The 57671-nt window shown below is 62.8% G+C and carries 47 protein-coding genes and 1 other RNA gene (2 of these 48 only partly in view); 34 read left to right on the top strand and 14 right to left on the bottom strand.

The window, feature by feature from the left end:
- Both fbaA and PWM43_RS01240 read right to left on the bottom strand, forming a co-directional pair.
- On the bottom strand, nucleotides 1–845 hold the 5' portion of the coding sequence (gene fbaA, locus PWM43_RS01245) for a class II fructose-bisphosphate aldolase (protein ID WP_289840749.1). The gene continues 265 nt to the left of window position 1, outside the view; the window shows 845 of its 1110 coding nt (coding positions 1–845); the start codon lies at nucleotides 843–845; the stop codon falls past the left edge of the window.
- A 164-nt stretch (nucleotides 846–1009) separates the two neighbouring features.
- On the bottom strand, nucleotides 1010–2056 hold the full coding sequence (locus PWM43_RS01240) for an alpha/beta hydrolase (protein ID WP_289840748.1): 1047 nt from the start codon (nucleotides 2054–2056) through the stop codon (nucleotides 1010–1012).
- A gap of 624 nt (nucleotides 2057–2680) precedes the next feature.
- Between PWM43_RS01240 and PWM43_RS01235 the strand changes: the two genes are divergently transcribed.
- The 23 genes from PWM43_RS01235 to PWM43_RS01125 all read left to right on the top strand — a co-directional run bounded on the left by PWM43_RS01235 (nucleotide 2681) and on the right by PWM43_RS01125 (nucleotide 31037).
- On the top strand, nucleotides 2681–4009 hold the full coding sequence (locus PWM43_RS01235) for an MFS transporter (protein ID WP_289840747.1): 1329 nt from the start codon (nucleotides 2681–2683) through the stop codon (nucleotides 4007–4009).
- Nucleotides 4010–4159: 150 nt separating this feature from the next.
- Nucleotides 4160–4558, top strand: an RNA gene (gene rnpB, locus PWM43_RS01230) — RNase P RNA component class A.
- A 333-nt stretch (nucleotides 4559–4891) separates the two neighbouring features.
- Nucleotides 4892–5356 carry a division/cell wall cluster transcriptional repressor MraZ gene (gene mraZ, locus PWM43_RS01225; RefSeq protein WP_289840746.1) on the top strand — a complete coding sequence of 155 codons (465 nt, stop codon included), beginning with the start codon at nucleotides 4892–4894 and terminating at the stop codon, nucleotides 5354–5356.
- A 29-nt stretch (nucleotides 5357–5385) separates the two neighbouring features.
- Nucleotides 5386–6384 (top strand): 16S rRNA (cytosine(1402)-N(4))-methyltransferase RsmH, encoded by a 999-nt coding sequence (gene rsmH / locus PWM43_RS01220; protein WP_289840745.1) that lies wholly within the window; start codon nucleotides 5386–5388, stop codon nucleotides 6382–6384.
- Nucleotides 6381–7289, top strand: a complete 909-nt coding sequence (gene ftsL, locus PWM43_RS01215) for a cell division protein FtsL (protein ID WP_289840744.1) — start codon at nucleotides 6381–6383, stop codon at nucleotides 7287–7289. The genes rsmH and ftsL overlap by 4 nt, the downstream gene beginning before the upstream one ends.
- Nucleotides 7290–7299: 10 nt before the next feature.
- The gene (locus tag PWM43_RS01210; protein ID WP_289840743.1) at nucleotides 7300–9375 is read left to right on the top strand and encodes a peptidoglycan D,D-transpeptidase FtsI family protein; all 2076 of its coding nucleotides are present in this window, start codon (nucleotides 7300–7302) and stop codon (nucleotides 9373–9375) included.
- Nucleotides 9376–9380: 5 nt separating this feature from the next.
- Nucleotides 9381–10841 carry a UDP-N-acetylmuramoyl-L-alanyl-D-glutamate--2,6-diaminopimelate ligase gene (locus PWM43_RS01205; protein ID WP_289840742.1) on the top strand — a complete coding sequence of 487 codons (1461 nt, stop codon included), beginning with the start codon at nucleotides 9381–9383 and terminating at the stop codon, nucleotides 10839–10841.
- Nucleotides 10838–12220 (top strand): UDP-N-acetylmuramoyl-tripeptide--D-alanyl-D-alanine ligase, encoded by a 1383-nt coding sequence (locus PWM43_RS01200; protein WP_289840741.1) that lies wholly within the window; start codon nucleotides 10838–10840, stop codon nucleotides 12218–12220. The genes PWM43_RS01205 and PWM43_RS01200 overlap by 4 nt, the downstream gene beginning before the upstream one ends.
- A complete protein-coding gene (mraY, locus tag PWM43_RS01195; protein ID WP_289840740.1) occupies nucleotides 12220–13311 on the top strand; it encodes a phospho-N-acetylmuramoyl-pentapeptide-transferase in 1092 nt (363 codons plus the stop codon). Before PWM43_RS01200 ends, mraY begins: the two co-directional genes overlap by 1 nt.
- Nucleotides 13312–14736: a UDP-N-acetylmuramoyl-L-alanine--D-glutamate ligase gene (gene murD / locus PWM43_RS01190; protein ID WP_289840739.1), complete on the top strand. Its 1425-nt coding sequence runs from the start codon at nucleotides 13312–13314 to the stop codon at nucleotides 14734–14736.
- 4 nt (nucleotides 14737–14740) lie between these two features.
- Complete coding sequence (locus PWM43_RS01185) at nucleotides 14741–15937, top strand: FtsW/RodA/SpoVE family cell cycle protein (protein WP_289840738.1); 1197 nt, start codon at nucleotides 14741–14743, stop codon at nucleotides 15935–15937.
- Nucleotides 15934–17094 carry an undecaprenyldiphospho-muramoylpentapeptide beta-N-acetylglucosaminyltransferase gene (gene murG, locus PWM43_RS01180; protein WP_394356004.1) on the top strand — a complete coding sequence of 387 codons (1161 nt, stop codon included), beginning with the start codon at nucleotides 15934–15936 and terminating at the stop codon, nucleotides 17092–17094. Before PWM43_RS01185 ends, murG begins: the two co-directional genes overlap by 4 nt.
- 12 nt (nucleotides 17095–17106) lie before the next feature.
- Nucleotides 17107–18543, top strand: coding sequence for a UDP-N-acetylmuramate--L-alanine ligase (murC, locus tag PWM43_RS01175; RefSeq protein ID WP_289840737.1), 1437 nt, complete (start codon nucleotides 17107–17109; stop codon nucleotides 18541–18543).
- Between the two features lie 5 nt (nucleotides 18544–18548).
- Nucleotides 18549–19454, top strand: coding sequence for a UDP-N-acetylmuramate dehydrogenase (gene murB / locus PWM43_RS01170; protein ID WP_289841145.1), 906 nt, complete (start codon nucleotides 18549–18551; stop codon nucleotides 19452–19454).
- Nucleotides 19451–20383, top strand: a complete 933-nt coding sequence (locus PWM43_RS01165; RefSeq protein ID WP_289840736.1) for a D-alanine--D-alanine ligase — start codon at nucleotides 19451–19453, stop codon at nucleotides 20381–20383. Before murB ends, PWM43_RS01165 begins: the two co-directional genes overlap by 4 nt.
- Nucleotides 20383–21402 carry a cell division protein FtsQ/DivIB gene (locus tag PWM43_RS01160; RefSeq protein WP_289840735.1) on the top strand — a complete coding sequence of 340 codons (1020 nt, stop codon included), beginning with the start codon at nucleotides 20383–20385 and terminating at the stop codon, nucleotides 21400–21402. Before PWM43_RS01165 ends, PWM43_RS01160 begins: the two co-directional genes overlap by 1 nt.
- A complete protein-coding gene (ftsA, locus tag PWM43_RS01155) occupies nucleotides 21399–22796 on the top strand; it encodes a cell division protein FtsA (RefSeq protein WP_289840734.1) in 1398 nt (465 codons plus the stop codon). The genes PWM43_RS01160 and ftsA overlap by 4 nt, the downstream gene beginning before the upstream one ends.
- Nucleotides 22797–22897: 101 nt before the next feature.
- Nucleotides 22898–24355: a cell division protein FtsZ gene (ftsZ, locus tag PWM43_RS01150; RefSeq protein ID WP_289840733.1), complete on the top strand. Its 1458-nt coding sequence runs from the start codon at nucleotides 22898–22900 to the stop codon at nucleotides 24353–24355.
- 149 nt (nucleotides 24356–24504) lie between these two features.
- The gene (gene lpxC / locus PWM43_RS01145; protein WP_289840732.1) at nucleotides 24505–25515 is read left to right on the top strand and encodes a UDP-3-O-acyl-N-acetylglucosamine deacetylase; all 1011 of its coding nucleotides are present in this window, start codon (nucleotides 24505–24507) and stop codon (nucleotides 25513–25515) included.
- Nucleotides 25516–25619: 104 nt separating this feature from the next.
- On the top strand, nucleotides 25620–26477 hold the full coding sequence (locus tag PWM43_RS01140; RefSeq protein ID WP_289841144.1) for an outer membrane protein assembly factor BamD: 858 nt from the start codon (nucleotides 25620–25622) through the stop codon (nucleotides 26475–26477).
- A 96-nt stretch (nucleotides 26478–26573) separates the two neighbouring features.
- A complete protein-coding gene (gene recN / locus PWM43_RS01135) occupies nucleotides 26574–28310 on the top strand; it encodes a DNA repair protein RecN (protein WP_289840731.1) in 1737 nt (578 codons plus the stop codon).
- Nucleotides 28307–30373: an NAD-dependent DNA ligase LigA gene (gene ligA, locus PWM43_RS01130; protein WP_289840730.1), complete on the top strand. Its 2067-nt coding sequence runs from the start codon at nucleotides 28307–28309 to the stop codon at nucleotides 30371–30373. Before recN ends, ligA begins: the two co-directional genes overlap by 4 nt.
- A gap of 67 nt (nucleotides 30374–30440) precedes the next feature.
- Nucleotides 30441–31037 carry an isochorismatase family protein gene (locus PWM43_RS01125; RefSeq protein WP_289840729.1) on the top strand — a complete coding sequence of 199 codons (597 nt, stop codon included), beginning with the start codon at nucleotides 30441–30443 and terminating at the stop codon, nucleotides 31035–31037.
- Here the strand turns inward: PWM43_RS01125 and PWM43_RS01120 are convergent.
- From PWM43_RS01120 to PWM43_RS01100, 5 genes are read right to left on the bottom strand one after another with little or no spacing between them, the layout of a single operon-like run.
- Nucleotides 31015–33552 carry a tetratricopeptide repeat protein gene (locus tag PWM43_RS01120; RefSeq protein ID WP_289840728.1) on the bottom strand — a complete coding sequence of 846 codons (2538 nt, stop codon included), beginning with the start codon at nucleotides 33550–33552 and terminating at the stop codon, nucleotides 31015–31017. The genes PWM43_RS01125 and PWM43_RS01120 overlap by 23 nt on opposite strands.
- Before the next feature lie 13 nt (nucleotides 33553–33565).
- Nucleotides 33566–34315, bottom strand: a complete 750-nt coding sequence (locus PWM43_RS01115) for a MotE family protein (RefSeq protein ID WP_289840727.1) — start codon at nucleotides 34313–34315, stop codon at nucleotides 33566–33568.
- A gap of 2 nt (nucleotides 34316–34317) precedes the next feature.
- Nucleotides 34318–34779 carry a DUF6468 domain-containing protein gene (locus tag PWM43_RS01110; RefSeq protein ID WP_289840726.1) on the bottom strand — a complete coding sequence of 154 codons (462 nt, stop codon included), beginning with the start codon at nucleotides 34777–34779 and terminating at the stop codon, nucleotides 34318–34320.
- Entirely contained in the window at nucleotides 34772–35845 is a 1074-nt protein-coding gene (locus PWM43_RS01105; protein WP_289840725.1) for a FliM/FliN family flagellar motor switch protein, read from the bottom strand. The genes PWM43_RS01110 and PWM43_RS01105 overlap by 8 nt, the downstream gene beginning before the upstream one ends.
- Nucleotides 35842–36300 carry a flagellar basal body-associated FliL family protein gene (locus PWM43_RS01100; protein ID WP_289840724.1) on the bottom strand — a complete coding sequence of 153 codons (459 nt, stop codon included), beginning with the start codon at nucleotides 36298–36300 and terminating at the stop codon, nucleotides 35842–35844. Before PWM43_RS01100 ends, PWM43_RS01105 begins: the two co-directional genes overlap by 4 nt.
- Nucleotides 36301–36614: 314 nt before the next feature.
- On the opposite strand from PWM43_RS01100, the gene PWM43_RS01095 reads away from it, so the two are divergent.
- Nucleotides 36615–38021: an amino acid permease gene (locus PWM43_RS01095; protein WP_394356017.1), complete on the top strand. Its 1407-nt coding sequence runs from the start codon at nucleotides 36615–36617 to the stop codon at nucleotides 38019–38021.
- Between the two features lie 13 nt (nucleotides 38022–38034).
- Here PWM43_RS01095 and PWM43_RS01090 read toward each other — a convergent pair whose 3' ends face one another.
- The 3 genes from PWM43_RS01090 to PWM43_RS01080 form a co-directional block, all read right to left on the bottom strand.
- Nucleotides 38035–40176 (bottom strand): prolyl oligopeptidase family serine peptidase, encoded by a 2142-nt coding sequence (locus PWM43_RS01090; RefSeq protein WP_289840722.1) that lies wholly within the window; start codon nucleotides 40174–40176, stop codon nucleotides 38035–38037.
- Nucleotides 40177–40265: 89 nt separating this feature from the next.
- Nucleotides 40266–41288: a phosphate ABC transporter substrate-binding protein PstS gene (gene pstS / locus PWM43_RS01085; RefSeq protein WP_289840721.1), complete on the bottom strand. Its 1023-nt coding sequence runs from the start codon at nucleotides 41286–41288 to the stop codon at nucleotides 40266–40268.
- 128 nt (nucleotides 41289–41416) lie between these two features.
- Nucleotides 41417–41836: an EVE domain-containing protein gene (locus tag PWM43_RS01080; protein WP_289840720.1), complete on the bottom strand. Its 420-nt coding sequence runs from the start codon at nucleotides 41834–41836 to the stop codon at nucleotides 41417–41419.
- A 232-nt stretch (nucleotides 41837–42068) separates the two neighbouring features.
- On the opposite strand from PWM43_RS01080, the gene ccmC reads away from it, so the two are divergent.
- From ccmC to PWM43_RS01035, 9 genes are all read left to right on the top strand, one after another.
- Nucleotides 42069–42839 carry a heme ABC transporter permease CcmC gene (gene ccmC / locus PWM43_RS01075; RefSeq protein ID WP_394356003.1) on the top strand — a complete coding sequence of 257 codons (771 nt, stop codon included), beginning with the start codon at nucleotides 42069–42071 and terminating at the stop codon, nucleotides 42837–42839.
- Nucleotides 42836–42985, top strand: coding sequence for a heme exporter protein CcmD (ccmD, locus tag PWM43_RS01070; protein WP_289840719.1), 150 nt, complete (start codon nucleotides 42836–42838; stop codon nucleotides 42983–42985). The genes ccmC and ccmD overlap by 4 nt, the downstream gene beginning before the upstream one ends.
- Before the next feature lie 32 nt (nucleotides 42986–43017).
- Entirely contained in the window at nucleotides 43018–43572 is a 555-nt protein-coding gene (gene ccmE / locus PWM43_RS01065) for a cytochrome c maturation protein CcmE (RefSeq protein WP_289841142.1), read from the top strand.
- Nucleotides 43573–43582: 10 nt separating this feature from the next.
- Complete coding sequence (locus PWM43_RS01060; RefSeq protein ID WP_289841141.1) at nucleotides 43583–45568, top strand: heme lyase CcmF/NrfE family subunit; 1986 nt, start codon at nucleotides 43583–43585, stop codon at nucleotides 45566–45568.
- Entirely contained in the window at nucleotides 45565–46125 is a 561-nt protein-coding gene (locus tag PWM43_RS01055; RefSeq protein ID WP_289840718.1) for a DsbE family thiol:disulfide interchange protein, read from the top strand. Before PWM43_RS01060 ends, PWM43_RS01055 begins: the two co-directional genes overlap by 4 nt.
- Complete coding sequence (locus PWM43_RS01050; RefSeq protein WP_289840717.1) at nucleotides 46125–46613, top strand: cytochrome c-type biogenesis protein; 489 nt, start codon at nucleotides 46125–46127, stop codon at nucleotides 46611–46613. Before PWM43_RS01055 ends, PWM43_RS01050 begins: the two co-directional genes overlap by 1 nt.
- A 4-nt stretch (nucleotides 46614–46617) precedes the next feature.
- The gene (ccmI, locus tag PWM43_RS01045; RefSeq protein WP_289840716.1) at nucleotides 46618–47355 is read left to right on the top strand and encodes a c-type cytochrome biogenesis protein CcmI; all 738 of its coding nucleotides are present in this window, start codon (nucleotides 46618–46620) and stop codon (nucleotides 47353–47355) included.
- Nucleotides 47356–47403: 48 nt separating this feature from the next.
- Nucleotides 47404–47787, top strand: a complete 384-nt coding sequence (locus PWM43_RS01040) for a DUF4870 family protein (RefSeq protein ID WP_289840715.1) — start codon at nucleotides 47404–47406, stop codon at nucleotides 47785–47787.
- 142 nt (nucleotides 47788–47929) lie between these two features.
- Nucleotides 47930–48232, top strand: coding sequence for a hypothetical protein (locus tag PWM43_RS01035; protein ID WP_289840714.1), 303 nt, complete (start codon nucleotides 47930–47932; stop codon nucleotides 48230–48232).
- A gap of 180 nt (nucleotides 48233–48412) precedes the next feature.
- Here the strand turns inward: PWM43_RS01035 and PWM43_RS01030 are convergent, their stop codons facing one another.
- The gene (locus PWM43_RS01030) at nucleotides 48413–51760 is read right to left on the bottom strand and encodes a TonB-dependent receptor domain-containing protein (protein WP_289840713.1); all 3348 of its coding nucleotides are present in this window, start codon (nucleotides 51758–51760) and stop codon (nucleotides 48413–48415) included.
- 215 nt (nucleotides 51761–51975) lie between these two features.
- Nucleotides 51976–52500: a hypothetical protein gene (locus tag PWM43_RS01025; RefSeq protein ID WP_289840712.1), complete on the bottom strand. Its 525-nt coding sequence runs from the start codon at nucleotides 52498–52500 to the stop codon at nucleotides 51976–51978.
- A gap of 128 nt (nucleotides 52501–52628) precedes the next feature.
- Here PWM43_RS01025 and PWM43_RS01020 point away from each other — a divergent pair, with 128 nt between their 5' ends.
- Nucleotides 52629–55340: a M16 family metallopeptidase gene (locus tag PWM43_RS01020; protein ID WP_289840711.1), complete on the top strand. Its 2712-nt coding sequence runs from the start codon at nucleotides 52629–52631 to the stop codon at nucleotides 55338–55340.
- A gap of 70 nt (nucleotides 55341–55410) precedes the next feature.
- Here the strand turns inward: PWM43_RS01020 and PWM43_RS01015 are convergent, their stop codons facing one another.
- On the bottom strand, nucleotides 55411–55575 hold the full coding sequence (locus PWM43_RS01015) for a hypothetical protein (protein WP_289840710.1): 165 nt from the start codon (nucleotides 55573–55575) through the stop codon (nucleotides 55411–55413).
- 77 nt (nucleotides 55576–55652) lie between these two features.
- Nucleotides 55653–57671, bottom strand: the 3' portion of a protein-coding gene (locus tag PWM43_RS01010) for a TonB-dependent receptor (protein WP_289840709.1). It continues 312 nt past the right edge of the window; the window shows 2019 of its 2331 coding nt (coding positions 313–2331); its start codon lies off the right edge, out of view; the stop codon is at nucleotides 55653–55655.

Below are 57671 nucleotides of genomic sequence, written 5' to 3'. Positions count from 1 at the left end.
TTCTCTTTTTCGGAACCCGAGCCACCGTGAAATACGAGGCTCAGCGGCTTGGCGTCACTGCCGAGCGCTTTGGCGACGTGCTCCTGGGAGTGAAGCAGGATCTCCGGGCGAAGCTGCACGTTGCCGGGCTTGTAGACCCCATGCACATTCCCGAAAGAGGCCGCGATCGTCACGTGACCAAGTGGGGAAAGCTCGTTCCATGCCCGCAGAACGTCCTCGGGCTGGGTATAAAGATGGGCATTGTCGGCATTGTCATCGAGATCGTGACCGACACCGTCTTCCTCGCCACCTGTAACACCGAGTTCGATCTCGAGGCTGATGCCGATCTTCGCCATGCGGGGCAGAAGGCGCGCGCATTCCGCGATATTATCGTCCAGCGACTCTGCGGACAGATCGATCATGTGAGACGAAAAGAGCGGTGGCCGCCCGGACGCCACTTCCGCCTCGCTCAGTTCCAGAAGTCCTTCCACCCAGGGAATCAGCTTGCGATCCGCATGATCCGTGTGAAGAATCACGCAGACGCCATAGGCTTTGGCCAGTGTATGAACATGCCGCGCCATGGACGCGGCCCCCAGAACGCGGGCCTCATGGGCATCGGCAAGACCTTCGCCGGCGAAGAAGCGTGCTCCTCCGTTGGAGCACTGGATGATAACGTCCGATTTGTTCTTGGCAGCCGCCTCAAGAACAGCATTGACGGTATTCGTGCCAATCACATTGACGGCGGGCAGCGCGTAGCCACCGGCCTTACAGGCTTCGAGAAGTGTGATGTAATCCCGTCCGGTCACGACGCCGGGCGGAAGCGAATGGGCGGCCTTGCGCACCGAAGACGGGTCTGGGACAGGCATGTTCACTTCCTACTGAATATCACGTCAGACACTTATATAACGCGCAATCGAATGCTCGAAAGGCAGCGACGGGGACACATGCTGTTTTTCAATCACAAGTTCATACTTCGCTCACCTCCGGACACACCGGCTGCCCTTGCTTAGCGGCTGATCGCCAAGCCGGTTCACTTTACAGATGAAAACGATGCCGCGTTCCGAGCAGCTTTCACAAAAGCGCGTCCCAGAAACTCTCCTCCTTCGCGAATCGCTCGCCGACCGTCGCGGGTCAGCACGTAGAAATTGAGAAACCCGTGAATGGCGCCCCGCATCTGCCGCAACCGGACGGGCACGCCCGCCAGATCAAGCTTCCGGGCATAGACTTCCCCGTCGCCCCTCAGCGGATCGAATTCGGCCGTTACGATCATCGCGGGAGGCAGCCCGTCGAGACGCTCGACACTGGCGGGCGCGAAGAGCGGATGAGTCAGATAAGCCTCGTCGGCGACATACTGACGCGCGTACCATTCCATGATCCGACGCGTCAGAAGATAACCCGACGCATAGAGTTGACGCGTTTCGGGCTCGTCGATGCCGCTCAGCGCCGGATAGAAAAGCAGCTGGGCGGCAAGCTCCGGTCCCCTTTCATCCCGTGCCAGCTGGGCGATCACAGCCGCGATATTGCCTCCCGCGCTGTCCCCTGCGACAGCCATCGGCAAACCGTACATCCGCGCGACATCGCCAAGCCAGCGCAGCGCGGCCCAGCTATCTTCGATCGCCGCCGGAAAGGGATTTTCGGGCGCCAGACGATAATCCAACGACAGGACCATCGCGCCAGCCTCGCGCGCCAGACGACAGCAGATCCCGTGATGGGAAACGAGATCGCAATGCACGAACCCGCCGCCATGCAGGAAAAGCACGACCCCGCCGATCCGCCCTCGCGGCCTGTACAGCCGGGCGGGACGCGTCTGTCCGACCTTGCCACCCGGCACCTCGATCTCCGACCATGCGCGGATCTGCATCGAAGACAGTTTTTCCGGAAAGCTCGGTCGACCCGTCATGCGCCGCAGGGCCGCCAGCATGCTGGCCTGATCGACAACCGGAGCGAGAATCTGTCCGACCTGCGCGCTACTCGCACGGGATGAACCGCTGCCACGGCGCCTGCGGGCGGACATGAGAGAAAGGGCTTGCAGCAGGATGCGGTAGAAAATCGTCGGACGCAGCGAGGCGGTCATCATGACTCCGGTTTCAGCATGATGGCACCCGAGAGGGTTCGGACTTCGTTCGGACCGCTTGGCACCATGTCATGACATCGCAAATCAAGTTCTTCACGACAGAAACGTCAACACCACACAGGCTCGCGTGACCTGCGGCCTGAACCAGACCGCAAGGTTGGGAGACTGAAAAAGTCGAATCGGCCTCATGGATCTTCTTATTTCCCCTATCGAAAGTCGGGCGATCTCGGAATATTTTTCCGATAGAAAATTTCATTATAAATAATAAAAATATGTATAATTTTATAGATTAAATATCTTCAAACATAGATTTTTCACATTAAAAACTCATAGATCATATATTTTATAGAATATGTATGGTATTTTATTTTATTTACTTTCTACATGGATTGTTTCTTGAAAAAATATTATTGATAAACATCGTAATTTTCTGCATAACCGCGCCGGAAACACGCTTTTATGCTGCCAGCGCATCGCGCTGTGGGCTTTCCATTTCGCAATCCATTTTCAATGGGTCCAAGCGCTCTCGTAGGGCCCCAGGTGCGACGCCATCCACGACGACCCGACACGGTCGTCAGATTTTCACGTTCCCGCGGATGGCACGCCACTTCTCCAGGGAGAGATCTTTTGTCCGAGACGTCCTCATTCGGCCCGCAAGGCCTCATAAGCCGACTAGGCATACCCCGACCGCTCTTTTTCGGCTTCGTCGGCCTCCTTCTTTTCATGGTCGGAGACGGTGTGGAAGCCGGGTATCTCGATACCTACATGCTTCATCACGGTCATACGCAGGGTGACGTGAATCTCATGTTCACGACCTATGGCCTGACCGTGATGATCTCCGCGTGGCTTGCCGGACCGCTTTCCGATCTTTACGGACCGCGACGCACGATGTGGGTCGGGCTGGTGATGTGGGCCGTGCTGGAAGTCTGTTTTCTGACTTTCGGCCTCGGACCGGACAGCTTTCCGATGACGCTGCTGTTCTACACCCTTCGCGGTTTCGCCTATCCTCTGTTCGCTTATGGCTTTCTCGTCTGGATCGCCGCGGCGACGCCCGCGCGTGCGCTGGGTTCGGCCGCCGGATGGTTCTGGTTCTCCTTTTCCGCAGGCCTGCCGACGCTCGGTTCCCAGTTCGCCCGATACACGATCCCGCAGATCGGCGAGTTGGCCACCTTCTGGTCCTCGCTCGGACTGGTCATTGCAGGCGGTCTGATCGCGCTTCTTCTGAACCGCGAGCCCACAGGTTCCCGTCGGCTCGCCCCGAAGGGCGTCAGCAAGACTTCGGCGTTTTTCGGTTCGATCAGCATCACCTGGCGGGAACCCAAGACCCTGGCGGCGGGCATCATCCGCACGATCAACACTTCTTCTGAATACGCCTTCCTGGCCATCATGCCGGCGTTCTTCGTCGATCACCTGCATTTTTCGCAGGGTCAGTGGCTCGACCTGCTGTCGATCATCTTCCTGGGCAACATTCTTTTCAATCTCGCGGCAGGCTTCCTAGCCGATCGCCTCGGGCACCGCTTCGTCGTCGCCATCGGCGGCTGCATGGGCTGCTGCGTCACGATCCCGCTCTTTTATTATACGCCGATCTGGTATCCGGGAAATTTCGGCCTCGCGGCGCTCGTGGGCTTCATCTACGGCGGTACCGTGTCGGCCTTCGTGCCGATGTCCGGCCTGATGCCGCTGATCTGCCCGAAAGAAAAGGCTGCGGCCCTCTCGATCCTCGGCCTTGGCGCCGGTGCGAGCACATGGGTGGGACCCGCCGTCGCCGGTCTTTGTGAATCGTGGATGGGCATGAGCCTCGAAGGCGTCATCTGGACGTTCTGCGGACTCTATGCCGCCGCTGGCGTGCTCACTCTATGCCTTCAGATCTCCCCGGAAGCCCGCCGTCATACCGAAATGCAGGAGAAACAGGCAGCGCCCCAGAAAGCGCGCGGGTTCACCCAGCAATCCGCCTGAAATTTCGCTCCAACGCAGCCCGATCCCGGCCGTCCACTCTTCAGGGCGGTCCATTTGCGTAGCGCGTCCCACGCGCGCTCACCTCTCTTCGGACTTCATGCTGCCAATCGCCCTTGACCGCTTGAGGGTCGTAGGCCAGTGTCCGCCGCACCAGACGGTCGGGCAGCCGCTGTCGCCGCGATGCGGATCGCGGCGATGGAGGAAAGTCCGGGCTCCACGGGAGAACGATGCCGGCTAACGGCCGGCGGGGGTGACCCTAGGGAAAGTGCCACAGAAAACAGACCGCCCGCCTGGCCTCGTGCTGCGGGTAAGGATGAAACGGTGCGGTAAGAGCGCACCGCTTCCCTGGCAACAGGGAGGGCATGGCAAACCCCATCGGGAGCAAGACCGAATAGGAACGGCCGGTCGGCGTTCACGCGCGCGGCCAGAGGCTCTCCCGCCTCGTCGTTCGGGTTGGTCGCGTGAGGCGTGCCGCGAGGCTCGTCCCAGAGGAATGGCTGCCCCATCAGCAATGATGGACAGAACCCGGCTTACAGACCGTCTGGCCTTCTCCCCGCCCCCTTCAGACACGATAATGAGAACGCAATAAGAACGTATAGAAAACATTCGTTCTTATTTATGGAGTCGTCATCATCATTCCGCCTATTAGGACGCTTTATTAACAATTGCTCCTAAGCGATCGAAAAGCATTGGTTTTTTCTGTAAAACAGGGCGCGATTTATTTGACGTCCCACGAAATCCCATGTTATCCCACATCCAACACAGCGTGGGACATGCACGCCCGGACTCGACGCGCCACCCCGCGCCCCGGGCCGGAACCGTCCCTCGGCCTGATGGATCCACGCCCCAGCGAGGGCCTGAAACGGGGAGGCATCGATCGGCATGAGCGCGTTTCTCGGCACGCATCAGAACCGTTTCGACGCCAAGGGCCGTGTTTCCATTCCCGCGCCATTCCGCTCCGTTCTGCGTGACCAGGCCCATGAGGGTGAGTCCCTCGTCATCCTGCGCCCTTCGCATCTCCATCCCTGCGTGGAGGCATGGCCCAGCCGCGCCTTCGCGTCACTGGCCGCGCCGCTCGACGAAATCGACATCTTCTCCGAAGATCACGACGACGTCGCCACGACCCTGTACGCCGACGCCTATCCGCTCGATTCCGACAAGGAAGGCCGTATCATCATCCCCGAAGCGCTGCGCGTTCATGCCGGACTGACGGACGAAGTCGCCTTCATGGGGACCGGTCGCACGTTTCAGATCTGGGAACCTGCCGCCGCCGCGCGTCGCCGCGAGGACGCGCGCGCACGCTCACGCGCTCTCATGGCCCGGAAAAAAGACGGGGATGCCGCATGAGTGCCGCATTTTCTGAACAAGAGCCGCGCATGAACCCGGTATCGGCCATCCTGCGGGACCAGCACGACGCAGGCCATATTCCGGTCATGCTGCCCGAAGTGCTCGAAGCACTGGCCCCCCGGGCCGGCGGCCGCTATCTCGACGGCACGTTCGGCGGCGGCGGTTACGCGCGCGGAATCCTGCGCAGCGCCGATTGCGACCTCTGGGGCATCGATCGCGATCCGGACGCGCTGGCGCGCGGGGCGGAACTCGCCGCGGCCGTGAACGCGACCGATCGTGCGCGACTGCATATGCTGGCCGGAAATTTCGGAGACATGCAGGTTCTTGCCGCCGCACATGGCCCTTTCGATGGTATCGTGCTCGATATCGGCGTCTCGTCGTATCAGATCGACCAGGCCGAGCGCGGCTTTTCTTTCCGTCGTGACGGACCGCTTGACATGCGGATGTCGCGCGAAGGTCCGCATGCGGCGGACATCGTCAACCGCACGGACGAGGCCGAGCTCGCCAACATCATCTATCATTACGGCGAGGAACGCATGTCGCGCCGCATCGCGCGCGCCATCGCCATCGCCCGCGCCGAAGCGCCCATCGAGACGACGGGCCAGCTGGCCGAAATCATTCGCAGCGTCGTCCGTCAGGACCGCTCGGGGATCGACCCCGCGACGCGGACCTTCCAGGCCCTGCGCATCGCCGTGAATGATGAACTCGGCGCCCTGACGCGTGCGCTGGAGCAGGCGCCCGACATGCTGGCGCCTGGCGGCGCCCTCGTCGTCGTGACGTTCCATTCGCTTGAGGACCGGATCGTCAAGCGCGCCATGACCCATCTGGCCGGGCGGGACAGCCGCCCGTCCCGCTACGAACCCATACTGGATGCACGAGGACCGTCCTCGCCTTTCCGGCTCGGTCATACCCGACCCGTCACGGCGAGCCCCGAAGAGTCCCGCATCAACCCGCGCGCCCGCAGCGCCAAACTGCGGACGCTCATTCGTATCCCCGCTGCCTCAGCTTCGATCAGGGAACCGTCATGATCAGGTCCATCACCTTTTTCTGTGCTCTTCTGGCGGGCGGCTCGGGACTCTTCCTGTATTCGAAGAAACACCAGACCACCGTTCTCGACCGGGACATCACCCATATCGTGGACCAGACGGAGCGCGTGCGTCAGCAGACAGCCATGCTGCGCACCGAATGGGCGCTTCTCAACCAGCCGGACCGCCTGTCCATCCTCGCCGCCCGTTTCGTGCCTCAGCTTCATCCGATGGCGCCGGATCAGTTCGTACGCCTCGACGCTGGCATGGACCGCCTTCCGTCCCCGGGATCGAAGCCTCCGGTCGCCGATCCGCGTGAAGCGCTGGACGCGCAGCTCGTCGCCGCGCAGGCCGCGGCGACACATGCTCAGCACCCCATCCCTTCAACGCCCGAAGTTCTGGCCGGCACGCATGATCCCGCCCCTCACGTGACCGCCGCCCTGCCGCCACCGGCTCGGGTCGTGACGGCGCACGTCGATGCGCGTCCTGCCGCGCCCACGCCCCATGACCGTCCGGTCACGGTGATGGCGTCGGCGCGCGTGTCCGCTTCGACGACACCCCGCGCCCTGCCGCGTCCTGCTCCCGCACCGGCTCATGACGACGGGCTTCTGGCGCAGATCGAGCGCGCGCCGACGGCGACTTCGACGATGTCCTCCCGTCATGCCGTCCATGCGCGCCCGTCTGCGCGCGTGAGTGACGACAGCGGTTCAGGACGTGTGGTCGAAACCGCCTATAATACGACGCGCGCCCGCCCGACGCATGCAGCGCCGGTGCTGTCTGCCGCATGGCATCCCTCCGCCCGTCAGGAGCCCGTCGCCCGGATCGCCCGGCGTGACCCTGAAGTCATGGGCTCCATGCTGGGCGGCGGCGGCGGTGCGCTTCCGCCCCCCGTACCCATGAGCAACTGACCGCCCGAGGATGCGCCCGCCCGACAACCCGTCCAACAGCCCCAACGACAACCGACCGAGTCCTCAACGCCTGCGCGCCGCTCTGGATCAGATTCACGGGCGGCTGCTGGGCGTCGGCGCGGGCTTTCTGGTCCTTTTCGGCGCGGTCGCCACCAAGCTGACCCTCGCGACGGTCCTGATCCCGATGGCGCCGGAAAAGCGCCAGATCGCGCCGCAGGTGCCGGAAATTCCGAAAAGCGACCCCAAGGGACAACTCTCGGGCGACTTCGCGCTGCCGGATGTCCATCGCGCCACGATCGTCGACCGAAACGGCCAGACGCTGGCGCTCTCGCTCCCGGTCGCGCAGGTTTACGCCAATCCGATGGAGCTGATGGACCCGGAAGACGCCGCGAAAAAACTTAAATCGGTTCTGCCCCAGCTCGACGAGGCCGAGACGACGCGTCGTCTTTCGCTGAAAAAGCAGTTCGTCTATCTCGCGCGCGATATTTCTCCCGTGCAGGAAATCGCGATCAACAATCTCGGCATTCCCGGCATTTATTTTGAACCGGGCGAGCGTCGTCACTACCCGCTGGGCCGCACGGCAGCGCATATTCTCGGAAGCGTGGATATCGACGACCACGGCATCGCGGGCGTCGAGCGACATTTCGATGCCCGCCTGAACTCAGACCGCAAGCCGCTCAAACTCTCGCTCGATGTGCGCATCCAGGCCGTCGCGCGCGAGGTACTTTCAGATGCTAAGGACGAATTCCAGGCGATCGGCGCGGCGGCGATCGTCATGGATGTCCGCACCGGCGAGATCATCGCCATGGTCAGTCTGCCCGACTACGACGCCAATGATTTCGGCCATGCACCGGGCGATGCGCGTTTCAACCGCGCCGTCACCGGCATGTATGAGCCGGGTTCGACCTTCAAGCTCCAGACCGCGGCCATGGGCCTCGAATATGGCGTCATTCATTTATGGGACCGGTTTTCGACCATTCCGATCCGTATCGGACGGTTCAAGATTTCCGATATGAAAACCGACCATTTCCAGCCTTATCTGGCGTTGCCGGACGTGCTGGCGAAATCCTCCAATCCCGCGGCCGCGCATATCGCCCTGGACGTGGGCGCAAAGCGCCAGCAGGAATGGCTGCGCAACATGGGCTTTTTCGACCGCGTACCGGTGGAATTGCCCGAGGCTGGCCGGCCGATCGTGCCGGCCCTGCGCAACTGGGGCATCTCCACGGTCATGACGGTGGGCTTTGGTCACGGTGTCGCGGAGCCGCCGCTGGCGATCGTTCGCGCCACCGCGGCCACCGTCAATGGCGGCCTGCTCATCAAGCCGACGCTCGTCGCCGTGGAAACAGCCGCGCCCGACGCCGACAAGGGCGACGCTTCGGACGCACCGGCGGGAGCGTCGGCACCAGAAAACCCTGCCATGCCCGGCGACGCCAAAATTCGCCCCGTGGCCTATCGGACGGACGACGCGCCGCCCGCACCCGCGCCGTCCGCGCGGCCGGGGCCAGAGGCATCGGATATCGCGGAACCCTCGCGCATTCTTTCCGAAAAGACCTCCGCCCTGCTGCGCAAGATGCTGCGCCTGGACGTGACGCAGGGCACCGGTAAAAGTGGTGAGGTTCCGGGCTATTTCGTCGGCGGAAAGACGGGCACGGCGGAGAAGATCGGCCCGCATGGCGGCTATCTCAAACACGTCAATATCTCCGCGTTCACATCCATTTTCCCGATGAACGCGCCGCGCTATGCCGTGTACGTGATGCTCGACGCCCCAAAGGCGACATCCAAGACCCATGGCTTCGTCACGGCCGGATGGAACGCCGCCCCAACGACGGCCAGACTGATTTCACGCGTCGCGCCGATGCTGGGCATGTTCCCCAATACGAAAGACGCCTCGGCCATTGATGCCGAACTGGCCATCCCGCTCGAACCGACCGTCCCGCGCGGCTACCGCCCGCTCGGCCCCGGCAACGATCCGGGAGATCCGCGCGTCGCCGCCCAGCGTGAGGCGGCGGCAAAAGCGAGTGAGAAATCCGCCGAGAAGGCCGCGAAGCAGGAAGCCGCACACGCCAGAAACCTCAAGCGGGGATAAGAGACATGAAACTTTCCGCCCTGCTGGCATCCGTTTCTCTCCCCGCCGATATCACGCCGGACCTGGACATCACCGCGCTGACCTCCGACAGCCGCGCCGCCGCTCCGGGAGCCCTTTTCGCCGCTCTCTCCGGAAGCCGGACGGATGGCGCGCGTTTCATCGCGGACGCCGTCATGCGCGGGGCAAGCGCGATCCTGACACCGCCGGACGTTCAGGTTCCCGTCGGGACGATCCACATCACAGCTCCCAATCCGCGCCATGCGCTGGCCGTCATGGCCGCCGCCTTCGCCGGACCGCAGCCGAAACGCATCGCGGCCGTCACCGGCACGAACGGCAAAAGCAGCACCGCCGAATTCCTGCGCCAGATCTGGCATGCGCGCGGCCATGTTTCGGCCAGCCTGGGAACGCTCGGACTGATTTCGGACCGTCCGGTGCCGCCGCCTCCCGCGCTGACGACGCCCGATCCCGTCGCCCTGGCCGAAACGCTGGCGGCCCTCGGACGCGCGGGCGTCGATGCGATCGCCCTCGAAGCGTCGTCCCACGGTCTGGACCAGAACCGCCTCGACGGCGTGGCGCTGACCGTTGCGGGATTCAGCAACCTCACACGGGATCATCTGGATTATCACGGCACGATCGACGCCTACCGCGACGCCAAGCTGCGCCTCTTCGCCGATCTTCTGCCGACAGGACATGTCGCCGCCGTCAACGCGGATATGGACCCGGTGACAGTCGCAGGGCTCGCCGAAATCGCCGCAAGACGTCATCACCATCTGCGCACTGTGGGCGAAAAGGGCCGAACCCTGCGTCTGATCGCCGCGCGCCCCCTGCCGGAAGGCCAGGTGCTGTCTCTCGAACTGTTTGGCGAGCGGCTGGAAGACATGATCCTGCCGCTGCCGGGGCGTTTCCAGGCCGACAACATCCTGCTCGCGGCCGCCATGGCCTGGGAGAGCGATGACGAGGCCCGCGCCGTGGTGAACTGCCTGCCGGAGATCGGCGGCGTGCGCGGCCGGTGCGAACGCGCTCTTTCGCGACCCGATGGCGCGTCGGTCTATGTGGATTACGCGCACACACCGGACGCCCTCGAACGCGTCCTGACCAGTCTGCGTCCGCATGCCACCGGACGTCTGATCGTGATCTTCGGCGCTGGCGGCGATCGCGACAGGGGCAAACGTCCGCTCATGGGGGCCGTGGCCGCCAAATTCGCGGATATCGCCATCATCACCGATGACAATCCGCGCAGTGAAGACCCAGCCGCCATTCGCGCCGACGTGCGGGCCGGATGCCCCGATGGGCTGGAAATCGGCGGTCGCCGCGCCGCGATTGCCGCCGGGCTCGACATGCTGCGCGCGGGCGACGTGCTCGTCGTGGCTGGCAAAGGCCACGAACAGGGTCAGATCATCGCGGGGATCACGCATCCCTTCGACGACCGCGCCGTCATCCGCGACCTCGCGGGCCTGCCCGCATGAGCACGCTCTGGACCACCGCCGAACTCGTCGCGGCAACGGGCGGAACGCTTGAAGCCGACGTGCGCGTTTCCGGCATTTCCATCGACACCCGCACGCTCGCGCCGGGAGACCTTTTCATCGCGCTTGTCGGCGATACGAGCGACGGCCATGCCCATATCGCGACCGCGCTGGATAAGGGCGCGGCCGCCGTCATGGTTCATGACACGCGCGGCCGCGACGACCCGCGCCTTCTCGTCGTTCCCGACACCATGCGGGGATTGCAGGCCCTCGGACAGGCCGCCCGGGCGCGCTTTGACGGCAAGATGATCGCCGTCACGGGCAGCGTCGGCAAGACCACGACCAAGGACATGCTCCGGCTCGCGCTCTGCGCGTTCGGCCCGACCCATGCGGCGGTCGCGTCCTATAACAATCACTGGGGCGTGCCGCTCACCCTGGCCCGGTTGCCGCGAGACGCCGCGTTCTGCGTGAGCGAAATCGGCATGAACCATCGCGGCGAGATCGCCCCGCTGGCGGCCATGGCGCGTCCCGATGTCGCCGTCATCACAACGATCGGCGGCAGCCATATCGGCCCGATGGGCAGCATCGACGCCATCGCTCTCGAAAAGTCGGATCTTCTCGCGGCACTCCCCAAAGGCGGTATCGCGCTCGTCCCGGTCGATGCCGAAGGACAGGCGCATTTCAAGCAAGCCGTGACGCGCTCCGGCGCGGCCCTTCAGCGGGTCGGCATGGGCGACACCGACGCTGAATGGCGGATCGGCCATCTGGCCTGCACGGCGGATGGCAGCCAGTTCACGCTGATTCATGGCGACACATCCGTCGCGGTCGCGCTGCACGCCCCGGGCCGCCATCTCGCGCGCAACGCCGCCACCGCGCTGGCCGCCATCGGCGCGCTGGGCCTCGACCTCCCCCACGCGGCGGAAGCGCTGGCTTCCTACAGACCGGGCGCGGGACGCGGTCAGACCCAGCCCCTGCGCGGCGGTCGGGCGCAACTGCTCGACGAGAGCTATAATGCGTCCTCGCTCTCCGTTCGGGCCGCTCTCGACACGCTCGCGCTCATGCCCGCCGCGCGCCACGTGGCCGTGCTCGGAGACATGCTCGAACTCGGCGCCTTCTCAGAAGCCGAACATACCGGGCTGGCGCCGGATGTGACACGCAGCGCGGACCTCCTCTTTTGCTGCGGCCCTGCGATGCGCGCGCTTTTCGACGCCATTCCGCCAGAAAAACGTGGCGCATGGGCGACGGATGCGGCATCTCTCGCGCCCCTCGTAATCTCGAACCTCAAGGATGGTGATCTGGTGCTCGTGAAAGGCAGCTTCGGCAGCCGCATGCGCGATGTCGTCGCGGCGCTGAAATCCTCCGACGCGGAGGCCGCGCGCTGATGCTGTACAATCTCGTTGCCGCACATGACACAACCCATGGCGGGTTCTTCAACCTCTTCCACTACCTGACGTTCCGCGCAGGATGCGCGTGCATGACGGCGCTCGTCATCAGCATGGTATTCGGCCGCCCGTTTATCGCGCAACTCAAGCGCATCCAGCGCGAGGGCCAGCCGATCCGCACGGACGGTCCGGAACGGCACATCCTCGAAAAAGCCGGAACGCCCACCATGGGCGGCCTCCTGACCCTGATTTCGCTGTTCGCCTCGACCCTGCTCTGGGCCGATCTCACCAACGGCTTTGTCTGGGCGGTCATGGCCATCACCCTGATTTTCGGTGCGGTCGGCTTCGCGGACGACTACCTGAAGCTGTCCCGTCGCAATACGAAAGGCATTTCCGGCCGCACACGGCTCGGCGTCGAATTCGTCACCTCCCTCATCGGCGGATACTGGCTGGAAAGCCTGATGCCGCCGGAACTGCGCAACATGGTTGCCTTTCCTTTCGTGAAGGATCTGCTGCTGCCGCTCGGCTTCGCCTTTCCGATCTTTGCAATGATCACCATCACGGGCTTCGGCAACGCCGTGAATTTCACGGATGGACTGGATGGCCTGGCCATCGTCCCGGTCATCATCGCGGCCCTCGTCTTCGCGCTGATTTCCTACCTCGTGGGCAATCATGTCTTCGCCGACTACCTCCAGCTTCATCCGGTGCCGGGAACAGGCGAACTGGCCATTTTCTGCGCGGCGCTCATCGGCGCGGGCCTGGGTTTCCTGTGGTTCAACGCGCCTCCCGCCGAAGTCTTCATGGGCGATACCGGCTCCCTGTCGCTTGGCGGCGCTCTGGGCTCCATCGCGGTCGCGACCAAGCATGAACTGGTGCTGTGCATCGTCGGCGGCCTCTTCGTGGCCGAGACGCTTTCGGTCATCATCCAGGTCTTCTGGTTCAAGCGCACCGGTCGTCGGGTGTTTCTCATGGCGCCGCTTCACCATCATTTCGAAAAGAAGGGATGGCAGGAGCCGAAAATCGTCGTGCGCTTCTGGATCGTATCTCTCATCCTCGGGCTGTGTGGTCTCGCCACGCTGAAACTGCGCTGAATGACCGACAGCCTTTCCTTTTCCCCCACGCTGTTTTCCGACAGGCGTTTCGCCGTGCTCGGACTGGGACGGAACGGAACGGCGGCGGTCGAGGCCCTTCTCGGCATGGGCGCCAGCGTGCAGGCTTGGGACGACCGGCAAGCCGCGCTACCGGAGCGTCCGGGCCTGACCGCCGCGCCGATCACCGATCTCGCGGGTTTCGACGCCCTCATACTTTCCCCCGGCATCCCGCATCGGCTCCCGTCGCCGCACCCGGTCGCCGCCATGGCGCGAGCCGCGGGCGTGCCTATCGTGTCCGATGCCGAAATTCTCTATCGCGCGGTGCGTGCCAGCGGATCGAAGGCACGCTTCGCCTCGGTCACCGGAACCAACGGCAAATCCACGACGACGGCGCTGCTGGCGCATATTCTGACGCAGGCCGACATCCCCAATGCCGCGGGCGGCAATCTCGGCACCGCGTCGCTCGCACTCCCCCTGCTGCCCGATGAGGGCGTGTATGTCATCGAGATGTCGTCCTACATGCTCGAACGCCTTGACACCTATCACGCCGCGACCGCCTGTCTTCTGAACCTCACCCCCGATCATCTGGACCGGCATGGGGACATGCAGGGCTACGCGGACGCCAAACGGCACGTCTTCGACCACATGGACTCGGCCGATCTGGCCGTCTTCGGCGTGGACGACGCCTGTTCGAAAACACTGGCCGAAACCATCGAAACACACGGCATTCCCGTCGAGCGCATCTCCGTGACGGGAGAGCCGGCCGACCTCACGCTGCGCGGCGACACCCTCTTTCGGAACGGCACGAAACTGTTCGACATGCGGGAAGCCTCCACGCTCCCCGGCGCGCATAATGCGCAGAATGTCGCCGCTGCCTGGGCCATGGCGCACCATCTCGGACTGGATGACGCCGTCATCGCGACAGGCGTCCGCGGCTATCCGGGCCTTGCGCATCGTCAGGAACGCGTGGGCACGCTGGCGGGCGTCACCTTCATCAACGACAGCAAGGCCACCAACGCCGAAGCCGCCGAAAAGGCGCTGGGCTGCTACGAACGCGTCATGTGGATCGCAGGCGGGGTCGCGAAAGCGGGGGGAATCGAAAGCCTCGTTCCCTTTTTTCCGCGCATGGCGCGCGCTTTCCTGATTGGTCGCGATGCGCCGCTCCTGGCCCGCACGCTAGAAGCGCATGGCGTTCCCTGCGAAAACCTCGAAACGCTGACACGGGCCACCGGGGCGGCATTCGACGCGGCGCGGCGCGAAAACGTGCCGATCGTGCTGCTTTCGCCCGCCTGTGCAAGTTTCGATCAATTTTCGAGCTTTGAAGAGCGCGGTTCACGGTTTATTCAGGATTTCAGCAATCTTCTAAAAACAGAGACTTCGCCAGAACACTTCACCATGCCCAAGGGCGCCGCAACGGAGGACTGATACGATGCCCGCGATTTCACGCGTCGACGCCTCCCGTTTTGCCCGCTGGTGGCGCAATATCGACCGCGTGACGCTCTGCTGCGTGCTGATCCTCATCGCGTTCGGCTACATCCTGATGCTGGCCGCCAGTCCCGCCGTAGCTGTGCGTATCGGCGCTTCACGCGAGATGTTCATTCTCAAGCAGGTGGTGTTCCTTTCCCTTGCTGGGCTTGTCGTGACCGGCGTGTCGATGCTGTCCCGGCAGAGCATCATCAGGTTCGCCGCGATCGGCGGCGTTCTCGCCCTTCTGGCGACCGTCATGACGCTCGTGCATGGTGTGGAGATCAAGGGCGCGCGACGCTGGATCGCTCTGCCGCTGATGTCCGTCCAGCCTTCGGAATTCCTCAAGCCGTTCTTCGCCGTGGTCACCGCCTGGCTGCTGGCCCGGACACGCGGGCGCCGCGTCTTCGGCATCGTCTCGCTGACCGGGCTGGGCGTGGCCGGGCTGCTGTTCGGCGTCATTCTCGTGCTACTGAAATCCCAGCCGGATATCGGCATGCTTTCGGTCATCACCTGCGTTTTCATGGCGCAGCTTTTCGTCGTCGGACTGCCCCTGATTTTCGTGGGCGTGGGCGTGGGCGGCATGGTCGGGCTGTTCATGCTCGCCTTCGTGATGTTTCCGCATGTGCGTTCGCGCGTCGAACGCTTTCTCCACCCCAATGTCGGCGACCACTATCAGATCGACACCGCCCTGCGGGCCTTCGGCAATGGCGGCCTCATGGGCCGTGGTCCCGGCGAGGGCCGCGTGAAGGACCTGCTGCCCGACGCCCATGCGGACTTCGTTTTTGCCGTAGCCGGTGAGGAATACGGCCTGCTGATCTGCGGGGGAATCATTCTCGTCTTCCTGACGATCGTCGTGCGCACGCTCTTCAAGCTGATGCGCGAGGACGACCCGTTCACCATCGCCGCCGCCGCCGGGCTCGTGACCGGTTTCGGATTGCAGGCTTTCGTGAACATGGGTTCGACCCTCCATCTGATCCCGACGAAAGGCATGACGCTTCCCTTCATTTCCTATGGCGGCTCCTCCGCCATTTCGGTCGCGCTGACGATGGGCATGGTCCTGGCCCTGACCCGCCACCGCGTCACGTCCGGCACGATCTCTCGCGGCTTCGGGAACGCGGAGGACTGGCAGAGCGGCGCACGGACACGGCGCACCGCATGACAGGCAGGCACGCTATGAAAATCGTCATCGCCGCCGGTGGCACCGGCGGTCACTTTTTCCCGGCCGAGGCCCTGGCGACGGAACTCGCCCGGCGCGGCCATGACCTCGTTCTCATGACCGATCGTCGACACGGCCGGCGAGACCAGGGCGTGTTCGCCGACCGGCCGCAATATGTGCTGGACGGCGCGGGCGTCGCGGGCGGCGGGCTCGTCCGCAAGCTCAAGGGACTGGCGGCGCTGGCCAGAGGCACGCTGGAAGCGCGTCGCATCCTGGCCACGCTCGACGCCGACGCCGTGGTGGGATTTGGCGGCTATCCGTCGATTCCGCCCTTGCTGGGCGCGCGGTTCGTGAAGGGGCGTCGCCCGAAGATTATCATCCATGAAGGCAACGCGGTGCTCGGTCAGGCGAATGCCCTGCTGGCGCGTTTCGCGGACGCGGTCGCGACTTCCTACCCGACGGTCGCGAAGATTCCGGCAGGGATGCGCACGGCGCTGACCGGCATGCCCGTGCGTCCCGCCATCGCGGCCCTGCTCGATGCGCCGTACGTGTCCCCGACGGATACCCCTCCGGCGGATATCGGCACATTCAATCTTCTCGTCTGGGGCGGCTCGCTCGGAGCGCGCATCTTCTCCGACGTCGCACCCGCCGCGCTCGCGGGCCTGCCCCCGGCACTGCGTGACCGTCTTTACGTCACCCAGCAGGTCAGGGCCGAAGACCTCGAACGCGTCCGCGCCGCCTATGATGTCGCCGGGATCGAAGCCCGCACGGCCCCGTTCTTCGACGACGTCCCCGAACTGCTCTCGAACGCCCATATCGTCATCGGTCGCGCGGGCGGCTCGTCGGTCGCCGAACTGACGCTCTCGGGACGCCCCTCCATTCTGGTGCCGCTGCCCATCGCAGCGTCGGACGAGCAGAGCGCGAATGCCGCCAGCCTCGTCGAGGCCGGGGCGGCCTGGATGTTCCGGCAGCAGGATTTCACACCCGAAGCCCTGCGCGCCCGGCTCGAAGACCTGCTGCCCCATCCCGACCGGCTGCTTGCGGCGTCGCGCGCGGCAAGATCGCTCGCGCGCCCCAATAGCGCCATTTTGCTGGCTGATCTGGTGGAATCCACACAGACCGTCTACGCAGCCTCCGCATCCGCCCCCCTGACGCCTTGAAAGGCCCGAATCATGCGCGCCCTTCCCCTCAACATCGGCACCATCCACTTCGTCGGAATCGGCGGGATCGGCATGTCCGGCATCGCCGAGGTGCTGCACATGCTCGGCTACAAGGTCCAGGGTTCGGATATCAGCGAAGGCAGCAACGTGCAGCGTCTGCGCAAGCTGGGGATCGAGATCCATATCGGCCATGACGCCGCCAATCTCGGCGGCGCGCAGGTCGTCGTGACGTCCACCGCCGTCAGGCGCGACAACCCGGAGGTCGTTGCCGCGCGCGCGAAGCTCATCCCCGTGGTGCGGCGCGCGGAAATGCTGGCCGAACTCATGCGCCTGCGCTGGTCCGTCGCGGTCGGAGGCACGCATGGCAAGACGACGACGACCAGCCTCGTCGCCTGCCTGCTGGAACAGGCCAAGCTCGACCCCACCGTCATCAATGGCGGCATCATCGAGGCTTACGGCACCAATACGCGCATGGGCTCCGGCGAATGGATGGTGGTCGAAGCCGATGAGAGCGATGGCTCCTTCCTGCGTCTGCCCGCCGTCATCGCCGTGGTGACGAACATGGACCCCGAGCATCTCGACCACTGGGGCACCGAAGAGGCCATGCAGGCCGCCTACGACCAGTTCGTCTCCAACATTCCATTCTACGGCTTCGCCGTACTGTGCATCGACCACCCGTCGGTCCAGCAGATGATCCCCCGTCTTTCGGACCATCGCATCATCACCTATGGCTTCAGCCCGCAGGCCGATATCCGCGCGGAGAAGGTCATCACGGACCGTCTCGGCGCGACCTTCGAGGTCGTCGTCACCGACCGCACGCGCAACAGCACGCGCCGTGCGGGACCGTTCCGCCTGCCGATGCTCGGCCATCATAACGTCTGCAACGCGCTCGCGGCGATCGCCGTGGCCATGGAAATGGATATCGACGACAGCACCATCCGCTCGGCGCTCGCGGGCTTCCGCGGCGTGAAACGTCGCTTCACGCGCACCGGCGAGTATGGCGGCGTCACCGTCATCGACGATTACGGCCACCATCCCGTCGAGATCGCCGCCGTGCTGCGCGCGACACGCCAGGCCGGAGCGAAGCACGTCATCGCCGTCGTGCAGCCGCATCGCTACTCGCGCCTCGAAGGGCTGTTCAACGAATTCTGCACCTGCATGAACGACGCCGACACGGTCATCGTCGCGGATGTCTACGCGGCGGGCGAAAACCCGATCGAAGGCGTGAGCCGTGACAGCCTGATCGAAGGGCTGCGCGCGCGCGGCCATCGTTCGGTGGTGCCGCTGAGCGCGCCGGAGCATCTCCCGGAAATGATCAACGCCATGGCCAAATCAGGCGATTATGTCGTGTGTCTGGGGGCGGGCACCATCACCAACTGGGCGCAGGCGCTCCCCGGTCAGCTCGCTGCCCTCAATGGCAAACCCGCGGGAAAAGAAGTCGCCGCGTGAACGCCATGCCCGACATCAGGGAACGACTGACGCTTCCGGGCACGCACGGACGTCTGCTGCACGACGCGCCGCTCGGCCCGCGCGCCTGGTTCCGCGCGGGCGGCAACGCCGAAGCGCTGTTCATGCCCGAGGACGACGGGGATCTCGCCACGGCGCTGCGCATCGTCCCCTCCGACGTGCCGGTGACGGTGCTTGGGGCGTGCTCGAACGTCATCATTCGCGATGGTGGCATCGAAGGGCTGGTCATTCGCCTTGCGCGCGGCTTTTCTTCGATCGCTGTCGAAGGCGACGCCATCGTCGCGGGCGCGGCGGCGCTGGACATGACCGTCGCGGAGCATGCCGCCAGCGCCGGGATCGACGGCCTGTCGTTTCTCGCGGGCATTCCCGGCTCCATCGGCGGCGCCGTGGTCATGAACGCGGGCGCCTACGGCTCGGACACCGCCGCCGTGCTGGAATGGGCCGAGATCATGACGCGTGACGGCCAGGTCACGCGCCTCGACAACGCGGCTCTGGGCTTCGCCTATCGCCACTCCGCCCTCCCGCCCGGCGCGATCGTCCTGCGCGCGTGCCTGCGTGGCCGTCGCGGCGATCCGGACGCCATCCGCGCCCATATCGCCGAGATCAGGGCCGCGCGCGAGGCCGCCCAGCCGGTCCGGGCGCGCACCGGCGGATCGACCTTCCGCAATCCTGACGGTCACAAGGCCTGGACGCTGATCGACGAGGCCGGTTGCCGCGGCCTGCGGCTCGGCGAGGCGCAGGTCAGCGAGAAGCACTGCAATTTTCTGCTCAATCTCGGCGGAGCCACCAGCGCGGATCTCGAGGCGCTGGGCGATCTGGTGCGCGAGCGCGTCCGCGCGCGATCGGGCATCGATCTTCATTGGGAAATCAAACGTCTGGGGAAGCCCGCATGAGCCTTCACGTTGCCGTTCTGCATGGTGGCATTTCGAGCGAACGCACCGTCAGCCTGAGCAGCGGTCGCGCGATCGCAGCCGCGCTTCGCGAGGGCGGCTACGATGTCACGCTGATCGATATGGGCGAAGATCTCGTCCCGACGATCGCGGCCCTGCGCGCCGCCGCCCCGGACCTCGTGTTCAACGCCCTCCACGGACGACTGGGCGAGGACGGCGCGATCCAGGGCGTGCTGGAATGGCTCGGCCTGAAATACACCCATTGCGGCATCCGTGCCTCGGCGGTCGCCATGGACAAGGAAGCCACGCGACAGGTCCTCCAGGCGGCTGGCCTGCCGGTGGCGCGCGGCATGGTCGTCGATATGCCGACGCTGGCGGCGAGCGATCCGCTGCCACTTCCCTATGTCGTCAAGCCGCTGGCGGAAGGCTCGTCCGTCGGCGTCGAGATCCTGCGCACGGGCAGCAATCGTCGCGTCGAAATCGCGTCCGGCTGGCGCTACGGGCCGACGGCTCTGGTCGAGGAATTCGTGCCGGGCCGCGAACTGACCGTCGCCGTCATGGGCGGTCGCGCCCTGACCGTGACCGACATCATCCCGAAACACGCCGCCGACGGCTTTTACGATTTCGACGCCAAATACGTCGCGGGCGGTTCCGTTCACCAACTGCCCGCCGACATCCACCCCGAAGCCTTCGAGCAGGCGCTGCGCCTCGCGGAGGCCGCCCATCGCGCCCTGGGATGCACGGGCGCGACGCGCACGGATTTCCGCTACGACGACACTTCCGGCGACGGGCCGGGTCGTCTCACCATCCTCGAAGTCAACACCCAGCCCGGCATGACGCCCACCTCGCTCCTGCCGGAACAGGCCGCGCATCAGGGCATCAGCTATCCCGCCCTTTGCGACTGGATCGTGCAGGAGGCGCTTTCGCGCTGATGACCGGACGGCGAACCTCTCAACGACCGCGCGAAAGCTTCGCCAATGATCGTCCCTCGCGCTGGAAGATCCTATGGCGGCGTCACAGGCGCACGCTGCCCCTGATCGTTTTTCTCGCGATGCTGGTCGGGCTGGGAGTCGGCGTATCGGCCATCCTGCACGATACGGACTCCGAGGCGCGCTTCGCCCCCCTCCGTGCGAAACTGATCGAGCTGATGCCTCTGCGCGTAAGGGAGATTTCGATTTCCGGCCGCCATCTGACGACGGAAAACAGTCTCATGGAAGCGCTCGGCACGCATGTCGGCGCGCCGATGTTCGGCATATCCGTTGAGGCCGCCCGCAAACGCATCGACGCCCTGCCGTTCGTGGACCACGCCATCGTCGAGCGCCATCTGCCCGATACCATCATCGTGCGCCTGACCGAACGCAGCCCCGTGGCTGTCTGGCAGACGCATGGCCAGTTCGAACTGATCAATGCCCGTGGCGAACGCGTTCCCGATCAGGGCATGAAAGGCAAGGACGCGGAGGCCTTCGTGAAACTGCCGCTGGTGGTAGGCGACGGCGCAAACGTCGCAGCCGGATCCCTGATCGAGGCGCTGGATGCGCAGCCGACCGTCAAGACGTTCGTCATCGCCGCCGTGCGCGTCGGGCAACGCCGCTGGAATCTGTCCCTGCGCGACGGAACCACGGTGATGCTGCCCGAAGGACAGGAACCCGCCGCGCTTGCACGGCTTGCGACCTATCAGGCCAGCCATCGCCTGCTGGAACGCCCGGTCGTATCGATCGACATGCGCCTGCCCGACCGGCTGATCATCCATGAAAATCCGTCCGCGCAGCCTGCGGCGACGCCACCGGCCGCCGACAGGTCGGCCGACAGGCCGAAAGACGCGGCAACGGAAGGTGCGCCAACGGAAGGCCCGGCCGCCGGTCACGCGGATCCGGGGGATCACTCGGCCCGGGATCGGAAACCGGGCAAGACCTCAGACCCGGCCTCAGAAAGGGAAGGACCGAACCCATGAACGACCTGGTCGTCACCACCCCGGACTCCCCTCGACGCAAACGTCGCGCCGGGCGCGGCCGCTCGCTGATCCCCATCGGTGGCGAACGTCATGCGCGTGAGCGGTCCGAGGGAGACATCCTCTCCCTGCCGCCGCCGGACACCGCTCCCACGCCGCGTCACTGGAAAAGCGGCGTGTTCGGGGCTCTGGATATCGGTTCGACGAAAATGACCTGCCTGATCGGCAAGGGCGAGGCCGACGGGTCGCTGCGCGTGCTAGGCTATGGCTGGCGGCGTTCGCGGGGAATCCGGAATGGCGCGGTCATCGACATCCACGAGGCCGAACAGGCCATCCGCGCCACCGTCGGGCAGGCCGAGGACGCGGCGGACAAGCGTCTCGACAACGTCATCGTCAATCTCTCCTGCGGCCATCCCGAGAGTCACGTCTTCAATGCCCGCATGCCCATCGGCGGCCGTGAAATCACCGATGGGGACGTCGCCCGCGTCGTCGCGGAAGGACAGAACCGCGCGCGCACCGAAGGTCGCTCGATCATCCATACCTTCCCGATCGGCTACAGCGTCGACGACACCGGCGGCATCATCGATCCCCGCGCCCATCTCTGCGATCACCTGACCGCGCGCCTGCACATGATCGACGCGGGCACGACGGCCCTGCGCACGCTGGATTCCGTGGTCAGCCGCGCGGAACTCAAGATCGGCGGCCTGGTCTCCGCGCCGCTGGCATCCGGTCTCGCGGTTCTGGAAGATGACGAACGCGAACTGGGCGCGACCGTCGTCGAAATGGGCGGCGAGACCACCTCTCTCGCCGTCTTCGGCGAAGGTCTCCTGCTCCACACGGCGCATATTCCGGTCGGTGGCATGCATGTCACGCGCGATCTGGCGCGCATGCTGTCGACCAATATCGCCGACGCGGAACGCCTCAAGACCGTGTACGGCTCGGCGGAGCTGGCGTCGGAGGACGAAACGGAAAGCCTGCCGATCCAGATGACGGGCGATCATGCCAGCGCGATCGCGCGCGTTTCGCGCGCCAAGCTGGTTTCCGCCATCCGTCCTCGCATCGAGGAAACGCTGGAACTGGTCCGTGACAGGCTCGACAGCGCGGGTCTGGGCCGCGCGGGACGCGGACGCGTCGTGCTGACTGGCGGCGCATCCCTGCTCGAAGGCATCGGCCCGATGGCGGCGCGTATTCTTGAGCGCCCCGTCCGTCTCGGACGACCGCTGCACATCACGGGATTGCCCGAAGGCACTGCCGCGTCGGCCGGTTTTTCCACGGCGGCGGGACTTCTCGCATGGGCGGCGGGAGCGGATTACGCGTTTCGAGGGGCGGCGACGCCGGAGATGCGTTCGGCCGGCCTTTTGCGACGGTTCGTCGGTTTTCTGCGCGATCGCGCTTAAAAGAAGAAGCCATAAAAAGACGATCTTATTATGGCCTTCATCGTGTGATTTCATTATGACACTAAAGAACTGCTCCGATCGATGACCCACCGGATACGCTCATGACGCTCAACCTGACACTTCCGCAGCACCAGCATTCTGATTTTTCGCCACGCATTACGGTCGTTGGCGTTGGCGGCGGCGGAACCAACGCGGTTGACAACATGATCGCCCTCCAGTTGCAGGGCGTGGAATTCGTCGTCGCGAATACCGACGCGCAGCAGCTTTCCCACTCCCGCGCCGACCGCCGCGTTCAGCTCGGTCCGCACCTGACGCAGGGTCTGGGTGCCGGTGCCAAGCCTGAGATCGGCAAAGCCGCCGCCGAGGAGGCCGCCGACGAAATCGCGCGCCACATCGAAGGCGCACACATGGTCTTCATCACGGCGGGCATGGGCGGCGGCACGGGAACGGGTGCCGCGCCCGTCATCGCCAAGATGGCGCGCGATCGCAATATCCTCACGGTCGGCGTCGTCACCAAGCCGTTCTCGTTCGAAGGCGTGCGTCGCGCCCGCTCCGCCGATGCGGGCATCGCGGAACTGCAACAATATGTCGACACGCTGATCGTCATCCCGAACCAGAATCTTTTCCGCCTCGCCAATGAGCGCACGAGCTGGAAAGACGCGTTCAAGATGGCCGATAACGTTCTTTACATGGGCGTGCGCGGCGTGACCGATCTCATGATGGCTCCTGGCCTCATCAATCTCGACTTCGCGGATATCCGCACCGTCATGGCCGAAATGGGCAAGGCCATGATGGGCACCGGCGAAGCCGAAGGCGAAGACCGCGCCCTCGAAGCGGCGAATGCCGCGATTTCCAACCCGCTCCTCGAAGACACCTCGATGGCGGGTGCCCGTGGCCTGCTGATCAACATCACCGGCGGCGAGGATCTCACGCTGTACGAAGTGGATCAGGCCACGAACCGCGTGCGTGAGGAAGTCGCCGACGATGCGAACATCATCTTCGGCTCCGCGATCGATCCTGCCTTGAACGGCAAGGTTCGCGTGTCCGTCGTGGCGACCGGCATCGATACGGTGCGTCCGATCATCGACGAAGCACATGACCCCGTTCACGCTGCGGAAGACGCTGTCGACCCGCAGCGGCAGACCGCTGAAACGCCTGCCCAGCAACCGTCGCCCTTCCAGCCCGGTTCCACTTACGCGGCCGTACCGCGGTCGACGCTCAACCAGCCCGTCGAATCCCAGGCCGCGCCTGCAACTCATACACCGGCTCCTTCCCCGAACGCGCTGCCCCAGCAGGCGGCCCGTCCGCCATCGCCCCGGTCGGGACTGTTCTCCGAACCGCAGCGTCAGGCCGAACCTGCCCCCCGCAGCCTGTTTGGAATTGTGACGGGAGCCCTTCGAGGCCGTCCGGCGCCTCAGCCGCAGCAGCCTGTTTCCCCTCCCCAGGCGGAGGCCGGTCCGGTGGAAATGCGACCTGCCGCCCCCCAGGCGGCCCCCACCCAGCCGCAGGACGAAGACAACACGCTGGAAATTCCGGCGTTCCTGCGCCGCCAACAGTAAATTCCGCCTTGGAAAAGTCATTTTTTTCAAGGCGTTGACGAGTAATACTCGGCAATAAACATTGACTGGCAAGGGGATGACGGGAGTGGTTAAGGAGAACGGGCGGTTTCCCCACCGCGTCATCTGTTTCCACCCCGAGGAGTTCTCCCATGCGAAGTGCGGCTGTGTACGATAGGTGCGACGCGCCTGTGATGCGCGCGGCCACCCTTCCCCTACAGCCGGATATGGAGATGGCGCTGTCGGCTTCGCTCCTGCCTCAGACTGCGCGCCAGCGGACACTTGCTCATCCCATCTCGTGCGTGGGTGTTGGTCTGCATAGCGGCAATGATGTGCGCCTGACGCTGCACCCGGCAGCAGCAGACCACGGCGTGATCTTTCGGCGCTCCGACGTCGAAAACGCGACTCCCATTCCCGCTCTTTACGACCATGTCGTCGATACGCGTCTGAGCACGGTCATCGCCAACCCCGAAGCCCCGAACGTTCGCGTCGCGACGATCGAGCATCTCATGGCGGCCTTGCATGGTTGCGGCATCGACAATGTGATGATCGATGTCGATGGTCCGGAAATTCCAATTCTCGACGGTTCGGCGGCGGAATTCGTTTTCCTGATCCAGTGCGCCGGCACGACGGAACAACACGCGGTCCGGGAGCGGATCGAAATACTTGAGCGCGTCCGCGTCGAGGGCGACAACGGCGCTTTCGCGGAATTGCGTCCTTCCCGCCGGGGACTCGCTCTCGCCATGTCGATCGATTTTGGAGCGAGGGCGATCGGCCGCCAGAGCTATGCGATGCCGCTGAGCGAAGCCCGTTTCCGGCAGGACGTCGCCAACTGCCGTACCTTCATCGAACGCCGCGATATCCAGCATCTGCAGGAAGCGGGCCTTGCCCGTGGCGGCTCTCTGGACAATGCGATTGTCGTGGACGGCGCGACGATCATCAATCCGGCGGGGCTGCGTCGCGAAGGCGAATTCGTACGCCACAAGCTGATGGACGCGGTCGGAGATCTCTATCTCGCAGGTCACACGCTTCAGGCGGGCTTCATGGGGCACAAGTCTGGGCACTGTCTCAATAACCGCCTGTTGCGCGCGGTCTTCGCGAACCCGGCCAACTGGCGTATGGTCAGCGAGGCGCCCGCGCGCTCACGCCTGAACGCAGCCTGAACGCAATCTTCACGCATGGGCTTTTCCGCGCTGGGCCGCGTGATATAACACGCAGCACCATGGAAAGAGCTGGCATGTCACACCCCATCGAACGCACATCTTTTATGTCCGGAACACTGCGTACTGCATCCCGCGTCATGATCGCTGGCAGCGTTCTGGTGCTCGGCGGGTGCTCATACTTTTCGAACAAGGACAAGATGGAGGCGCCCAAGCTGGCAAGCGCCGAATCCTTGTACAATTACGGCGTGGATGCTCTGCATTCGCAACGCTACGTATTGGCCAGTGGTGAATTCGAACTTCTCCAGCAGAATTACCCCTATTCAGGATACACGGCCAACGCCGAACTGATGGAAGGCTATGCCTACTATCTCCAGGGCGAATACGCACTCTCCGTCCAGCAGCTCGACCGCTACCTTGAACTTCATCCCACAAGCCCTGACGCGGCCTATGCCTTCTATCTGCGCGCCCTTTGTTACTACGAACAGATCGCCGACGTGCAGCGCGACCAGCAGGGAACCATCGAAGCGATGGATGCGCTTGAAGAGGTCGTCACACGCTTTCCGCAGACGGATTACGCCCGCGACGCTCGCCTGAAGATCGATCTGTGCCGCGATCATCTCGCCGGCAAGGAAATGCTGGTGGGTCGCTACTATCAGCAGCAGCGCAACTATGAAGCCTCCATGAACCGCTATCAGCGCGTCGTGCAGGATTTCCAGACCACCAACCACGTGCCCGAAGCGCTTGAGCGTCTGGTGGAAGTGTATCTCTCACTGGGTCTGGGCGATGAGGCCCGCCGCACGGCTTCCATCCTCGGTTATAATTACCCTGACAGCAAGTGGTACCGGTATGCCTATACGAACCTGAAAGAATACCATCTCGCGTCCAACGATACGCCGAAGCCAGGCAAAAAAGCCGGAACCGAGCCCGGCTTCTTCGGACGCATGTGGCATAGTATTTTCTGATTTTCCGGGTTTCCGCTTCCCGGCCCGCACGCATGCGCGGGCCGACAGGCCGCCTCGCCCGATGGGCATTTCCGAACGTGACAGGGTTCTGACGTCATGCTGACGCATCTCTCGATCCGGGACGTTGTGCTGATCGAAAAGCTCGATCTCGCATTTCAGCCAGGCCTGACCGTCCTGACCGGCGAAACAGGCGCTGGCAAATCCATTCTCCTCGATAGTCTTGGCCTGACGCTCGGCGAACGGGCCACAGCCGGTCTGGTGCGCGCTGACGCCGGTCAGGCGGCCGTCTCGGCCAGCTTCGAGGTCCCGTCCGATCACCCTGTACACCACTTGCTCAGCGAGCAGGGCATAAGGCTGGAAGATCCGAGCGAGCCGCTGCTTCTGCGACGCACCGTGACGGCGGACGGTCGATCGCGGGCCTATCTGAACGACCAGCCGATCGGCGTGGGGCTCCTGCGGCGCGTGGCCGCCCTCCTGGTGGAAATCCAAGGCCAGCACGAACAGATGGGACTGGCCGACCAGAGCACCCATCTGGATCTTCTGGACGCCTTCGGGGTCACTCCCCAGCTACGCGAGGCGACGGCGCGCACCTATCGCGCCTGGATCTCGGCGACCGCCGCGCTGGCGACGGCGCGTGCCGAGATGGAAGCCGCGGCCCGCGAAGAAGACTGGCTTCGTCAGTCCTCCGAGGATCTCGCAAGCCTCGCCCCTCAGGAAGACGAGGAAGAGACGCTCGCCGCCATCCGCGTCAGTCTGCAACAGGATGAGCGCCGGAGCGAGGCCGTGGCGGCAGCCCTGTCCGAACTGACGCCGCGCGATCGTCGCACGGCGACCCCCGCGGCGGCCCTGCGCTCGGCCAGTCGTGCGCTGGGCCGTCTGCTGCCCACGCCTCACGAAGCCACGGCCAACGCGCCATCTTCCAACGCGCCGTCTTCCGGCCAGCAGGAACGTGCGCAGGAAGCGCTGATGGCGCTGGAGAAGGCGGAAGAAGCGCTTGCGGAAGCCGAGAACATGCTGTCCCGGCTGGCCTCGGATACGGAATCCGATCCCCGTCTTCTGGAGGAAACGGAAGAGCGGTTGTTCGCCCTGCGCGCCGCCGCACGCAAGCACGGTGTCGCCGTCACTGACCTTCCGCATCTTCTGGCGTCGTTCCAGAAACGCCTCGCCGCCCTCGACAGCGGTAACGCGCAGATCGCGTCCCTCGCCGCGCAGGAACGGGAGACACGCCTCCTCTTCGAAGCTGAAGCCGTCAAACTCAGCGAAGCGCGCGGAAAAGCGGCCCGCAAACTCGAAGCCAGCGTGATGGCGGAATTGCGTCCGGTCAAACTCGAACGGGCACGCTTCATCGTTTCCCTGATCCCGCTCGAACCCGAAGCATGGAACATCCGCGGCCGGGAGCAGGCGTGTTTCCTGATCGCCGCCAATCCGGGTCAGCCGCCGGGACCACTCGCCAAGGTCGCGTCCGGTGGCGAACTCTCCCGCCTCATGCTCGCCCTCAAGGTGGTGCTTGCCGGGCGCTCCGCCGTGCAGACACTGGTTTTCGACGAAGTGGATTCAGGCGTCGGCGGCGCGACGGCATCCTCCATCGGCGACCGGCTGTTTCAGGTGGCGCGCGACGTCCAGGTGCTTGTAGTCACCCATAGCCCCCAGGTCGCGGCGCGTGGGGAACATCATCTGCGCATCGCCAAATCCGTGCGCCATGAACGCACGGAGACATCCGCCACCATCCTGTCGGCTGAAGCAAGGCGCGAGGAAATCGCACGCATGCTGGCTGGCGATGTCGTCACCGACGCCGCCCGTGCCGCTGCCGACAGCCTCCTGGGATCCTCATGACATCTGCCGCTCCTAAAGCCCCCCCGGAAGCCGCCCGGGAACATGCACGCCTTGACGCCCAGATCGCGCGCTGGGACGAGGCCTATCACGGCCATGATGCCCCGGAAGCTACCGATGCGGAATATGACGCCGCGCGTCGGGCCCTGCTCGCTCTGGAGGCGGCGCATCCTGAACTCGGGAGCCCTGCCAGCCTGAGCGCGCGTGTCGGTGCGGCGCCTGACGCCGCGTTCGGCAAGCACAAGCACCGTGTGCCGATGCTGTCTCTGGACAACGTTTTCGACGCGGATGAATTCACGCAGTTTCTGGCCCGCGCCAGCCGCTTTCTGGGCCTCGATGAAACGCAGCTGAATGCGCTTTCCTTCGTTGCAGAACCCAAAATCGACGGTTTGTCGATTAGCCTGACTTACGAACACCGTCGGCTGGTGTGCGGAACGACGAGAGGAGACGGGTTCGAGGGCGAAAACGTCACCGCCAACCTGCGCAACCTGCGCGACATCCCGGAACACCTCCCGGACGATGCCCCGGACCTGATCGAGATTCGCGGCGAAGTCTTTCTCTCTAAGGCCGACTTCCTGAAAATCAACGCTGAAGCCGAAGCACAGGGGCAGAAAATCTTCGCGAACCCTCGCAACGCAGCCGCCGGTTCCCTTCGCCAGCTCGATCCGGCCGTCACACGCAGCCGCCCGCTTTCCCTGTTCGCCTACGCGCAGGGCTACGCAAGCACGCGCGTCGCCTCCACCCACTCCGCTTATCTGGCAACGCTGCGAAGCTGGGGTTTCAACGTCAATCCGCATTCCCAACCCATCGCACATGCCCGCGACATTCCCGCTTACGTCGAGAACCTTGGCCTGATCCGTGCGTCGCTGCCTTACGATATCGATGGCGTCGTCCTGAAAATCGACGACGTGGCGCTACAGGAACGTCTTGGCTTCGCCGGTCGCGCGCCGCGCTGGGCCGTCGCGTGGAAATTCCCGGCCGAGCAGGCCGTGACGCGGCTCCTCTCCATCGAAATCCAGGTGGGGCGCACAGGCGCCCTGACCCCGACCGCGCATCTCGATCCGGTCAATGTCGGGGGCGTGCTCGTCGCGCGCGCGACCCTGCACAACGAGGACGAAATCGCGCGCAAGGATGTCCGTCCGGGAGACAGGGTCCGGCTCCAGCGCGCCGGTGACGTCATCCCTCAGATCCTCGGGCGCGTCGATGATGGAGAGCCACGCGGTCCGGCTTTTGTGTTTCCCGATCACTGCCCCGTCTGCGGCGCGATCGCCGAACGTCCTCCCGGCGAGGCCGTGCGACGCTGCACGGGAGGGCTGACCTGTGAAGCACAGGTGGTGGAACGACTGATTCATTTTGTATCCAGAACCGCTTTCGATATCGAAGGGCTGGGCGACAAGAGCATCCGCGAATTCCATGACGCGGGCTTCATCCTGAAACCGGGAGACATATTCCGCCTTCAGGACCATGCTTCCGTCATTGAAGCACGCGAAGGCTGGGGCAGCGTGTCCACCCGCAACCTGCTCAGCGCCATTGAACAACGACGTACGATCCCATTTGGACGTTTCATTTACGCTCTGGGAATTCGCCGCATCGGCGAACGTAACGCGCAACTGCTCGCTCGCCACTACAGGACGTTCGAGAATCTGTGCGCCGACATGTCCAAGGCCGCGATCATCGGGTCCGATGAGAGACTTGCCCTGGGCAGCATCATGGGAATTGGTTCCGTGATCGCCGATGAGTTCGTGGCTTTCTTCCGTGAACCTCATAACATTGATACCCTGCATGATCTGGCGGCCCAGCTGACGATTGAACCCGAAGCCTCCCCGAAGGCCGGGCGGCTTTCCGGCAAAACCCTCGTTTTCACCGGCACATTGACCACGATGAGCCGACCGGAAGCCAAAGCCATTGCCGAGCGTCTGGGTGCGCAGGTGTCCGACAGTGTGTCGCGCAAGACGGATCTGGTCATTACCGGGGATAAAGCGGGCTCAAAGGCGCGCAAAGCCACTGAGCTCGGTATCGAAACGCTGGACGAGAACGAGTGGCGTGAACTGGCGGGTCTCTCCTGACCGGCAATCCGGAAGCGCCTCCTCCTGACTGCGTCCTGAAGACGAAAACACGGCCAGGAGACCGCCCATGACCGTCATGACGTCCGCCATTCATGATGCCCTTCTGATCATTGACGTTCAGAACGACTTTCTGCCCGGAGGCGCCTTGGGCGTTCCCAACGGCGATCATGTCATTGCGCCCATCAACAGACTTTCAGGTCTACCTTTCCGGTGCGTGATCGCCTCGCAGGATTGGCACCCGCCCGAACACATTTCATTCGACGCCATGGGCGGTCCATGGCCTTCGCACTGCGTGCGCGGCACGCCTGGCGTGGAGTTGGCCCAGACTCTGGATCAGACACGCATCCGTCATATCGTGCGCAAAGGCACCAGTCCCGCCCACGACTCCTATTCGGCGTTTTGCGACGATGGTGGGATGACGACAGGCCTCGCGGCTCTTTTAGGGGGACTGGACGTGAGACGGGTCTTCATCGCCGGATTGGCGCTGGATTTCTGCGTCGCGGCCACCGCTCTTGATGCCCGCCGTGCAGGATTCGAAGCGATCGTTGTCATGGATGCGTGCCGCCCGGTCCACCGCATTTGGGAGGCGACGCAGACTTCTCTTCAAAAGGCTGGTGTGGAAATTCTCCACACCAGCTCACTTACCGACGTGACAATGCCGTAGATGATTGCGGGGCGGAAACCGTGAGATAGGACATGATCTTCTTCAATTCGGGATCTGTGATGCGACCACTCGCATCGCGCTGAACCCGCGCGACCACCTCGACATTTCCGGCCCTGACCGCGTCTCCGCAGAGACGCGCCATATAAACCTGCTGCTCGGGAGCCAACGGACCGATCGGCGCAAGCGCATAGGTGCTGATCTTCTGGAGCGCCGCCACGGCGCCTGGCCAGTCCTGCCTGCTTTCCGCGATGCGCGCTCGCAAATCATAGGCCGCATCCGTCTCGACTCCCGCAAGCCGTGCGAGCGCTGCATCGTCCTTGCCCGCCGCAAACTCGATACGAGCCTGCAACACACGCCGATCGGGGGTCAGTTGATCGTCAGCAGGCTGGTCTTTCAGAAATGCCGCAGCGTCCTGTGGCTTGCCGGACGCCAGAAGCAGCGCAGCGAGATGATCGACAACCGTCTGCTTGCGCGTCGGATCGGAAATCTGGGGTAGAAGATCATGTAATGTGGCCACTTCCCGATCCCTGAGACCCAAAGCGCCATAAGAGTCGGCCAGGGCCTGCAAAAGAGTGCTCGCCTCTTCGGATCCATGCCCGGCGCTATCCGCCGCCTGTCTGAAAGCCACGAAAAGGTCCGAAGCATCTTCCGGTGTCAATTTCTGAACATTCTGACGCGCGGACTGCATGCGGGTGAGAAGATCCTGCCGGACCCGTTCCGCTTCGTCCTTCCAGACCGAACTGACACGCGCCAGATCCGCCAGAGACTGCTCGGCCAGTGTCCAGCGTCCCGCATCCATGTAGGCATGGATCTGCTCAATCAACACCTGCGGTTCGCGGCCCGCGATACGACTGGAAGGCCGCAGAATATCGAGTGCTTTTGCGAGTTTGAGGGGATCCGGGTCTTTCTTGTGCGCATAGAGAAGGAACGCTTCCCGTGCCTTGGCTGCCCGCACGAGATCCACATCGTGACTGACGGCTTCCAGGGCAGGGAGAGCATCGGCACCATCCCTCCGTGACAGGTCGAGAGCCGACGCAAGCCGCCTGTCGCCATCATCCGGAAGGCCCGCAAATACATCTGGCGCCAGATCCTTGCCATATCGCGCGATCCACTCGGTCGCCGGTCCCTTCAGGGCGGCACGGAGTGGCGCCGGGTAATGCTCAAGCGTCGACAGACCCGCGACGAGCAGTTCGGCCGTATGAGCACGCTGCCCGTCATCGTCGAAAGGCGGCTGCTGCTGGACGGTGAGGGCCAGCCCTCTCCAGAGCTGGTCTTCCGGGGTATTATTGTCCGCGCTCGCTGCCATATCCGGAAGGTGCCCATGCAGGACGCCAATCGCACGCTGAAGCGGCCATACGCCCTCTCGATCGACTCCTTGAGGATCGTCCTGCAAGGCCACATCCATGATGGCTTTGGCGTTCTTTGCGTCGCCAAGCGCCAACGCGGCCCTTGATGCCTGAATTCGAGCGGAAAACCGTTGGGCAGGTTCGGCAAGCGCGGCCGCCGTCCAGGCTCTCCTGAAGTTTTCGCGCAATATGTCCGGCTCGGCCGCACTCAGCAAAAGGCCTGGAGAGACGCTGAGAGTGCGGGAATGGGGCAACTGTACGGGAACGGTTTCCTCACCCACCGCATCAAGCGCGAAACCGTTTGCGACATTTCTCAACTCGAGGGCGTCGGAGTCAGCCGCTACCACCACACCGGCCAATGTTCGGCGGATATCATAACCCGGCCCGCGCATAGGCTGGGGAACACGCCAGTCGGCGCCGCTTACAAGGCCGAGCAGGAGGCGCCTCCCCGACTGGGGGTCGGAGAACTCCATCGTGCGCGCCGTCTTCTGCTCCATGGCATTGCCGGGCGAGAAGATGATGGTCGCGCCCTTCTGACTCAGCGTGACGAAGTTCTCGGATGGGAGGACGGACACGTCATCACTGATCATCCATCCCGCCTGACCGCCGCGCTCCTGAGGCACTAGCGTGACATGCGCGTCAACCAGCCCGGAGACCTCGATAACGGTCGCGTTTCCCCGTGTGAAACTGCGCCAGGTAATATCGTTGGCCACATCCGACGGGGAGTCGGGCAAACTCTGCTTGCCGCCAAGCACGATGGTCGCTCGACCGTTATTCTGATAGCCTGCGACGGCAACGTCCTGCGCGACCGGAATCCAGAGGCTGTGCCTGTCGACAGACGTGATCAATGGGGTCAAGTCAGCAGACGGCACCCCGTCTTTCAACGAATTTCCGAAATCAGCTGCTTGGCCCGGCGTTCCAGGAACCGGCGCCTGGACTTCCCCGCCCGAGGACGGCGTGGATTTCGGACTAAAATATATGTTCGGATTACCGATAAATCCCCAGCCGGAAGGCAGACGAGGCACGGGCATTCCGTCCTGACCGAGAGACTGAACGACAAGACGCGCCACAGGCGTCACAGTCCAGTGTCGGGTCGCTTCATCCGCTCTGCCGACAGTCGGGACCACGCCAGCCGCTGAAGCCAACAGAAAGATAGAACGCCAGCGCATGATATCGCTTCGCTTAGCCTCCATTGTGACTGACCGGAATCAAAATCGGCTGACGACCGGCAAGCATCTGCGTCGCCAGAATCGCGCGTTGAGGTGACATTGCTTCCATGATCGCGGACGCACGCCTCGGCGTCATATGTTGCAACAGCATGACGCAGACATGCAGATCCAGAATATCGAAAATAGCCGCGGCATCCGCCGGCTTCATCGCGCCATAAATTGCGGTCAAACGCCCCATGTCGTCATCCGACAGAGACGCCGTACGTTTCGCGCTTCCTGCACTGGAATCAACTGTCAGGCTGGAAAGCTTGCGGTCAAGCGCAATGGAGGCCGCTTCGAGAAGTTGCTTTCGTTCAGCCAGTTCGCGCGTTTCCCGTTCGACTTTCTGAGCCTGGGTCTGAATATCCTTGATCAGCGCGGATTGATCGGCCGAAATGGCGACCGGGACGGGCTGACCAGCGCAAGCCTTATCGCCGTCGCATCGATTAGCCACGAAACCGGCGGGCTTGACGACTGGCGCCTGGCTCGACGACGCCTCCCCCGTTCCGCCGGCGCTGACTTTAGCCGAAGCCGGGCCACTTCCGCTTTGAGGAACAGCACGCGCTTGCGCAATCAGCAGATCGTCCGACGGATCTCCCTGAGCGATCCCCAGCAGATTCTGGGCAATGTCGTAAACATTCAGCCCGAGCAACAGAAGCATGCACGCGGTTGCAACCGGCACGATCCGCGAGAGTGTAGGACGAAGACTTATCGTGCGACCCATTTTCAGGCTCTCTGCAAACGCAATGCACGGAGGAGTTCCCGCTCAGCATCGCTCTTGACACCGACGCTTCGCGTCGGCTCGGGAGGCGCAACCTCGGTCATCAACGGCGTGTTATCGTCACCATCTGAAACAAGCGAGGGGCGCTGGTAGACAGAGCGTCCTTCGAGACGGGTCGCGAGATCTTCTCCCAGTTTGCACAGCTCAACCAGTTCCGCACGCAACAGTTTGCCCTGATCCACGGTCTTGCCCAACTGACGGGCAGAGACCTCGGTTGTCTGTCGCAAATGCTCGATGCCGCTACGGGCATCGCCGCTGCTTCGATCAAGACTCTGGATCAGCCGACCTAGCTCGTCCTTATCCCGACGAAGGGATGTCAGCGCGCGCCCGAGATGCAGGCTGTAAAAGATCGACAGAATCAAAAGAAGTGAGAGGGTCGCTTCAATTCCTAGCTGAATGTCAGCCATTTTCTTCACCCATCTGTTCGATTTCGGCGTCGAGATCGCCGGAAGGTGCGCTGGTGACAGGCGGCCCTTCAATCTTGAAGGCAACGCGCCCCTTATATTGTCCGATACGGCCGGAGAACATCGTCGTGCCGCCACAACGCAACTGGGCGAAGGCACCTTCACGATGCTGAAGCACGAGCTTCTGACCCGGTTTCAACTTGAGGATGTCCGACAGACTCATCATCTGTTCGTCAATCACACAGTCAAGCTCAAGTTCCGTCTGCCACAACTCCTGCGCCAGATGCTGTTCCCAGGTCTGATCGTGACCGAACTTCTCTCCCATGAACTGCTGCAACAGTACATCGCGTACCGGCTCAAGCGTCGCATGAGGGAGAACGACCGTCATTTCTCCCCGACCGTTGCCAATCGAAACAAGAAAACGTGCCGCGACAGCGCCATTGGTTTCACGGGAAATGGCCACGAAACGTGAGTTCAACTCAAGCCGGTCAAAGCGCAATGTCACCGCGCAGAGCGGACCAAACGCATGCGACAGATCGGCAAGAACGGCCCGGACGAGCGGCTCCATCAGATTACGCTCAATCGTCGTATGGGGCCGATCCGGCCAGACCGGGGGCGCCCCACCGCTGTCGGTGTCCCGACATCCGCCGCCGAGCAGCGCATCCACAAACATGTAGACCAGTGACGAACTCAGGATGACGACCCCGTAATTCTCCCACTCTTCGGCCTTGAACACGGCGAAAATCGCGTGACCGGGCTCGCCGCGCAGAATATCTCCGAAACGCTCCGACGAGAGTGACTCGAGAGACACATCCACATTGTCGTTCATCATGTTGCGGAGCGTCGTCGTCATGAGTCGCATCATGCGATCGCAGACAATCTCGAGCATGGGCAACCGCTCGTACGAGACGTGCGAGGTGCCGATCAGAAGCTCGATGCCCTTCCGTTGAGGCCGCGTCGCCGTAGCGTTCTGTTCCGCCGTCACGGCGGCGTCGACGACCGTACGAAAAGGAAGCGGTGGAGAGCGGCGCGCCGATGCCGGAGCGATATCACTGACAGCGGAACTCATTGAACGAGAAGCTCCGTAAAAAAGAGGTCGCGAACTGGAATGGGCGCGAGCACGTTACTGATCTGGGCGAACAGCGCTTCACGCAGACGATAAATTCCGCTGCCCGCAAGCTCGTCCGGTCGGGTATCATGCAGATAGGTCTGGAAGAGATCCTCAACCTGCGGAAGACGACGACGCACGGCATCCGCGTCCTGCTCCGAGGCGAGTTGCAGTTGCGCCGTCACGCGCACATAGGACGCATGCCCGCTGTCGCCGTCGAGCGTGGCCATCATGGGAGGAATCGGCAGGTTATAGGGCGAGGCGACCGCTACGACTTTCGGCGCGCCATGATGCTTCGCTTTCCAGACATACGCACCACCTCCTATGGCTATCGCCAGAAGAACGGCGATAGCCGTCAGCAGCATTTTCTTGCGCCCGGAACCGCCTGCCTCCTCTTTGACTGCCGCTGCTTGCATGAACTACCGCCTGATTGTGTCACAGTCCGGTGAAGATGACTCAGTGGTAGTTAACGATAGGTTGATAAAAAGCGCCCGAAGGCTTCCTAAATACCTTAACCGTCTGGAAAGCACTGGCCGATTTGCTTGTCAGCACCATTTAAAGCCGGATTTTTTTCCAGAGTGGTTCACGATCGCGCCGCTCCGCCGCTTCCCGGCCCGCATCCGATATCGTTTTCACACCGAATGACATGCAAGAAAGGAAGGCATTGGCTTTCGAGGAAGTGACGCGTACGATACGAAACGACTTTATCGCAGACCGCAGGAAGACTGAAATATTGGATACAGCCCAGCGCGCGGCGCAAACCGCCCCCATTTCTGCCGACGAAGGCTATGACAAAGGCCTGGGCCGCCGTCAGGTCCAGATGATCGCCATCGGTGGCGCCATCGGCACGGGGCTTTTTCTCGGCGCTGGCTCGCGTCTGCAACTGGCTGGGCCGGCGCTCGCCATCATCTACATCGTCTGCGGCGCATTTTCGTTCATGATCCTGCGGGCCCTCGGCGAGCTGGTGATGTATCGTCCAACCGCGGGCAGCTTCGTTTCCTATGCCCGCGAGTTTCTTGGCGAACGTTCCGCCTATGTCGCGGGCTGGCTATCCTTTCTCAACTGGGCCATGACAGGCATCGTCGATATTACGGCCGTCGCGCTTTACATGCATTTCTGGGGCACCTTCGAACACGTACCCCAATGGGCCTTCGCGCTGGTCGCCCTGTGTATCGTCGGCACGATGAACATGATCGGCGTGAAATATTTCGGCGAGATGGAATTCTGGTTTTCGCTGATCAAGGTCATCGCTCTCGTTCTTTTCCTGATCGCCGGAACGCTCATCCTCGGCCTTCGCGTTCCGGTCGCAGGGCACGAAACGGGACTGCACCTCATTACGGATAATGGCGGCGTCTTCCCTCATGGCCTTCTGCCGGCGCTACTGCTCCTGCAGGGCGTCGTCTTTGCCTATTCCGGAATCGAACTTCTCGGCACGGCTGCTGGCGAATGCGCGGATGCCCGTGAGATCCTGCCCCGCGCCATCAACAGCGTCATCTGGCGTATCGGACTGTTTTATGTCGGCTCGGTGCTCCTGCTGGTCTGCCTGCTGCCGTGGAGCGCCTATCACGCAGGTGAGAGTCCGTTCGTGACTTTCTTCACGGCCTTTGGCATTCATGGCGTCGATCACGCCATGAATATCGTGGTCCTGACGGCGGCGCTCTCAAGCCTCAACTCGGGCCTCTATTCCACCGGTCGCATTCTACGCGCTCTGGCTCTCGGCGGATCGGCACCCCGCGCACTGGCCAGAATGAACCGCCAGTCCGTCCCGCACGTCGCCATCCTGACGACGGTTTCGATCTACCTGCTCGGCGTGGGTCTGAACTATCTGATACCCTCCCGCGTCTTCGAGATCGTCCTGAACATGTCCGCGCTGGGCATCGTCAGCACGTGGGCGTTCATTCTGCTGTGCCAGCTCAAGCTGCGACGGAAGATCAATGCTGGAGATATCGCTCCCACCAGCTTTCCCATGCCCGGCGCCCCCTACACGAACTGGGCGACATTGGGCTTCCTTGCCTTCGTCGTCGTCATGATGGCATTCGATTACCCGGAAGGCACTTACACCGTAGCGCTGATCCCGGTCATTGCCGCCATCCTCGTGATGGGCTGGGGAGTCATCCAGCGTAGCCATCCGCGCTGACTCCCCGCATCCCTTATCGGACTCCGGCGGCTCCGAGGATCTGCCAGAGATAGGTGTATTCGAGGGCCTGTTCCTGCGCGATTTCCGCAAAATTCGCACCGTTGGAGTGGCCGCCCTCGGTCTCCTCGAAATAATAATAGGGAAGATGCAGCGCTTCCATCCGCGCCGCGAAGCGTCGGGCATGGACCGGACCGACCCGATCATCCTTCGTCGTCGTCGTGATGAGCGGCACGGGGTATCTGACTCCCGCCCGAAGGTTCTGCACGGGTGAGACTTTTGTCAGAAACGCATGTTCCGCCGGAATGGCGTTGCTGCCATATTCATCGACCCACGAAGCGCCAGCCGACATGGTCTCGTAGTTGAGCATATCCAACAACGGCACCTGAATGATCGCCGCCTTCCACATATCGGGATGCTGTGTGAACTCCACACCCATCAGCAACCCGCCATTGGAGCCACCCTTGATGGCCAGATAGTCCGGCGACGTGATCCGGCAGGCGACGATGTCTTTTCCCACCGCAGCGAAATCATCGAACACGATCTGACGTTTCGTCTTCAGACCCGCGTCATGCCACGCCGGTCCAAATTCACCGCCGCCCCTAATGTTGGCAAGAACATAAACGCCGCCACGTTCGAACCAGAGCTTGCCCAGAACCCCCGAATAATACGGCGTCATGGAAGCCTGGAAACCGCCATAGGCATAAAGCAGCGTGGGATTCTTTCCGTTCAGCGGCGCGTCCTTGCGACGCACGACAAAATAGGGAATCAGCGTCCCGTCCGTTGACGGAGCCTCATGCTGTTCGACGATCAGGCCCGTCGTGTCGAACTGCGCCGGTGCGTGCTTGATCGCCGCGGCGGCTCCGGTCGCGGTATCGACCATCCAGAGCGTGGTCGGCGTCAGGAAACCCGTCACGCTTATGAAGGCCGTGTCGGTCTCGAGATCGCTATCCACGACCGATACCGATACGTTTTCGGGCAGGGTCAGCCTTTGCCCGTTCCAATGCCCACGATCGTCAATCCGGTAGATCCAGGCCTGACCGCGCACATTGTCGTATAGCGAGATCACCAGACGATCACGGCTGACGCCGACACCCTCGATCGTCTGGCGCGCGGTGGGCGCGACCACAAGTTCGGGGGCAAGATCCGCTTTCATGGGATCGACCGCGACGACCGAACCGGCGACGAAACCGCGCCACTCCTGATTCAGACGCACAATCAGACGACCATGCACATAACCGGCGCTATCGGATTTTTCAGGAAGATCGAGTTTGACGGCCCTGTCGCCATCCAGCCGATATACCTGCCGAGTGAAGAAAGTCGGCAACTTGACGATCATCGGCAACACATGACCGTCGCTGTCGTGAAGCACGGCGCCACCGACCGACATATCCGACTTCACACCCGCGAAAACCTGCGTGGCGTCTTCGAGTTTCTGCCCACGTCCCAGCTTCTTGACGATATAAGGATAAGACGACGTCGTGACCTCATCCGGCGTCCACGGACGGCTGACCAGGAGCGTATCGGCATCGAGCCAGCTTACGTCCTGCTTCGCGTGAGGCAGAAAAAAACCGCCCTTCACGAACTGGCGTGTTTCGAGGTCAAACTCCCGATAGGTTTCGGCGTCCTCGCCCCCTTCTGAAAGACCGATCAGGCAACGTGTGCCTCCGGGCTCCTGACAGGTCGTGCTTCCCAGAAACCAGTTGCGCTTTTCGCGCGCCGCCAGAGCGTCGAGATCCAGCACGACCGTCCATTTCGGGGACGCGGTCCGATAGGAAGCGACGTCCGTCCGGCGCCAGATACCACGGATATGCGACGCATCCCGCCAGAAATTATAGACGAATGCCCCATGCTGCGAAGGCATCGGAATGCGATCCGTCGATTGCAGAATATCGAGGGACGCCTTCTGGAATTCGCCGAAAAGAGGATTCTTCCGGAACGCCGCAAGTGTCCGGTCATCACGCGTATGGACCCAGTCCAGAGCCTGCTTGCCGTTCACCTCCGTCAGAAATTCCGGAGCCATGAGAGGCGCGGCCGCAAGGCCGGAAGCAGGAGCCAGTGCGGTCGCCGCCGTCAGCAGCCATGCGACCATGCGATCGGGGAACAATCCGGAACGATTCGCAGCGGACATAAAAAAAAGCGGTTTGCGTATGGTCATCAGAACCCTCCGCAAACCGCCTTAGTCATCTACCAGACCCGCTGCAAGCCGCTATGCTGTGCAAACCGGGTCGGAAAGCCGGGTGTCGATTACTGCGGCCACTGCGAAAGAATCTGCGCCTTGACCGACGACGGAAGCACGACATAGTCGAGGCGCTGTGCGGCGACATCGCCCTTGTTCAGGCCCCATGTGAAGAATTCACGCACGGCCTTGGCCTGCGCCGGGCTCTTGGGATCGGTCGGCACGAGAACGAACGTCGCCGAAACGATCGGCCATGCGCCCGCGCCTGCGGTATCGAGCAGGTCGACAGCGTAATGGTCGGCATGGGCCCAGTCCGCATTCTTGGCGGCCGCGGCGAAGGCGTTCAGCGTCGGAGCGATGAAGGCTCCGTCATGATCCTTGAGCTGAACGATGTTCAGGTGGTTACGGCTGGCATAGGCATATTCGACATAGCCGATACCGCCTTCGGTGGTCTTGACGCTGGCGGCGACACCGTCATTCCCGCGTGCGCCAGCGCCACCCTTCCATGCAACGGAAGTCGCCGCGCCAAAGCTGCTCTTCCATGCCGCCGAAACCTTGGAAAGATAGGATGTGAACACGAAGGTCGTGCCCGAGGCATCCGCACGGTGCACCGGCGCGACATCCATATCCGGCAGCGTCACGCCCGGATTCAGAGCGGCGATCTTCGGATCGTTCCACGAAGAAATCGAGCCGTCGTACAGACCGGCCAGCGTCGCGCCATCGAGCTTCAGCTGCCCCGGCGCAATGCCCGGCAGGTTGATGATGACAACGATGCCGCCCATCACGGTCGGGAACTGGTAAAGCTTGTTGGCATCCAGCTTCGCGGGGGCCATCGGCGCGTCGGACGCACCGAAATCGACCGTGCGGGCGATCACCTGGTTCTGGCCTGCTCCCGACCCGACGCTCTGGTAATTGACCTCGAAGCCGTTCTCTTTCTTGATGGCCTCGCCCCATGCGCCGTACAGCGGTGCGGCAAAGCTTGAACCAGCGCCGGTCAGACCAGCAGCATGGGCGGGCGCAGCCAGGCCGACAACGGCGGAAAACGCCACTGCAGCACAGGAAGCCAGAGCAGAAATGCGGATTGAGCGCATGATGCCAACATGTCCTTCGTCATAGGGCCGGTCTCGCCGGACGCCTGTCCTCTAGCGGCCCGGCCCTCCATGCAACACCCATCACCGCGTTATAGTTTTGTGACAGACTGTTCACACCCGATGGGATATCAGGAATCCACCCACTCTCCCATGACGCAGAGACGGTCCCACTGAGTCGGCGTCAAAGGAACGACGGACAGACGCGACTGCCTGACAAGGGCGATATCCTGGAGATCGGGTGTCGCCTTGATCTCCGCGAGCGCCACGGGGCGGGGCATGGCGCCCACCGCGCGCATATCCGTGCAGACCCACGCGCTGCCCTCCGGCGCCGTCGGATCGGGATAGGCCACCCTCACCACCTCGACAACGCCCACGATTCGCTTCTCGCTCACCGAGTGATAGAAAAACGCCCGGTCCCCGATTTCCATGGTCGCCAGATTCTTCTTGGCCTGATGATTACGTACGCCGGTCCATGGTTCCGTCCCGTTCGCCATCTGCTGCGCCCATGAAAATGCCTCCGGCTCAGACTTGATCAGCCAGTAGGCCATGCCCGCTCTCCTTCGTCATTTCCCGTCCCCTGCCGGAAAGGGCATCCGGCGGGATGCCCCTCATGCGCGAATGCGCGCTTCGCAAGCGATCAACAATCCGTCATCGCCTATCACAAGAGGCGGAAATGCCCTATCTGCCAGCGGCGCGGGCGACCCGCCCGGCAATTATTTTGCGGCCAAACGCATCAAAGTCTATGCTGGTGGCCTTGGTTGCATGTCCGGGGACATTTTCTTGACGGCACTTCCCAATTCGGCGGCGGGCAGTTTTCTCCATCGTTTCGCCAATCCGGGCCGCTTTCTGCGTCTCTCACGCTGGCTTCTGCCGCTGCTCACGGTCGTCGCGCTCGTCGCGCTCGCGGTTGGCATCGTATGGGGCCTGTGGTTCGCGCCCGCGGACTGGCAGCAGGGCGACAGCGTGCGGATCATGTACATTCACGTCCCAATGGCGATCCTTGCTTCCTCCGGCTATCTCGCCCTTGCCGTATGCGGCGTTCTGTCCCTTGTCTGGCGCCATCCCCTGGCGGACCTCGCCGCTGTCGAGATCGGGCCCGTCGGCGCGGTCGTCACGGCGATGTGTCTCGCGACGGGATCGCTCTGGGGCAAGCCGATGTGGGGTACGTGGTGGGTCTGGGACGCGCGCCTGACTTCCGTGCTCGTCCTGTTCTTCCTCTATCTCGGTCATATCGCGCTGATCCATGCCTTTGACGAACCGCAGCGAGGCTATCGCGCGGCCGCCGTGCTCGCGATCGCGGGCGCCGTCGACCTGCCGATCATCAAATACAGCGTCAACTGGTGGAACACGCTTCATCAGCCCGACAGCATCTCGCTGACCAGCGCCCCCACCATGTCGACCTCGATGCTCGCCCCCCTCTTCATCTGCATGATCGGTTTTTCCGCCGGTTTCGGCGCCCTGGTCGTCGCGAGGGTCGATGCCGCCATTCTCGAAGGCCGCGCCCGTCAGCTCATGACGCGTCGCCTGCCCGATCAGGAGCGCGCCGCATGACCCATCTTCCTTACATCGCCGCGTCCTACGGGCTCGTTCTTGGAAGCGTCCTGATTCTCTCGCTACAGGCCGTTCTGCGTCTCCGCAGCGCGCGTCGTCGCCTGGCGATGCTCGAAACCACCCGCCAGCGCAGGACCGCATCATGATCACCACGACCAGAACAGGTGGCCGACGCGGCATGACCCGCAAGACGCGGCGACTCTGGCTCGTCCTCGCCTGCGTGGGATGTCTCGGCGTCGCGACGGCGCTCGTGCTCAACGCGTTTTCGTCGAACATCGTGTTCTTCATGGCGCCCTCCCAGCTCAGGGATCATCCGCCCGCCGGAGACCGGACGGTGCGTCTCGGAGGCATGGTCGTCGCCGGATCGCTCGCCCGCACCACCGAGGGCACCACGCCGGTCAACGCCTTCGAGGTGACGGACGGCCAGGCCGCCATTCCGGTGCGTTTCGCGGGCATCCTGCCTGACCTGTTCCGCGAAGGGCAGAGCGTGGTGGCGCTCGGCACCATGCAGAAAGATGGTATTTTCCGCGCCAGCGAGGTGCTCGCCAAGCATGACGAGACCTACATGCCCAAGGAAGTGGCGGAAGCCCTGCGGAAAAGCGGCAAATGGGACCCGCGTTTCGGCAAGCCGCCGAGTGCCGCGGAGTGGGACACGATGACCCGGACCGAAGCCCGCAAAATCACTGCACAGGGTTCCGGCGCCCCCGCATCCAACGGCTCGAACGGAAGCTGACAGACAGATGATATTCGGTCCCGAAGAAGGACATTTCGCGCTCGCGCTCGCCTGCGTGCTGGCCCTCGCCCAGTTCATCATCCCTCTGCGCGGCGCGGCGCGACACGATCGCCGCCTGATCGCGATGGCCCCGCTGCTTGCCGTCTCGCAGCTCGTGGCGCTGGCACTGTCGTTTTTCTGTCTCGTCTGGTCGGCGGTCCACGACGATTTTTCGGTCCAGAACGTCGCGGCCAACTCGTCCATCGCCAAGCCGCTGCTCTACAAGATCACCGGAACCTGGGGAAACCATGAGGGGTCCGTCCTGCTCTGGACATTGATCCTCGGTCTTTGCGGCGCCGCAGTCGCCGCGTTCGGGCGCAATCTGCCAGCCATCCTGCGTGCGCGCGCGCTGGCCGTGCTCGGGGGCGTCTCCGCCGGTTTCCAGCTTTTCTGTCTGCTGACCTCCGATCCGTTCGCCCGTGTCTGGCCCGTACCTCCTGACGGCCAGGGCATGAACCCCCTGCTCCAGGACCCCGGCCTCGCCTTCCATCCGCCCATTCTCTACACAGGCTATGTCGGTTTCGCCGTGCCGTTCTCCTTCGCGGTCGCCGCCCTGCTCGAAGGACGCGTCGATGCCGCCTGGGGCCGCTGGGTCCGCCCCTGGGCCGTGGCGGCGTGGTGCTTCCTGACATGCGGGATCGCGCTGGGCTCGTGGTGGTCGTACTACGTGCTCGGCTGGGGCGGCTACTGGTTCTGGGACCCCGTGGAAAACGCCTCTCTCATTCCGTGGCTGACCGGCACCGCGCTCGTCCATTCGGCCATCGTGGTCGAGAAGCGCGAGGGGCTGAAGATCTGGACCGTCCTTCTGGCGATCGCGACGTTCTCATTCTCGCTGTCCGGCACGTTCCTCGTGCGCTCGGGCATTCTGAACTCCGTTCATGCCTTCGCCAACGATCCCGCGCGCGGCGTTTTCATTCTTGGCCTTCTGGCCATCGTCATCGGCGGCTCGCTCCTGCTGTTCGCATGGCGCGCGCCGAGCCTCATGGCTGGCGGCCTGTTCGCGCCGCTCTCGCGGGAAGGCTCGCTGGTCCTGAACAACATTCTCCTGTGCTCGATCTGCGCGGTGGTCGTGACCGGGACAATGTATCCGCCGTTCATGCAGCTTCTGTTCGGGAAAACGATTTCCGTCGGCAAGCCGTTCTTCGACGCGACCACAATCCCCCTGACACTGCCGCTCTTCGGCGCCATGGCGATCGGAACGCTGCTCCCCTGGAAGCGCGCCCATCTGCGCCCGCTCCTGCGCAAGCTCCGTTTCGCGGCCCTCGCCGCCACGGTCGCCCTGGGTGTTGCGTGCTGGACGCTGAGCGGTCTGTTGCCGATCCTCTGCGCGGTCGGCGCGGTCTGGGTGATCGCGGGCAGCGTGACGGATCTCTGGGTGCGACTTGGCGTCTCCGCGGGCAGTTTCTCGCATAGCCTCGCCCGGGCGCGCTCCCTGCCACGCTCGGCTTTTGGCGCCGCGCTCGCGCATATCGGCGTCGGCGTGACGGTTCTGGGGCTTTGCGGCATGTCGCAGGCCCAGCACGCCATCGTGGAGGTCAAACCCGGCGCGGTCGAAACGCTCGCGGGCTATCAGTGGAAACTGCTGGGCGTCCATGAAGCGCAAGGCCCCAATTATCACGCCATGATCGCGGATATCGAGATCAGCCGCCATGGGCATGTCGTAACCGTCATGCACCCGTCCAAACGCGACTTCGCTTCCCAGCACCAGACCACGACCGAAGTTTCGATCCGCACCAATCTGCTCTGGGATCTCTACACCGTCATCGGCGACCGGCACGGCTCCGGCGCGGATGCGACCTATGTCCTGCGGCTTCATTACAATCCGCTCGCACCCTGGATGTGGCTCGGCGGCCTGATCATGGCCATCGGCGGCGCTCTCTCCCTCTCTGACCGGCGCCTGCGCGTGGGCGCCGCGCGCCGCACCGCCCACATGAACGAGGACGTCGTGTCGTCATGAACGATCTCACGCGCCGTCGCCTCCTGACCGCCATTCCCATTGCGGGCGCCGGCGTGCTGGGGCTCGGTTTCTGGAAGATGCTGGGCGGCATGGGCCGTGGCAGTTTCGACCCGCACGCCATCAATGCGCCGATCCTCGACCGCCCCCTGCCGGACTTTACCCTGCCGGGCCTGCCGGATCAGGGCGAAGGATTCGGCGCCGCCGATCTGCGCGCCCAGACAGCGCCGGTCCTGCTCAATTTCTTTGCTTCGTGGTGTATCCCCTGCGTCGCCGAAATGCCGGAGCTGCGGCGGATCGCAGCCCGTGTTCCGCTCTGGGGCATCGCCTACAAGGACAAACCCGAAAACGCGGCGCGCTTTGTCGCCCGCGACGGTTCTCCCTTCACGCGCGTCGGACTGGACCAGTCGGGCATGACCGCGATCGAATGGGGTGTCAGCGGCGTGCCCGAAACCTTCCTGATCCTGCCCGGCGGCAAAATCGCATGGCACGGGACCGCGGAAATCACCGAAGAGACATTCAACCGCAAGATCGCGCCCCGCATGAAGGCGGCGCGCTGATGGACGGCCTCACGCGTTTCACCCGACAGGCCCGCATCATCGTCGCCATCGTGCTGTTCGCCATGGCCGGTCCGGCCTGGGCGGTCGATGATCCATCCGAAATGCTGCCGGACAAAAAACAGGAACAGCGCGCGGAGGCGATTGGCGCCCAACTGCGCTGCCTCGTCTGCCAGAACGAATCCATCGAGGACAGCAGCGCCGATCTCGCCCGCGATTTACGCCACGTCGTGCGCGAGCACGTGGCGCAGGGGGAATCCGATCAACAGATCATGCAATGGATGACGGCGCGCTACGGCGACTTCGTTCGTCTTCAGCCCCGCCTGACGCTGGGAACGTTCCTCCTCTGGGCCATGCCGGTTCTGGCCGTGCTCGTCGGTGCGACGATCGCCGCCCTGACCCTGCGCCGTCGCCAGACGGCCCCCACCCCACTCACCGACGAGGAGCGTCGCCGCCTCGCCGAGCTTTCGAACGCGACGGGAAACTCTTGAATTCATGACCTGGCTCGGACTGTTCCTGATCGGCGCGCTGGCGCTGCTTCCGCTGCTCTGGGCGTTTCGCCGTCAACGCCAGACCGTCCTGACACCCGACGCCGGTCTCACCGGAGAACGCGGTTCGGCGCTCGTGCTCTATCAGGGCCAGATGAGCGAAATCGAGCGCGACCTTTCACTGGGTTTGATTGCGCCTGAGGAATACGAAAGCGCCAAGCTTGAAGTGCAGCGCCGTCTTCTGGCCGCCGACCGCATGACGGATGCGGCGCTCAAGGGCAGCGGGCGCGGCAAGATCGCCGCGGTCGTTCTGGCCTTACCGCTCGCGGGACTGGCCCTCTATATGGTCAACGGCCATCCATTCATGCCGCCTCAGCCGCATGTGTCGGCACAGGAGACGCTGGACCCTGCCATGAAGGGGTTGATCGCCCAGTTGACCGAAAGCGTCAGCAAGCTCCAGCCGGGAGATCCCGGCTATGCGCAGGGCCACTTCCTGCTGGCCCAGGTTGAAGAGAAACGCGGACAGACGGACGCCGCCATCAAGGATTTCCGCATGGCGCTCGACGCGAAGTTCAATCCGGAACTCGCCCTGCATATCGCCGAAATGCAGAATGCACGCGACGGTCATATCAGCGGCGACAGCCTTGACCTTTACCGCCGGGCGATCGACGCTGCCCCGAAAGACGCGCCCTGGCGCATGGCTGTGGAAGCGCGCATCGCGGAAGGCGAGCACCAGCAGAAATAACCGGCTCCGAAGCCTTGAACGGGCCGGACCCTTGAGAGGACGGGCATCATGAGCGGACGAGACCTCGATTCGATCGGCTCGGGAAGCCCCTCGGGCGGCGGGCTGACGCTCCGCACCTGGACATGGATCGTGATCGGACTGAGCGCGCTGGCCTTTGTCAGCGTCAGCCTGACCGGTATCGCCGCGCTGATTCTGGCCTACCTCAAACGGCCTGAAGCGCGCGGCACGATCGAAGAGACCCATCTGACCTATATGATCCGGACGTTCTGGATCTCGCTTGGCGTCAGCCTTGTCGCGGGCGTTCTTCTGATCGTCGGCGTGGGCATCGTCCTGTTCATGGGCCTCGCGGTCTGGCAGCTTTATCGGATCATCCGCGCGATCGTGCTGCTGTCCGACAATCGTCCCATCCCTGATCCGACGAGCTGGTTCTGATCACCGCGTCCTGAACACGATCATCCGACATTAACTGGCATCCGACATCAACTGCGAAACCGGCATGGTCAGCAAAAGACACGTTGCGCGAGATGCGCGCCGCGCCGATACCATGCAGCCTCTTTAAGGAGTTGTTCCACGGATGCGTCCGATCGCCATGCGAGAGCCTGAAATCAAGACGCTCTCACTATGTCCTGCGTGCTTCCAAAAAAACCGACAGACGGCTGAAATCTGCGCGCATTGCGGGGTCGAGCGTCATTTTGGCCCGACGCGACGCGAAGCACTCGTCGCGACGCTGATCGGCTTCGCCGCCGGTCCGTTTCTTGCCATCCTTATACTCGGACCGTCCTACTGGGCGATCCCTCTCAGCGCCGTGGGCGGCCTGCTGGGCTTCTTCATCTGTCAGATCCGCCATAACGGAGACCGATGGATGAAAGAAAGATGACGGATTTCCGGAACATAGGAGAAGCGTGAAAAAGATCTTCAGAGTTCTTTTTCATACCCCGTGCACCAGAATGTTACTGTTATTCGCGAGGGACAACCCTTTTCAGGGCTCTTCGCCGGACATGACCGAAACAAAAAAGGGGGCCAGATGGCCCCCTTTTTTTCGTGCTTCTGATCAGGATCAGAAATGCGCGCCGAGCGACAGCTCGAATGCGCGGCCGAGAAGAGCGTCATAGTAACGCGTCAGGCTGACCGTGCCCGGATATTTCGGACGCGAGTCCATGATATTGTTGATCATGAAATTCGCGCTGAAGTTCTTCGTGATTTCATAACCGATCGTGACGTTGTGATAGGCGTAGGCCGGACGGTTGTTGAACTGATACGAAGACGAAGGAACCTGGAGCGCATATTTGGCGGGACCGTAGAAAATCGCCTGCCACTGCACGGACAGCGGACCGTGCATATAGTTCAGGTTGAACGTCGCGTTGTCGCTCGGCGAGGTTGTATCGCCAACCAGCTGATAGGTATTCCCGAGATAGCTCTGGTTGCTCTTGATGTAATGCATGTAATTGGCATGCAGTTCGATCTCGCCAGCGTTCTCCGAAAGACCGAAACGCGACAGTGCCGTATAGTAACGAAGATCGGCCTGCATCGCCTGCGTGTGATACTGCGCGATATTGTAGTAACCCGCCATAAAGCCGTTGACCTGGCCGCCCGAATCGCGACTGAAAGCGCTGCAATACGGATTGCTGGGTCCGTAGGACGACGAGTCATAGCACGCATCCATCAGATCCTGCGAAGTCAGAGACGTGATGGCGTTCTTGATCTTTACGTCGACAAACGAGCCCTTGAAATCCAGGCCGGGCACGAAATGCGGCATGAATTCGAGCGAACCCGTATAGCTGTCCGAAACCTCGTTCTTGAGATGAGGGTTGCCGCCGGCCTGACCTGTGATCGTGAAGTAATTGTAGTTGGAATCGAACGGCTGCTTGATCCCGGCCTTGGCACAATTTGCCGCACGCGTTGCAGGATTTGGCCCTTGCGTGATGCCTTCCGTCGAGCAGGGGTCGATTCCGCTTTCGTAATCGGTGCCCACGGGTGAGAATAGTTCGGATACGGACGGATTGCGCACGGAACGGGCATAGTTGCCGCTCAGACCGAAATCGCGGGTCGGCCACCAGGAACCACCGAACATGTAAGTCCAGAAATTACCGGTCATGCTGTTATGGATGAAACGGCCATTCGCCTGCGCCGAAAGGCTGTAGGCACCCGGCAGATGCATGTTGGGCGAAACCAGCGGCACGTCGAGTTCGCCGTAAGCTTCATGCGTCAGGTATGAACCCGTCGTAGGGTAGATAACGGTGGAATTGCCGTACTGTTGGTAAGAACCGTCGTCCTGCTTCCAGCCCTGTAGGAACGCCCCGGGCTGAAAGTTGTAGCTTTCGCGACGATGCTCGTAGCCGATATCCCACCGCACGTCGCCAGCCGGCAGATGCACAACCGTACTGCGGATTTCAGCCTGGAGGTCACGCTGCGCGTTCTGGTTCGTCGCGTGCGAATCAGCCACGACATAGTCGCGAGCCGCAGGCGTCAACTGGTTGTAACCAAACGGATTCAGCGGTGCGCAGGTTGAACTGCGCGTTTTGATCGGCGCGCTCGTGTAGCCCGGCGCACAAATAATGTTCCCGCTGGCATCGGTCGTGGCGTTGAGCGCGTTGATCAGATTCGGCACCACGATCGAAGGCGTCCAGGTATCGTTCATATACCGGCTGTATTCGCCCTTCAGGCTCCACTGGAAATTCCGGCCGACAGCGTCGAAATCGCCATTCAGACCGCCAGCAAAGCGGAACATCTGGACGGTCGTCTGATACAGACCGGCATCCAGATCCTGATTCAGGCGATCGAGATAGAACTTGCTGGGGTCTTTGCCAGCCGCGACCAGGGCGCTCTGAATGGTCTGACGCTCGGCGGAAGTGAGATAAGGGTTGCTCGTGCTGAGCTGGTAAGCACCGATCACCACCGTATCGGTGTAATAGCTGCTTGGATTACCCGGCAGGTTCGGTGTCAACGGATTGTCGAACTGTGGCGTTGACCACGTACCTTGGCCGACCTGGCTGCTCGCGGTTCCGCGCGCATACCAGCCTTCCCATGTCGCATGGAGATGCTGGGTAAAGTCGTAATGACCCAGAAGCGTCAGATTCAGCTTGTCGGTCGGCGCGAAAAGCTGCGTGTAATCCTGCAGCGCAATGCCGTTTCCACCGATCGAATGCGTGGAGTCATAGACCATCGCATCCGCCGTAAAGGGAACCAGCGACTTGCCGTCCTGACTGAACATCAGCGGCGCGCCATTCGCGCCAGCGATTCCATTGGCGGTCGCCATTCCGGGCACGAGCGTCTTGGAATTGCCGGGAACCACAGGAAGATGCCCGTAAGCTGCGTTGACCATCGGCATGCCGGTGACCGAATTCTCGGTAAAGCGGCGCTTTGCCATCAACACATATGTGTAGTCAGAGGTGCTGACATCGCCCACGGTCGGACGACCGTAGGTCACCGCATCGCGACCGGTGACACCTTTGAGATCGTTCTGCAGCATGCCCCCGGCATTGCGATACTCGACGTCAAAGACGACGCCGCCCTTGTCGTGATCGAACGACGTTCCGTATTTGAAGGAAATCCGCTGCTGCGGCGCCTGAAGCCGCTGTGTCCAGTTGCCCTGGGCGTTAAAGTCGACACCCTTGAAATGGTCGTCGAGAATGTAGTTGGTCACACCCGCGACCGCGTCAGCACCATAGGCCGCGCCCGCGCCGCCAAGGCGTGTATCCATCGACGAAATTAGCGAAACCGGGATCGTGCTGACGTCCACGGCCGAGCCTGAACTCGCGCCATACATCGAGGCCGTCGAGCCACCGACCATACGCATGCCGTTGATCAGTGTCAGGTTACGCTGCGAACCGAGGTTCAGAAGGCTGATCAGGGTCTGGCCAGCGCCGAAGCTGCCCTGCGAGCCGATCGGCGAGTTGCTACCAACGCTGAACGCGGTATTTTCGCGCAGAAGCGCCAGACCCAGATCCGTATAGCCGCGCTTGCGAAGCTGCTCCGCATCCACGGTCACGCCCGCCATGACGTTCGTCAGGCGCGTATGGGACAGGCGCGACCCCGTCACAACGATCTGCTCGGTCCCCGTTCCGCTGATATCATGCGAAAGGGCATCGGTCTTGCTGCTCGTAGTGGTAGCCACGGTCTGCGAACCAGCGGCCGCAGGTGAAGCGGAGGCGGGTGCCGAGGAGGCGGGCGTGACCGTCGTTGACGTGCTGGATGCCGTCGAGGCCTTGGCCGCCTTCTTTCTCGCCACGTGCTTCTTGCCCACATGCTTATGCGCTTGGGTGGTTCCAGCCGCACTGGTCTGTGCCATCGCACCGTCAACCGGGAAGGATGCGTATGAAATCCCGCCCAGCAGGAAAAGCCGGAAGGCGACCTTGGAGAGACGATGGCGCGTCGTCACGTCGCGGTGTCGCAGGTTTGTTTTCATATGACAGTCGTGTCCAACTGATGGTGTAGGCGCGTTACGCGCCGGTAACCAATAACCTGCTTATGTCTCTTTTATGAATCAACCGTCATTTTACGTTGCTGAAAATCCAAACATTCCTCTGTTGCAATAATAGCACAATAACAAAGAAGGGCCGGAGCTTTACGCGAAGCTTCCGACCTTTATCTTGTTTGTGTCAAAGTATATAAGTTTTTTGTCTAAGTTTTTACTACCGAAAGATGCGACCGTGCCTCTTGTCTCTTTGTGTCTTTCCGCCAGCCTGGAGCACGGGGCTGACAGGAAATAAGATACAATCCTGTCACAAATGCCAGCTCCGACAGGGTCATGAACCATAGAGCCATGCGAAACGCTATGGGCGCCGTTTCAAGCTGCCAGAATGAAAAGATGAGAAACGGCACGGAAAGAGGCCGCGCGCCCATCAGCATGAAACGCAACGGATTGGCCTGTCCCGGCTTCACCAGCGCACGCATGCGGTGCAGACCGAAATAGAAAGCCGCCCCGACACACCACTGGACGACGCTCAGCATCTGGTCGCTGAAACTCTGCCCCCCCATCATGATGAGCAGAACAATCGCCACGCCATAGAAAAGCACGGCCCCGAGTTGCAGGCTCATGCCGATATCGACGGCGGGCCAGCGTTCGGGAAGGCGGTCCGACAAAGGCTGGAACAGCCGGTCGAGAACCCAGAGATCGGCCTGGTTGATACGATCCATCATAGACATGTCGGGTTCCTTAGCGCGCGGCGGTCTCGGGCGCACGTCATTTTGGCCTCGGCGCGAGACGGCATGGACAGATGAAGGGAGGCGAGGTTTAGTCCCCAGCCATGATGCAACACTTCCCGGAGCTCAAGATGGTGTCCCCGATTTCCCTTACGAGGTCGCGCGGCGGCCGCCTGCGTGCGCTCCTCCTTTCCGCGGCTCTCCTGACAGCGCCCGTTCTGCCCCGATCATCATCGGCCCAGACGCCCGCTGCCGCCAGCGCCATGGACAGCGCCGTGCGGACTACCCTTCCCAACGGGTTGCGCGTCGTCATCGTGCCCGATCATCTGGCTCCCGTGGTGCAGACGCAGATCATCTATCTCGCCGGATCGACCGCCGCTCCCGAAGGTTTTCCCGGCACGGCGCATGCTCTCGAACACATGATGTTCAACGGCACGTCCGATGTCAGCCGCGAACAGCTTTCGACGATCAGCGCACGGATCGGCGACAACAACAACGCCTTCACGACCGAGGACGCCACACAGTTCTATTTCCAGGCTCCGGCATCCAATCTCGGCCTTCTCCTCAGACTGGAAGCCGACCGGATGCGCCATGCGAAAATCGCTCCGGAAGAATGGGCCCATGAGCGCGGCGCGATCGAGCAGGAAGTCTCGCGCGATCTTTCCTCGCCCATCGAACGCTATCTGGTGCGGCAAAACGCCATCCTGTTCGCCGGAACGCCCTATTCCCATGACGCTCTCGGGACGCGCGAATCCTTCGAGAAAACGGACGCCACTCTCCTCCGCCGCTTCTACGACAGCTGGTACCAGCCCAACAACGCGATCCTTCTGATCGTGGGCGACGTCGATCCCTCGTTAACCCTGACACAGGTCAAGGCACAGTTCGGCGCCATCCCCGCGGGACACATCCCCGCGCGCATGCCCGTACGGCTCCAGCCGGTCACCGCGCAGACCGTGCATCTCGAGAGCGATCTCGGCGCAGGCATCCTGACGGTCGCGTTCCAGATGCCAGGCGCCCACGATCCGGATTACGCCGTCGCCCAGATCCTCGCGGACGTTCTGGCCAGCCAGCGCGGCGCGCTGTTTGCCCTCGTTCCGCAGGGCAAGGCGCTCTCGACCGAATTCGACTACAGCCCACGGGCCTTCGCGGGCAGCGGCCTGGCTCTCGCCGTATTTCCCAAGGGCGAAGATCCGCAGAAGCTCCTCGCGACTCTCAGGGGCGTTCTCGCGAACATTCGGGCGCATGGCGTCAGCCCGGAGCTTGTGGAGGCTGCCAGACGCAAGGAGATCGCCGATCTGGAATTCGACGCCAATGGTATTTCCGACCTGACCCAGAGCTGGGCTTCAACACTGTCCCTGACGGGCGCCGCCTCACCCGCGGCACTCGTGGACAGCTTCAGACACGTCACGACGGAACAGGTCAACGCGATGGCGGCACGCGTTCTCGATCCCGCGCACGCGCTGACGGGCATTCTCACGCCGACGGCCTCTCCCAATCCGGACGCGGCTCAGGGCAAGGCGGCCGAGAAATTCATCTCTCCACCGACGAAACCGGTCGCGCTGCCGGACTGGGCGCAAAAAGAACTTCAAACACTCTCCATTCCTCCCGCCGCTCCGCTCCCCGCCGCGTTCACACTCGCCAACGGCCTGCGCCTCCTCGTCCAGCCGGAACATGTGAGCCATACGATCAAACTCTACGGCCGCATTCGCCAGAACGGCGATCTTGAAGAACCGGCAGGCAAGGAAGGCGTCGCGAGCCTGACCGCCGGGCTGTTCCTCTACGGCAGCCATACGCATGACCGGCTGCACCTCGCCGCCGCCCTGGATGCCCTGGCGGCGGACGCCTCAGCTGGTCCGGGCTTCGGCATGAGCGCCCTCACGCCGGCCTTCGAGCCCACCCTGTCCCTGCTCGCCGATAACGAGCTGGATCCGGCCTTCCCGGCGGAAGCGTTCGAGACCCTTAAAAAACAGGCCATCGCCGGACGTCCGGGCGTGATGCAGTCACCCGGCTACCGGTTTGGCCGGGCTCTCCAGCACGCCGTCAACCCGCCGCATGACGCCACGCTGCGGGAGACGACGCCCGCCAGCCTCGCCCGTATCAGCCTCCAGGACGTGATGGCCTATTATCATCACGCCTACCGCCCGGAACTTACGACGATCGTGGTCATGGGCGACATCACGCCCGAACATGCGCGCGATCTGGTCGCCGCCCGATTTGGCGGATGGAAAGCCGAAGGACCGACGCCTCAGGTCGATCTGCCCGGCCGTCCCCTCAGCAGGCCAAGCCATGCCGTGATTGCCGATCCGGGCCGTGTTCAGGATGACGTCGTTCTCGTCGAGAGCCTCGATAGCGGCATCCACAATCCCGACCGGTTTGCTCTCGAACTGGGCAACGAAATCTTGGGCAGAGGCTTCGCATCGCGTCTGATGCAGGATCTGCGCGTACGCACAGGCTATGCCTATTCGGCCAACAGTTCCTTCCAGTGGTCGCAAAATCGCGGCGCATTCGTCATATCGTTCGGCGCCGACCCCGATAAGGTCGGACCGGCAGGGACGGCGGCGATCTCCGACCTGCGGGCCATGCAGACGCAGCCTGCGACACAAGACGAGATCGACAACGCCAAAGCCCTGATCCTGCGCGGAATTCCGATGGACCGCGCCAGCTTCGACGATCTAGCCGGAGAATACCTGTCCCTCACCGCGTTCGGCCTGCCGCTCAACGAACAGGACCTCAAAGCCCATGCCATCTACGCCATGACGCCAGACGCCATCCGCAGCGCGTTCAGGCACTGGGCTCGCCCGGACGCTCTGGCCCAGATCGTCCGCGGTCCGAACCCGCGCTGACAACCCGACGAACGGAAACGCTGGTCGACGCCGCTTCCGGCCGATCAGCGTGGAGGCGCGCCGCGCCCGCTCAGAACAGGAGGAACACCGCCGCCAGGATGATGCCCATCAAAACGGCGAAGCCTGCAAGCTGAAGGGAAATGGAGCGTGCGGGTTTGCCACTCTCCATCTCGTCTTCAACTGCATCCCCGGACAGGTCGGCGACGAAATCCGCCACGTCGTTCTTGTCATCCATGTGATGCGTGCCCCATGCGACGCCCCGTCATGGCGGCGCGCTTTTCCGGCAGACCGTCCGCCAGCAGACATATTACGTCAGAAACCACAGGAAATACGACCACCAATGTAACGTGGCGCACCTGGAATATAGAAGTAGTTGGTCGTCGCCTGACCGCCGCTCGTGTAATAATGACGATTGAGAATATTCGACGCATAAAGCGTAATCTGCCAGTGGTCGGAAGACGGACGAAATGTCACGTGCGCACCCAGCAGAAAGTAAGGCGGAAGCCGATAAAAGCCCGTTCCGCCCGGTGTCATGGCCTGCGCGCCCCGATAACTCCAGTCGGGGCCGAATTCGATCCCGTAACGCGAACTGATCGCCTGTCGCCAGTCCACCTGTCCGTTCAATGTCAGTTTCGGCTGACCGTTATCGACGCCCGCGAAATTATCGTCGATCGCTTTCCACACGCCATGCGACGCGTAGTACGCATTGGTCTTCGCGCGATTGACGGTGGGAAAGTTCTGAAAATTCCCCCGCTGCCAGCCGAAATTCTGCGTCAGGAACAGATGCCGGATCGGATGCAGGTCAATCGTGCCCTCGAAGCCCCAGCTTTCGGATTTCGGTGCATTGGTCAACTGGCTGAGCGGGCCGAAATCGGGAATGAGGACGGTTCCGAGAATCTGCTGATTATGGAAATCGTTATAAAACGCCGCGCCATTGAGCCGCAGGACGTTGGCGATCGGATCGCTCTTGAAACCCAGCTCATATGTCAGGACGGTTTCAGGTCTGAAAGGATCGAGCTGAGCCTGGATCTGGGTGTTATTGGCTGTGAAGCCACCCGGTTTGAAGCCGCGGCTCATCTTGTAATAGACGAGCAGATTGTCGCGCGCCTGCCATGAAACCCCGACCTGCCCCGCGAACTGGGAGACAGACGTCCCTTCGGAATGGAAATTCATGGTCTCTCGACCGAAAATCTGAGACTGAAGCCCGGTAATCGAGCGATCATCGAGTTCGTGCAGCAATCCGGCGAACAGGGTGACGTTCTTCGGCAGCCTGTAGCTGAGATGCCCGAATTCCGAGACGCTTTCCTGCTTCATGCCGAACGTCGTTGCCTGCATGTAGCCGCGCGCTGGCCGATAATCCGTATAATCGAAGAAAAACCTCTGGTTCATGAAACTGCGCTGATAAAACGCCCCCACCACCCACTGCAACCGGTCCTGCGGATGCGCGCTCGCCAGACGCAACTCCTGGGTAAAGACGTTCGCGTCGATCGTGCGGTAGGCGTCGGCCTGGGAGAGCGCCGTGGCGTCCTGATCCGACAGTTCGCCCTCGCGTTCCGTCTCGAACGCGCTGATGGCGCTGATCTTGGCAATGCCAAAATCATGATCGATATGCAGATCCCAGCCCCAGAACCAGTCATGCTCGCTCGGCTTGATCCCGCGCTTGCGTCCGATCAGATCCGCGAATTGCGGCCGCACGTTCCATTCGGTCTGCGTCCATCCCACCTCGGGGAGCGGCCCCTTCCCGATCAGTTTCGCAATCGGCACGGCGCCGACGAGTTCGCTGTCATCCTGCACCACATGCGCCGAGAGCAGCACGGTCGTATGGGAGTCCGGAGCCCATTTCAGCTTGCCACGCAAAGCCCAGAGATCGGCGTCGCCAAGATGCGCCCCGTTCAGCGGATCGGTCTGCCAGCCGCCGCCTTTCTGCACCTGTCCTGCCAGCCGAAAGCTCAGCCCGCGTGCCAGAGGTCCTGATATGTAAGCCTCACTGCGGCTGCGGGCGTAAGACGCGATGTCCTCGCGCGCGCCGTAGTGAAACTGATCGGTCGGACCGTTGGTGCGAAAACTGACCTCGCCGCCCGTCGTGGTCTGACCATGTTTCGTCCCGACTGGGCCGGGCGTGACGGTCGCGTCCTCGAGGTCGAACATGAGGCCGTTGGCCATCGTGGAATAGGCGAAGGGCACATCATCGAAATATGTGAGGACCGGAGCCATGTTGTTCTGGGTGAAGTCGTTGAACCCCACGCCGCGCAGATAGAAATTCGTCGACGCCGTGCCATTGATGCTCTGGATCGTCAGATTGGGGGCGACCCGTTCCATGCCACGCAGGTC

The sequence above is a fragment of the Brytella acorum genome, from assembly GCF_029309905.1.
Taxonomy (GTDB): Bacteria; Pseudomonadota; Alphaproteobacteria; order Acetobacterales; family Acetobacteraceae; genus Brytella; species Brytella acorum.
The sequence above is the reverse complement of the archived record's forward strand: the minus strand, read 5'-3'. Positions and strand labels throughout refer to the sequence as shown.

Excerpts from the sequence above, each read along its gene's own strand:
- PWM43_RS01240 (WP_289840748.1), bottom strand. The coding sequence starts at position 2,056 with ATGATGACCGCCTCGCTGCGTCCGACGATTTTCTACCGCATCCTGCTG.
- mraZ (WP_289840746.1), top strand. The coding sequence starts at position 4,892 with ATGAGCGCGTTTCTCGGCACGCATCAGAACCGTTTCGACGCCAAGGGC.
- rsmH (WP_289840745.1), top strand. The coding sequence starts at position 5,386 with ATGAACCCGGTATCGGCCATCCTGCGGGACCAGCACGACGCAGGCCAT.
- ftsL (WP_289840744.1), top strand. The coding sequence starts at position 6,381 with ATGATCAGGTCCATCACCTTTTTCTGTGCTCTTCTGGCGGGCGGCTCG.
- PWM43_RS01210 (WP_289840743.1), top strand. The coding sequence starts at position 7,300 with ATGCGCCCGCCCGACAACCCGTCCAACAGCCCCAACGACAACCGACCG.
- PWM43_RS01205 (WP_289840742.1), top strand. The coding sequence starts at position 9,381 with ATGAAACTTTCCGCCCTGCTGGCATCCGTTTCTCTCCCCGCCGATATC.
- PWM43_RS01200 (WP_289840741.1), top strand. The coding sequence starts at position 10,838 with ATGAGCACGCTCTGGACCACCGCCGAACTCGTCGCGGCAACGGGCGGA.
- mraY (WP_289840740.1), top strand. The coding sequence starts at position 12,220 with ATGCTGTACAATCTCGTTGCCGCACATGACACAACCCATGGCGGGTTC.
- murD (WP_289840739.1), top strand. The coding sequence starts at position 13,312 with ATGACCGACAGCCTTTCCTTTTCCCCCACGCTGTTTTCCGACAGGCGT.
- PWM43_RS01185 (WP_289840738.1), top strand. The coding sequence starts at position 14,741 with ATGCCCGCGATTTCACGCGTCGACGCCTCCCGTTTTGCCCGCTGGTGG.
- murG (WP_394356004.1), top strand. The coding sequence starts at position 15,934 with ATGACAGGCAGGCACGCTATGAAAATCGTCATCGCCGCCGGTGGCACC.
- murC (WP_289840737.1), top strand. The coding sequence starts at position 17,107 with ATGCGCGCCCTTCCCCTCAACATCGGCACCATCCACTTCGTCGGAATC.
- murB (WP_289841145.1), top strand. The coding sequence starts at position 18,549 with ATGCCCGACATCAGGGAACGACTGACGCTTCCGGGCACGCACGGACGT.
- PWM43_RS01165 (WP_289840736.1), top strand. The coding sequence starts at position 19,451 with ATGAGCCTTCACGTTGCCGTTCTGCATGGTGGCATTTCGAGCGAACGC.
- PWM43_RS01160 (WP_289840735.1), top strand. The coding sequence starts at position 20,383 with ATGACCGGACGGCGAACCTCTCAACGACCGCGCGAAAGCTTCGCCAAT.
- ftsA (WP_289840734.1), top strand. The coding sequence starts at position 21,399 with ATGAACGACCTGGTCGTCACCACCCCGGACTCCCCTCGACGCAAACGT.
- ftsZ (WP_289840733.1), top strand. The coding sequence starts at position 22,898 with ATGACGCTCAACCTGACACTTCCGCAGCACCAGCATTCTGATTTTTCG.
- lpxC (WP_289840732.1), top strand. The coding sequence starts at position 24,505 with ATGCGAAGTGCGGCTGTGTACGATAGGTGCGACGCGCCTGTGATGCGC.
- PWM43_RS01140 (WP_289841144.1), top strand. The coding sequence starts at position 25,620 with ATGTCCGGAACACTGCGTACTGCATCCCGCGTCATGATCGCTGGCAGC.
- recN (WP_289840731.1), top strand. The coding sequence starts at position 26,574 with ATGCTGACGCATCTCTCGATCCGGGACGTTGTGCTGATCGAAAAGCTC.
- ligA (WP_289840730.1), top strand. The coding sequence starts at position 28,307 with ATGACATCTGCCGCTCCTAAAGCCCCCCCGGAAGCCGCCCGGGAACAT.
- PWM43_RS01125 (WP_289840729.1), top strand. The coding sequence starts at position 30,441 with ATGACCGTCATGACGTCCGCCATTCATGATGCCCTTCTGATCATTGAC.
- PWM43_RS01120 (WP_289840728.1), bottom strand. The coding sequence starts at position 33,552 with ATGCGCTGGCGTTCTATCTTTCTGTTGGCTTCAGCGGCTGGCGTGGTC.
- PWM43_RS01115 (WP_289840727.1), bottom strand. The coding sequence starts at position 34,315 with ATGGGTCGCACGATAAGTCTTCGTCCTACACTCTCGCGGATCGTGCCG.
- PWM43_RS01110 (WP_289840726.1), bottom strand. The coding sequence starts at position 34,779 with ATGGCTGACATTCAGCTAGGAATTGAAGCGACCCTCTCACTTCTTTTG.
- PWM43_RS01105 (WP_289840725.1), bottom strand. The coding sequence starts at position 35,845 with ATGAGTTCCGCTGTCAGTGATATCGCTCCGGCATCGGCGCGCCGCTCT.
- PWM43_RS01100 (WP_289840724.1), bottom strand. The coding sequence starts at position 36,300 with ATGCAAGCAGCGGCAGTCAAAGAGGAGGCAGGCGGTTCCGGGCGCAAG.
- PWM43_RS01090 (WP_289840722.1), bottom strand. The coding sequence starts at position 40,176 with ATGACCATACGCAAACCGCTTTTTTTTATGTCCGCTGCGAATCGTTCC.
- pstS (WP_289840721.1), bottom strand. The coding sequence starts at position 41,288 with ATGCGCTCAATCCGCATTTCTGCTCTGGCTTCCTGTGCTGCAGTGGCG.
- PWM43_RS01080 (WP_289840720.1), bottom strand. The coding sequence starts at position 41,836 with ATGGCCTACTGGCTGATCAAGTCTGAGCCGGAGGCATTTTCATGGGCG.
- ccmD (WP_289840719.1), top strand. The coding sequence starts at position 42,836 with ATGACCCATCTTCCTTACATCGCCGCGTCCTACGGGCTCGTTCTTGGA.
- ccmE (WP_289841142.1), top strand. The coding sequence starts at position 43,018 with ATGACCCGCAAGACGCGGCGACTCTGGCTCGTCCTCGCCTGCGTGGGA.
- PWM43_RS01055 (WP_289840718.1), top strand. The coding sequence starts at position 45,565 with ATGAACGATCTCACGCGCCGTCGCCTCCTGACCGCCATTCCCATTGCG.
- PWM43_RS01050 (WP_289840717.1), top strand. The coding sequence starts at position 46,125 with ATGGACGGCCTCACGCGTTTCACCCGACAGGCCCGCATCATCGTCGCC.
- ccmI (WP_289840716.1), top strand. The coding sequence starts at position 46,618 with ATGACCTGGCTCGGACTGTTCCTGATCGGCGCGCTGGCGCTGCTTCCG.
- PWM43_RS01040 (WP_289840715.1), top strand. The coding sequence starts at position 47,404 with ATGAGCGGACGAGACCTCGATTCGATCGGCTCGGGAAGCCCCTCGGGC.
- PWM43_RS01035 (WP_289840714.1), top strand. The coding sequence starts at position 47,930 with ATGCGTCCGATCGCCATGCGAGAGCCTGAAATCAAGACGCTCTCACTA.
- PWM43_RS01030 (WP_289840713.1), bottom strand. The coding sequence starts at position 51,760 with ATGAAAACAAACCTGCGACACCGCGACGTGACGACGCGCCATCGTCTC.
- PWM43_RS01025 (WP_289840712.1), bottom strand. The coding sequence starts at position 52,500 with ATGTCTATGATGGATCGTATCAACCAGGCCGATCTCTGGGTTCTCGAC.
- PWM43_RS01020 (WP_289840711.1), top strand. The coding sequence starts at position 52,629 with ATGGTGTCCCCGATTTCCCTTACGAGGTCGCGCGGCGGCCGCCTGCGT.
- PWM43_RS01015 (WP_289840710.1), bottom strand. The coding sequence starts at position 55,575 with ATGGATGACAAGAACGACGTGGCGGATTTCGTCGCCGACCTGTCCGGG.